Raw genomic sequence first — 57,671 nt, 5'->3', positions numbered from 1 at the left:
CAAAAACCAATACCAGCACTCGAGATCTACTGTTACGCGGTACGATGGCGGGTATTATTCTTTCTTTAGCGGTTGTGGTTGCCATTACGGCCATTGTACAAACCGGTATTGGAGTGGTAGGCGCTTTGGTTTTCCCTGTTGGCTTTGTCATCTTAAGCGTAATGGGTTATGACCTAGTCACTGGCGTATTTGGGCTTGCTCCGCTGGCTAAGTTTGCTAACCGCCCGGGTATTACTTGGGGTCGTATTTTCCGTTGTTGGGGTCTTGTTGGTCTCGGTAATCTTATCGGCTCTCTTATCGTAGCTTACCTAGTCGCGATTTCTCTTACAGGTAACTTCTCATTGGAACTCAATGCTGTGGCGAAAAAATTTATCGCTGTATCAACGGCACGTAGCCTTGGCTTTGAAAACATGGGAATGGACGGATGGATCACGTGTTTCGTGCGCGGCATCTTCTGTAACCTAATGGTGTGCTTGGGCGTGATCGGTAATATGACTGCGCGCTCTGTATCTGGCCGTGTTGCGATGATGTGGTTTCCAATCTTCATCTTCTTTGCGCTTGTGTTCGAGCATACAGTAGTAAATATGTTCCTATTCCCACTGGGTATGATTCTGGGTGCTGACTTTGGTGTTGCGACTTGGCTGAACTTCAACCTTATCCCAACCATCTTAGGTAACATTGTTGGTGGTCTAGTGATGACATGTCTTCCGCTGTACTTAACGCACGCAAAAACTGCACCTTCTCTAACTGCGGAAACAGAAGTACAAGCAGAGCCTGCAATGGCTAAGTAATTCGCTTGTTATGGTCCCGCTTATCGATGAGGGGGACCATTCTTTAATCTTAACTTTCGGAATATATTTTATACGTTTAGTGATAAAAAGTAATAACTCCTTAGAGTGGTTTTAGCCCTAAGTGCATAGTGAGAGTGTTACTCTTTATACCTAAATTTCTCAATAGGCCATTTTATGACTACCATTAACACCTCGTTAAACAGCGGTTTTGTTTCACTTGTTGGCGCAGGACCTGGCGACCCGGATTTACTCACCGTAAAGGGTTGGAAAGCGATCCAATCTGCAGATGTGGTGGTCTATGACCGATTGGTGTCTAAAGACATTTTGGCGTTAGCTAATGCGCGAGCAGAAATGATCTATGTGGGCAAAAAGCTAGATTTTCATTGCGTACCGCAAGAGCAAATTAACCAGATTTTGGTGCAGAAAGCACAGGAAGGTAAACGTGTTGTTCGCTTAAAAGGTGGTGACTCATTTATTTTCGGCCGTGGTGGTGAAGAGTTAGAAGAACTAGCTGAATACGGAATAAAATATGAAGTGGTACCGGGTATTACAGCGGCGGCGGGAGCAACCGCATACGCTGGTATCCCATTAACGCATCGCGATCACGCTCAGAGTGTTCAATTTATTACAGGCCATGTTCAGAAAGATGGTCGGGAGATTGAATGGCATTCATTAGCGCAGTCAAACAATACCTTAGTGTTTTATATGGGGCTCAAACAGAGTGGGTATATCATGGACAAGCTCATTACACATGGTTTAGCGCCAGACATGTCATGTGCAATTATTGAAAATGGTACCCGACCAGAGCAACGTGTTTTTGTTGGTAAATTGAATGAATTATCCAGTTTGGCCGCGCAAGCTGAAAGTCCTGCGCTGATTGTGGTTGGAAGTGTTACGCAACTCCATAGTAAGTTGGCTTGGTTTTCTCAAGAGGTAAGCGCTTAAATTTTACACGGACTATGCTGTGCTTGCATTTCTTGTTTACGCATTGGCATTTCATCAATTAATTCGTTGATGAATTGCCAATCGGTTTCTGCGCCCCAGCGATACTTTTCTAATCCATCCTTACCAAGCAAAATAGCTGTGTACTCACCTTGCTTTACACCGTACTTCTTCGACAAAACAGATATATCCAGTTCCTCTTTTATCCCTTTAGGAAACGTAAAACCATCTTCGGCAATGACTAAAGTGACGACGTCACGCTCTTCAAGTTCACATTCGTTCATTAGCGTTTCGAGTAGGAACTGTTTAACGCGCGCATCATTCGCTGGCGCGAAGAAAAGTACGCTACGATGCGGCCAGTATTGAGCGTAAGAAGGGTAGCCAAAGGTTGCTGTTGATACCAAGCCTAAAAGCAGTATCAAAATGATTGATTTACTCATTACTGATCCTTTCTGTGCTGTCACTTCCGTTTATACGTTAAGTTTAGTGGAAATGGCTCATTGTGCTTTTTTACAAACTGGCTTAGGGTAGGCAGCAAACTAACTATCTATAGAAAGAAATGACTTTGGAAAGTAAACAAAAGATCGCGATTCTGGTTGATGTGCAGAACGTGTATTACACCTGTCGTGAAGCCTACCGCAGTAACTTCGATTACAACCAGTTTTGGTATGTGGCCACACAAGGCAAAGAGGTTGTCAGCGCTAAGGCTTATGCGATTGCGAGCAATGATCCTAAGCAACGACAGTTTCACCACATTCTCAGAGGTGTTGGTTTTGAGGTAATGTTAAAGCCTTATATCCAGAGACGTGATGGCAGTGCTAAAGGAGATTGGGACGTCGGTATTACTCTAGATGCAATCGAGATTGCGCCTGATGTTGATAGCGTGATTCTTGTTTCCGGTGATGGTGACTTTAGTTTGCTGGTTGAGCGTATTCAACAGCGATACGGCAAGAAAGTTACCGTTTATGGTGTTCCCAAATTAACATCTCAAACGCTTATAGACTGTGCAGACACTTTTGTTGAAATAGACGAGAATTTTCTGCTTTAAACAGTAAGAAAGAAGAGACTATGGCTGAAGTGGGTATCAAGCTCCAACCATGAAAAAGGCGAGTCATTTCAGGCGTACGTTTGTGTACAATGACTCGCCTTCATTCAAATAGGAATAACTATGATGGGATAATGATTTGTCCTAATACGTAACCTAAGCAGCAAGCACCAATCACACCAATCAAACCCACCGCCATAAATGAGTGGTTGAAATACCACTTACCAATCTTCGTCGTACCAGACGTATCAAAGTTAACGGTTGCAATATCCGATGGATAGTTAGGGATAAAGAAGTACCCGTAAACCGCTGGCATCAAACCGATCAACAAGGCAGGATCCAGCCCCAAGCCCAAGCCAACAGGTAACATCATACGTGCAGTTGCGGCTTGCGAGTTCACCACTACAGACACGATGAATAGCGCTAGTGCGAACGTCCAAGGATAGTCGGTTACCATTTCAACAATACCGGATTTAAATTGCGGCATCGCGTATTGGAAATAGGTATCAGACATCCAAGCGATACCAAAGATTGCAATGGCGGCCACCATTCCCGATTTGAAAACGACACCATCAGGCACTTTTCGCGGATCGGTTTTCGTTGCCAGAAGAATAATACCGCCGAAGCAGAGCATCATCATTTGGATTACGACTGCCATGCTGATTGGCTTTTCACCATCGACAACAGTACGAATTTCAGGCCACATCGCGATAACAACAATAACCAAGATTGCTGAAATGAACATGAGTACGGAATTACGAGCGCTAGTCGGAAGTACTTCATCTAAAGATGTCGCGGTGGTGGTTAAGATCTTTTCACGCCATACCGGATCTTTAAGGCGATTTTGGTATTCTTCATCGTCTTCTAGCTCTTTACCACGTTTCAAGCTGTAGAGTGACATTAACAATGTACCAAATAAGGTAGCTGGTACCGTCACAAGCAAAATTGAAAGTAGGGTAATCTCGTGTTGAATATCAGATAATTGCGCTAAGTAGTAAACCACAGCAGCAGAAATTGGAGAAGCCGTAATTGCGATCTGAGAAGCAACAGAGGCCGCCGCCATTGGGCGCTCGGGACGAATACCGTTTTTCAGTGCGACGTCACCAATGATCGGCATGATCGAATACACGGCATGGCCAGTACCTAGCAAAAAGGTCATCGTGTAAGTGACAAAGGGAGCAATCAAGGTCACGCGTTTCGGGTTTTTACGAAGTAGGCGCTCTGCAACTTGAAGCATGTATTTCAAACCACCTGCGGCTTCTAGGATCGATGCGCAAGTAACCACTGCTAGTATGATTAACATGACGGTGACGGGAGGAGAGGTCGGCGGCATATTAAAAATGAATACTTCTATCACCAGACCGATACCAGAAACGACCCCAAGGCCGATACCTCCGTAGCGTGAGCCTATATATAGCATCACGAGCAAAAATAGAAACTCTAGATACAGCATGAGCAGATTTCCTTATTCAAAACAATTGCTTCCATTGTTTATGTATTCTCAGGAAAAGTACTTTATGTTGTTCACATTACCTTAGATGACACAAAGTAATGTTTAAGAACGAGCATTAACTCACGCTACAGACTCCATCTGTTAATGTACGTTTATAGGTGTGTATGCATTGTGTTTATTATTTTGGCGAGCTAATGCATAAAAATGCGACGCACTTTAAATATATGTTGTGATTTAGCCTGATTTTTCGTAACCAAGTATGTCTCAATAGGCATTGTCGGTACTAACTTTTATTGAATGCGCATGGTTTATGTGTAGATGATAAAGAGAATGGTTTGCATTTGAGTTAGTGTTTGAGTATAAAGATACAGCCTATATACAATCAAACTGAATAATCATGTCCGAATCATTCTTCCCACAACTGTTCCAAGCCACAAATGCTATTACGCCTTACCTGTATGGTGATTTAGGGAGCATAAGCGAAGGCGAGATTCATACTGCTAACGACATTAACCCAATAATCCAGGAGTTATACCAGCAGCTTTCAGATGCGTATCCAGAAGCGGGCAGAGGTTATTGGCTGACGAGAACTTGGGATTTATTATGTTGGCAGCCGGTGTATGTGGCGTTGATATCCATCTATCATTTTCATTCGCTACCGAACCTTTATGCAATGGCTCAATCTGTTAAGCCGTGTTTTGTCACTGGATATCGATTTCAAGATGAATCCCTTGTCCAAGGGGATGACAAAACGCTGATAAGCACTGCGGGCGCTCAGATAAAAGCACTTTTCGACTACTATCAAAATCAAATGAGTGAGTGGACTCGAATTCGCCCGGGGTTTACCCAGCAATTAATATCAGATGGTATTTTGGCTGTATTAGTGAGATTACAGCAGCACTTTCCGCAATTGACGAACACCTTGATAAGAGAGCATGCCGTGCTTTGGCTTCAGGCTCTTGACTTGGACACCAACAACGCGCATTCACTCTATGAGCAATCTGTGGCGCAACCATTGAAGTTGGTGAGAAAAAGTTGCTGTCTGGTATATAAATGTGAAGGTCGAAAGCTTTGCGATAATTGCCCTAGGTTGGCAGAAAACAAAAAGCTTATTGCGGTAAAAAGTGATGAAGATCAACTCAGTTAATTGATAACTAGTATATTTTCTCTTTTTTTATAGAAAAGCCGCTACGCGCGGCTTCTTTTATTCTTCATCACTTACTTGTGTGTTTACGCTCTGCTCAGCTGACTCGGTCACTTGGTTTTGTTCTTCAGCTTCCATTTTGGCACGCTCTGCCTTTGAAATGTAGCGAGGCTTATTGCTCTTTTGCAGTTTAGCGTTTTGTTTTTTCTGTTTTGCCTTTAAGATCTGATTGATTTTCTTCTTACGGTTCATGGTGCTGGTCCTTTAATTTAGCGAGGCAGGATAGTGATTTTTCCACTAAGTTACAACTTTAATGGGTTTCTGATTAAAAACCTCACCACTGTGCGACTATCTTAGTTTCTATTGAGTGTAAATAAACTTTTAATTTGGCTGATATAATGAGCGATATTTTACTCGGCAAACTTGCCACTGAATTTAAAACCGTCAAAGCGATGGTTGAGGTATATTGTCGGGCTCATCATGGTTCGAAAGGTGAGCTTTGCACTGAATGCCGTGATTTGCTTGATTACGCAGAAATGCGCCTTGACCGCTGTCCTTACGGAGAGAATAAGCCGACTTGCAATAAATGCCCAATCCACTGTTATAAACCAGAGCCGAAAGAGCAAATGCGCTTGGTGATGCGTTATTCTGGGCCAAGAATGCTACTGAAACATCCCATATTAGCGATTAGGCATTTGCTTCATGAAAAGCGAGACGCCCCGGATAAACCCGCTGCAAACGCATCGAATCGCTACAAGCGACGGATTAAATAAAAACGAGAGCGGCTTGCTCTCGTTTTTGTATTCAGGCTTCAGCAATGATTGATCAGAGACCAGCTGCCATTTGCTGTTTTGTTTTACTCGCTGCCAATAACATGTAGAGGCATGTCGCGACCAAAGTGGCAAATAAGTAGCCTAACAACCCGTGTACCTGACCCATGAAGCTGTCTGCTACGACAGGCCCAGCTACCGAACCGATACTGTAGCTAAATAGCATTACTTGAGTCGCTGAAACAATAAAGCGCTCGTCAAGCCCTGCGCAGCCGAGGTTAATCGCTACTGGGTATAAAGCGAATGTCGCTGCACCTAATAAGAAAAGTGACGCAGCAAGTACAGCCGTTGATGTTGAAATAAACGTAATACCAATAGAAAACATGCCCAACAGACAGAAAAATGCCATTAGTACCGTACGGCTCATGTACTTGTTCAACATCGTTACCAGCGGTTGCACGGCCATACCACCTAGAATCAATAATGCCATTAATGTTCCAATTTCCTGATGGCTGATTTGACGATTAATCAACTCTACAGGCATCAGGCCGTAAATTGCACCAAGGGTTAACCCAGACACGATGCAGCCGATAATTGCCGCATGATTAAGCTTCATAATTTGTTTAAAAGACAACGCGGTTGATTCGTGGCTGTTTGGCTGTTCACAATCAACGAACTTGAGCACCAATATTGCCATTAAAATTAGCATGGTGGTCGCGATGAACGGAACACCTCCGCTCACGCCGAGTACGCCAATACCGAATTGCCCCAAAGCTGAACCACCATAAAGTGATAGCATATATAAGCTCAGACGCTTTGCTCGTGAGGTTTCGTCTCCAGACATTAGCCAAGACTCAACGATCACAAAAACACCGGCAACAGCAATGCCCGCAATAAAACGCGCAATTAGCCACACTAAGCCATTTGTAAATACAGGCAGCGCAACAATCGTTAGCAAGAAAGCCATCAAGCAACCAATAAATGCATTTCTGTGCCCGACCGAACGTACGATACGTTCAAAAAAGATAGCGCCAGTTAATAAACCGCCATAAAACACGCTTGCCAACCAACTCGCGTAGTCCGAAGAAATGTTGTACTCACCGAGCATTAAAGGTATCAAGCTCATTAAATAGCCAGAAGCCACCGCATAAAGAGATAATGCGATGACAGGAACGGTGACACGTGGTGATGTTGGAAGGAAGGCTTGGTTTTCCACTGCTTTGCGCCTATTAGTTTATGTTTTACGGGTAGTTATGGGGCGCGAATATGAAGCTAATTATTTTGCAAGTAAAACGATAAATTTGAGTCGTATCGACAAATATTTTTTATCAAAAAGAGGTGTGATTTTACGGAATAAAAAGCCAGCTAAAAGAGGTGGCTGGCTTGATAGGTCACTTAGTAACAGCTTGATTTAACCACTGTTCGAACTGAGATTTAGGTAGCGCTCCGTTGAGTACATCAACACGCTGTCCATTTTTGAAAACCATGATGGTTGGAATACTGCGAATGCCAAATTGAGCAGCAAGTTGTTGTTGTGCTTCTGTGTCAATTTTGACAAAACGGGCAGTTCCTACCTGTTCCTCTGCGACATCTGAGAAAACAGGCGCAAAACCGACACATGGGTTACACCACGGAGCCCAAAAATCGACGACGACTGGTGTAGGGCTTTGTAATAAAGCGGAAAAGTTATCCGTTGTCCCTTCTATAGGCGCACCATCTAAAAGGGGGCTTTTACATTTACCGCAAGTTGCATTTTCCGCAACACGCTCGTTAGGTACACGATTTAAACCGCCACAAGATGGACAGCGAGTTTTAAACGATGACATGACTTCTTCCCTTTGTGACAACTTTGTGAAAACTTGACTTACCAGTCAGCTCCATAAAGCGTATAATTTCTTCTTTACTTTGGACTTGCTACGAACTGGCAAGTTTTTATTTGAACCTACTTAGGTTCCAAGAAACTTAATTAAATTACAACAATAAATAGGTCTGTGATGTCAAATTACTACGCTGAAATTACAGGTTGGGGAAAATGTGTACCACCAACTGTACTTTCTAACGATGATCTTAGTACATTCCTTGATACCTCTGATGAGTGGATTCGCTCTCGCACTGGCATCGAAAACCGTCGAATTAGTCATGTAAATACTTCTGACATGGCAACAGTCGCCGCAAAGCATGCACTAGCTCGTGCTGGTGTTGAAGCGAGTGACGTTGACTTGATTATCGTAGCGACGTGTTCTCCTGATTCTTTAATCCCCAACATCGCATCGAAGGTTCAGCAAAACCTAGATATTCGTTCCGCCGCCTCTTTTGATTTAAATGCGGCCTGTACAGGTTTTGTATACGGTCTGGAAACTGGCACGCGTTTGATTCAGTCGGGAAATTACCGCCACGCCATTATTATTGGTGCTGAAAGGCTTTCTTTTTTCATCGATTGGGCAAAGCGTGATACTGCAGTCTTGTTTGGTGACGGTGCAGGCGCGGTTGTTTTATCTCGAACTGACAAAGAGTCAGGCTTGCTACAATCTAAAATTGGTTGTGATGCAAAAGGGCGAGACATACTTGCTGTGCCTAAGTTTGGTTCTTGCATGGATCGCTTTGCAGAAGATAACGGCTTCTGGGATTTCAACTTCGTTGGGCAAGAGATCTTTAAACGCGCTGTGAAGGGGATGGGCTTGGCGGCGAAAAATGTGCTTAAAGAATCGGAACTTACAACAGAACAGATTGATGTTGTGATCCCACATCAAGCCAACATTCGAATCATCCAAACCTTATGTGATCTTTCGGGAATCCCACAAGAAAAAGCGTTTGTGAATATTCAGAAATATGGCAACACATCAGCAGCAACAGTGCCAATCGCATTGTGTGAGGCGTTAGAGCAAGGCCGAGTTAAACCAGGAGATAACCTGCTTCTTGCTGCTTTCGGCGCAGGTTTAACCTGGGGAGCCGCAGTCCTCAAGTGGGGTGACCGTGTAACGCCAGTTGCCGAAAGTGACGCGGCTCTACCTGATTGTGATAAGACAGCGCTAGAATTACTTGAACGTGCTATCCGACTTTGTAACGAGCGTCGCCGTAACGAAGCATAAAGATTGAACAAGGGAGCAAATCTGCTCCCTTTTTTATGTTCTTTAACTAGGGCATAAAGCCAAGATTCACGTCTGTAAAGTTACGCATATTGGGAAAGACATACTCCAAAACAGCGTTGTCGCTGGCGCTCTCCTGTTGAGCGAGCGTAACACCTACTTTCTTGCCAATTTATGATGAGCACGGGAGAAATGGTCCGCACAAAATGCGCCAACAATAGAGAGTTCACCCGCGAGGCATAATGCAGCAACCACTTCTGCCAGTGCTTTGGCCTTACCATTTCCGTGTAATCCAAGAATATCTAGGCACGCTTTTTGTGTTGGTAATCCGGTACCACCTCCAACTGTACCTACCATAATATTGGGTAGAGTCACACAGGCGTATAGATTTCCTTTTGCGTCAACATCCATTCGGGTAATACCTACCGCAGATTCGGCAACGCAAGCGGCATCCTGACCACAAGCAATATAAAGTGCAGCGAGTGCATTGGCATAATGGGCATTAACGCCTATTGTGCCACTCAATAAACCGCCTACCGTACTCATTTTAACGAACTTAACCATAGACTCTGGTGTGGTATGCAGGTACTTCTTGACCAGTTCCGCGGAAATTGTCACCTCTGCAGACACTTTCTTACCGCGTACAGAGCGCAGTGTATGAGCATTTGGCTTTTTATCGCCAGAGAGATTGCCATCGAGGAACGCGTCAACGGGTTTTATTGGGCTTAAAGCCAAAATATGATGGAACACTTTGTTAGTTGCGATGGTCACCATATTCTGACCAGAGGCGTCACCAGTGACATACTCGAAAACCAAATACACATGATTACCTTCGATGTTCACGTTGATGTCTTTAAGCTTACCGTGTGCGGTTGTGGATTCGGCGATTTGACGAAATGTCTCAAACTGGGTCGTCACCCAACTTACAAACTGACCCGCTTCGGCCATGTTATTAAAGGCAAAGACGGGCGTACGACTGACACCTTCACTTAACAGTAGCGCACTGGCACCACCTGCGGCGGTAATCAGGTTCGCTCCACGGTTGTAAGACGCGACCAAGGCGGCTTCAGTTGTCGCGAGTGGTACTAAGTAATCATCGTCTGCATATAAGCCGTTCACCCTTAGAGGGCCAGCAACACCAACAGGAACGTTTACTGTACCTATAAAGTGCTCAATGTTATTTGAATATGACTCGCAATGTTCTTGAGTAAAAGGATCAAGCAAGAGCGCTTTGTCAGTCGATTGTTCTAGTACTTGCCAGCGACGAGCTAAGTGTCTGTCCGACAACCCAGCACTTAAACACAGGCGCCTTTCTGACCTATGAAATTTCGGTTCTAGAGCTGATTGGATTTTACTACTGGTCTCCAAATCAGAAAGAGCGGAGTTTTTGTCGGTACTATGTAGGTTTAACTTGGGCATACAAACGTTCACTGAAAAATCGAACCAGAGATTGTAGTGATTGCAGCCTTGATTACAACGTTGATTATACGTTTTGCAACAAATACCACGGTTAATCCGCGTTTATAAGCGATAGATTTACTATGTAGATGTGTATGATAACCGTATCAACCTTACAGAACCTTGATTATGGCGCTGGGCTATAAAGTCTCGGCGCTCCATGTTTTGGCAAGTGAATGAGATTAAGATGATTCCTTCTTGCCCAATCCACGGTTAATGCGGTTGGCGATGATAAGCAAACCAGAGTAGGGATGCGAGCACGTACGGCTTTATGGATTAACTCTAAGCTACAACGGCTAGTCATGACTACAAAGCCGCTTTGTGGTTCAATGTGATTATTAGCCAAAGCACCAATGAGTTTATCTAATGCGTTGTGACGACCAATATCCTCACGACAGACTACGATATTTCCTTGTAAATCAGCGAATAGTGCAGCATGAAGAGCGCCGGACTCACGCGCGGCATCTTGATGTAAAGCGACGTTCTCTCTTAATTCTTCAAAAGCATCCGGTCGAGGGGGAAGAGAGGGCGAAAGAGGTTCTAGATCAGGTAGGGCTTGCTCTAACGCTTCAACCCCACAGATTCCGCACCCGGTTGTACCTGCTAGGTTTCTGCGCTGTGTTTTTAAGGACCAAAACGCTCGGTTACTGATTTCTACTTCCGCGTAATGCGATTCTTTGCCACCGCCGATTTCAATATCTTTAATCTCTTTAAAATCGTTGATGATTCCTGTGCTAAGACTGAACCCTTTAACAAAATCTTCTAAGTGACCCGGAGTCACCATCATCACGGCTTGGCTAATCCCGTTATAACTAATCGCGAGCGCGGATTCACTGGCCAGTGAAGTCTGCTGCAGAGGACGGCCATCTGTCATTTCACGATAGTTAAAGGCGTTTGGCTGAGGCGGGGCCTGATTAAAGTCCGACAGTTCAAAATAAGATTGAGTAGAACATCTCATGAAATCACCTCACGCTCGTTTAACTGATGCGTATTCGTAGTTAATTAAATATGCTTTTTGCGATAGAAAAGCACTGATCTGTGAGTGCAGAAAAAGGCTCTTGTTTACGTTTAAGCAAGCCTAAAGGTGCATGAACGGCCGCTTCTTCAATCGGTACAATACGTAGCTTATCGTTTAACTCTTCTAAGCCACAGTTTCTAGGCATAATGGCGCAGCAAAGGCCACTGGTTACCGCCTGGACAAGGTGAAACGTGGAATTACTCTCAATGACGGTTTGAGGAACAAGCCCTTTGCTAATAAAGCTAATATCAATAGAGTGTCGGTAATGCATCCCTTTCGATAGTAAGCCAAGGGGGATGCTATTAAGTGACTCCCACATCACTTCTGATTCAGCAAAATCAAAATAACGTTCGTCAAATAACACGCCTAATTTCGTTGAATCCAGTTCAATAACGTCAAAATATGCTGTGTTGACTTGGTCGACGTAGCACATGCCTAAGTCGAGTTGATTACGATTGAGCTGGTCTATGATCTGCTCTGTCGTCATCGACAGGACCTGAAATTGCAATTCCGGGAACGCTTCAGCTAGTGGTTTGATCAGCTGCATCGGGTTTTGACTGGCTAAAGGCACCATACCCAGCCTAAGCGAACCTACCAGTTGTCCTCTGCAATTAGCTGCTTCAGCTTGTAACCCATCATGAGCCGCTAATACGGTTTTTGCCCAAGCTAAAATACGCTCTCCAGCTTCCGTGAACCCCTCAAAACGTTGACTTCTTTGAATTAATTCTAAGTCTAGTTCTTCCTCTAAACTTCTAATTCTCATTGAAAGTGTCGGCTGAGTAATGTGACACAATGCTGCAGCCTGACCAAAGTGTTTGGTCTGCTCGAGTGCTATTAGGTATTTAAGCTGTTTGATATCCATCTTGGCTAACTTAACCTTGCTTTGTGAGTCACAGTAACGAGTAGCGCAATTTGAAAAGGCAATATTTATGTATTTTTACCGTCATAAACATTTGAGTCGCTTGTTTTCTACTCCTCTAATGTCAAGAGTTAAAACATGCTCAAAATTGATCTAAGTCAAGGCTATTCCCGATACTGATTAGGGTCAAATTTAAAGTATCTATAGAGTGATAGATAATGTCTATCACAAATCTCATCGAAAGTACGGAGTCGAGCGTTAGATCTCAGTTTGAATACCACAGAAAATGTATAAGCTGATAAATTCGGTTGATGGAAAATGTGACGAATGTCTTGTCTCAATATCGTGATAGATTTTATTTATCAGGCAGTCAGGGATATCAATTGGACGCATGTAAAGTAACGACTTAACCTTTGATTCAGATCAAAACGCAGCATTAAAGATTGTGTCTAAACGTTCTCAAACAGCAGACGGGTACCAGAACTCATACAACCTGGACAAGTAAAATCTTACACATAGTGAGCCTTTACTTGTCCAGATTGAATAAACGCCCCTTCATGACTCCCGCTATTTACGCGCTTGTTTTCTAGGGCAGCCTGTTTGCTGTTGTTCCTATATACGAGGAGTAAAGTCGTGAGCCAAAAAGAAAGAATAAAACAATATAAAGGTCCAGCTGGTGGTTGGGGGGCTCTTAAAGCCGTGACTAGAAGCTGGTGGGGAAGCGAAAACGCGGTAAAAAATATCCGCACCATGATGAAAACCAACCAAAATGGCGGTTTTGATTGCCCTGGTTGTGCTTGGGGTGAGTCACCAGAAAGCGGTAAAGTGAACTTTTGCGAAAATGGCGCAAAGGCCGTTAACTGGGAAGCGACCAATCGTTCAGTTGATCCGGAATTTTTTGCTAACCACAGCGTCTCTTCTCTTTCTACTCAAACCGACTACTGGCTCGAATATCAAGGTCGTATTACGCACCCAATGAGATACGATGCCGAATCTGATCACTATGTTCCAGTTTCTTGGGACGACGCATTTCAGTTGGTGGCAAAACACCTCAATGACCTGGAATCGCCACACCAAGCCGAGTTTTACACATCGGGCCGCGCCAGCAACGAAGCAGCATTTTTGTACCAATTGTTTGTTCGTGCGTTTGGCACCAATAATTTTCCTGATTGCTCGAATATGTGTCACGAAGCTAGCGCGCTGGGAATGAAAGACACGATTGGTGTAGGCAAAGGCACGGTTATCTTTGATGACTTTGAAGAAGCGGACGCTATTTTCGTTATTGGCCAAAACCCAGGAACCAACCACCCACGTATGCTGGAGCCATTGCGTGAAGCAGTGAAACGTGGCGCTCAAGTTATCTGTTTCAACCCATTAAAAGAGCGTGGGTTGGAGCGCTTCCAAAACCCACAAATGCCGATAGAAATGCTCAGTAATGGCTCGGAGCCTACGAATACAGCCTATTTGCGACCTGCACTGGGTGGGGACATGGCGGTGTTCCGTGGTATGGCTAAGTTCCTATTGCAATGGGAGCGTGAAGCATTAGAAACCGATGGTAAAGCTGTGTTCGATCGTGAATTCATCGAACAGCATACTATTGGCATCGATGACTACTTGGCTGAAGTAGATGCCACTTCATGGGAGCACATCGCTGAGCAATCTGGATTAGATTTAAGCGAAATCGAAACGGTTGCACGTATGTATTTGCGCGCTGAGCGTGTGATCATGTGTTGGGCTATGGGTTTGACTCAGCATCGTCATTCTGTGCCAACAATTAAAGAAGTGGCCAATGTACAAATGTTACGAGGTAACGTTGGTAAGGCGGGAGCGGGGCTATCTCCGGTACGCGGACACAGTAACGTTCAGGGTGACCGTACTATGGGCATCGATGAAAAGCCATCTGATCTATTTCTCGATAGCATTGAGCGACGCTTTAATTTCGAAGTGCCTCGTGGTGTAGGTCACAACACAGTTCAAGCTATTAAAGCAATGGAAGATGGGCAAGCGAAAGTATTTATTGGTTTAGGCGGCAACTTTGCCCAAGCGACCCCGGATACCGAGCGTACTCACGATGCAATGCGAAACTGTAATCTAACCGTTCACATTTCGACTAAGCTCAATCGTTCGCATTTAGTGACTGGTAAAGATGCATTGATTCTGCCTTGCTTGGGCCGCACTGAAATTGATACTCAAGCAAACGGACCACAAGGGGTAACGGTTGAAGATACCTTCAGCATGGTGCACATTTCTTATGGTCAGCTGAAACCTCGTTCTAAAGCTCTGCGTTCAGAGCCTGCAATTATTGCTGGTATTGCGAATGCAACGTTAGGCACACACCCAATTGATTGGAACTGGGTGATAGAAGATTATGATCGAATTAGAGATCTGATCGCAGACACGATTCCAGGATTCACGAACTTTAACAATAAGCTTAAAAATCCGGGAGGTTTCCACCTGGTGAACCCTGCCGCTGAGCGTAGATGGAATACGGCGAGTGGCAAAGCACAGTTTAGCGACAGTAAACTGCCTAAACAGTTGATCAGTGCAGCACTGTTAGAAAAAGGCCAGAAGCCTGACCTTATTTTGCAAACCATGCGATCACACGACCAATACAACACAACGCTATATGGTTTAAATGACCGCTATCGTGGTGTTTTTGGGATGCGAGAAGTCTTGTTCATCAATGAAGCGGACATCAAAAAGCTTGGGTTTGAATCGGGTGATAAAGTGGACATGATTTCGTTATGGGAAGATGGCGTTGAGCGCCGAGTGAGCGGATTTACGTTGGTTGCGTATGATGTTCCTGCTGGTCAGGCTGCCGCATATTATCCAGAAACTAACCCATTAGTACCACTGGATAGCTATGGAGACAGAACCTTTACGCCAACTTCTAAGTTCATAGCGATTAAGTTGGAAAAATCCACATCAGATGAGATTGCGCTTATTGAAACAGAATAGATAACAAACATAGCACTACAAAATTCGGGATAAGAAAAACGGCTGATAATTACTATCAGCCGTTTGTTTTATTTACTAGCTCCTGACTTAATTTGTCAATCTCTGCATACTCCTTAGCATAGAGGCTCTCAATCCATGGAATTGTCGAGATACAGTGGGCGTCAAGTTCTTGGTTTTTCCTGTAACCCCTCTAATCTTTCTTCTAGAAAGGTGTGAACCCATTTAATGACTTACCTTATTGATTACTAGGTCAGTTATATTTGGATGTTGAGGGGGCTCTGTTTCAGAAATTATAGAATCTGATTGTTTTATAAGCGAAAGTGCGAAAAGTAACCGTTTAAAGCCGTGAAGGTTTGGATTGGAAGTCACAATAAGAAGAATTTCGAAGGATGATAACTGATTTAAGTCAATCATCATTGGGTCTACCCCTTTGGGGTTATTGTTGCTACCCATGGTTTCCGTTCAAAATTATTCACAAAAAGGTAATTATGGTGAATCTGAGTTATTGCCAGATTACCCTTGACTTAAATCCATTAATAAAAGCAAAAGGAAAGAGTATGAATCTGGCAAACACATCATTGAAAGGGAAGATAATTGCATTACTCACGCTCCCCATCATTGCTTTTGTTTTCTTGAGCTATTTAACTATCTCACAAGCCATTTCAACCGCAAATGAGATGGCATCTCTTAATCAGCTTGTTAGACTCTCTGTAGTTTATAGTGAACTAGTGCATGAGGTCCAGAAAGAGCGTGGCATGACAGCGGGATATCTTGGTTCTAAGGGTGAAAAGTTTAGGGATAATCTCGCAAGTCAAAGAAAAGAGGTTAACCTTAAGCGAGAATTACTGAGTCAGTACTGGCAATCTGCAAATATTGAGCTGACAAGCATTGAGGCACTTAATAACTCCATTAATAGAGATCTTGATCAGGTAGAGTCAGTTCGTCGTCAAGTAGACACTCAGGAGATTGCTCTGTCAAATGCCTTATCTTATTACACAGGTCTAAACAAAAAGCTACTCAGCGTTTCCGAACTGGTTTCAAAAATAAGCACAGACGCAGCCATAACAAAAGAAACAGTAGCATATTACAGCTTCCTACAAGGTAAAGAGAGAGCGGGCATTGAGCGTGCTGTTTTAAGTAATGTCTTTTCCAAGAATGAATTTGGCAAAGGAATGCTGGTCAGATTTATCTCACTGGTTACTGAGCAAAACACCTATCTAGCAAACTTTAGTGTGCTGGTAAGCGATGAGGGTAAGCAATTTTACGAGCAACACATAAATCACAAGTCGATCAGTGAGGTAAATAAGCTGCGAGATATTGCTAAAGCCAAATCCCGTGATTTTAATGTGGACTCCGTTTATTGGTTTTCTCAAGCGACTGCTCGCATTGGTCAATTGAAGAAGATTGAAGACCACCTAGCATCTTCACTAATAGCGCTAACAGAGCAAAAGCTCCAAGGGGCGCAAAGTTCGATGATTAAGAATATTTCGGTGCTGTTACTCATTGCACTGGCTACTCTCGCTATTAGCTACTTCACCATTAAGGATTTAACGAGAAGAGTGAAGGACTTAACTTCAATTATGGCTCGCGTTAAAGATAATAATGATTTGACAGCTCGCGCTGCTTACATCGATGAAAGCGAACTAGGCATGATTGCCTCATCCTTGAATTCGACACTAGAGCGATTCGCAAGCGTAATCGATAACCTTTCAGGCTCAAGCCTGGTCCTTGCTTCCGCTGCTGAAGAAACCTCGCAAACATGTGAGTACAACGCTAAGTCCATTGCAGAAGAGCAAGATCAGATAGGTTTGATTGCTACGGCAATTGAGGAGCTATCTACAACAGTAAGAGAGGTTGCAGACAAAACACAGCAAACAGCGGATTCAGCCAAGCTGGCTGATCAACAGGCTAAAGGTAGCATGAATACTGTCCAAACATCCTATCATTCAATAGAGGGCTTGGCGGCTGAAATTGAAAATCTTTCAGGGAAGATCGCTCACTTACATGAAAGCAGCAACAACATCAATGCTGTTATTGATGTGATCAAGTCAGTTTCAGAACAAACTAACCTTCTTGCTTTAAATGCAGCTATTGAGGCCGCTCGCGCAGGAGAGCATGGGCGTGGTTTTGCGGTTGTTGCTGATGAGGTAAGAAAGCTTGCTCAACGAACTCAGCAGTCCACATCTGAAATCGAAGGATTTATTACAGGTCTTCAGTCTGATGTTGAGATAGCCTTTAGTTTGATTGACGATAGCAAGGCCAAAGCGAGCGCCGCAGTAAATAGTTCAAAAGATGTAGAAATATCACTTGAAGCCATTACTGACTCTGTAGGCAATATCTTTAGCATGGCAGAGCAAATTGCTACCGCAACTGAAGAGCAATCCGTTGTAACTCAAGACATCGCTAAAAATATTGTGGCAGTAGAAGATAAATCAACGGAATTGACAGCAGGGGCGTCTCAGATTGCCTCAACAGCCAAAGAGCAGGCAGAGTTAGCGGTAACATTAAAAAGCCTCGCTAGCACATTTAAAGTGTAGCCTGGAAGTTCTTGGTTAAGGTTGTTTACCTTGCGTCCAGTACTGGGGGTACAAATCAGATCGGAAAAGCCATGCTAGTTGATAATTTTCTGTTGAACTAAGTGGATTAGGGCAAAAGGAGCACATAATGTGCTCCTAAACTAGATTCTGGGGTTATGCTTTAGCGAACTTGTAAGTGCGATACCCACCAATCAGGTTACGTGCTCTAAAGCCGTTGTTGACCAGCTGACGATAGGCGACGTTACCGCGTAACCCAACTTGACAGTAAATCACAATCTCTTTGTCTTTTGGCAGTTCGTCCATACGATGACGTAATTGATCGACAGGAATGTTAATTGCACCTTCAAGATATCCTACCGACTCAAGTTCACCAGGATTACGTACATCAAGAAGGATTTGATTTTCAGACAAGTTATCGATTTCATCATAATGAATCGCAGTCGCGTCACCTTTGATGATGTTGTTTGCGACAAACGCAGCCTGGTTAATCACATCTTTGGCACTGCCGTAAGGTGGCGCGTAAGTCAATTCTAAGTGTTGAAGTTGCTCAACCGTCATACCCGCACGTTGCGCTACAGCCATTACGTCGATACGCTTATCGATACCGTCTTTACCGACTGCTTGAGCGCCTAAAATCTTGCCCGATTTTGGATCGAACAACATCTTAAATGAAACGACTTCTGCACCAGGGTAGTAACTCGCGTGGCTCGCTGTATGGACGTAGACTTTTTCGTAGTCAATTCCCGCACGTTTTAGCTGTTTCTCGTTCTTACCAGTCGAAGCTACAGCAAGGTCAAAAATCTTACAAATCGCCGTACCTTGTGTACCTTGATAAGTCTCTCTACGGCCTAACATGTTATCGGCTGCCATACGACCTTGACGGTTAGCAGGGCCCGCTAGAGGAACAAGTGTCTGCTCGCCAGTGACAAAATCTTTTTCTTCAACTGCATCACCAACAGCGTAAATTGAAGGATCGCTGGTTTGCATGTATTCATTGGTATAAATACCACCAAGAGCGCCGATTTCTAATCCCGCTTCTTTTGCCAATTTGGTCTCAGGGCGAACACCAATTGCCATAATCAAAATATCGGTGGTGAGTTTTTCACCGTTATTCAGCGTGAGCTCCAATTCACCTTCTAAGTGTTGGTGCTTTTCGCTTTCACCAGCGTCAACGCTGGCCACATGTTCATTTGGAATAAATTGTACAGACTCAAGAGCAACGCCCAATTTAAGGTCGATACCTTTTTCACGGATTTCTGCGTGAGCAAACCCCGCCATTTCTCGATCAACAGGTGTCATGACTTGGTCAGCCATTTCAATTAGTGAAGTTTTGATACCTAGTTGATGGAAGGCTTCCATCATTTCCAAGCCAATGAAACCACCACCCACAACCGTGGCGTGTTCTGGCTTGTTCATCTGGATCGTTTCAATGATGCGATCCATATCAGGGATATTACGTAGTGAGTGGGTAAGCGGGTTATCGATACCTGTAATTGGCGGAACGATTGGGCCTGCTCCTGGGCTAAGTAGCAAGAAATCGTAAGATTCTACGTACTCTGAGCCATCAAGAAGATTCTTTACTGTGACTGTTTTGTCTTGACGGTTTATTGATACCACTTCGTTCATCACACGAACATCAACGTTGAAGCGCGCTAAGAAACTTTCTGGTGTTTGTAGCAAGAGTTTACTGCGTTCTTGGATATCGCCACCAATGTGGTAAGGCAAGCCACAGTTTGCAAACGAGACGAAACTTCCTCTTTCGAACATGATGATTTCTGCATCTTCACTTAGACGACGAGCACGCGCAGCTGCAGATGCGCCACCAGCGACACCACCGACGATTAAAATCTTAGTCATTATTAACTCCGGTCATTAGGATGAGCTGACTTACATTGTAGAGCCAGCTCACGACATCTAGGTTATCTAAAACCTAATTTCTTTAAAAAATAAGCGGCAGGGCATATTCCGGTATAAGCACTCTGAATTAGATTAGCGCCAATAAACACGGTAAACCAAATGAAGTTACTGTGCACGAATACGGTGAGCAGTACGGAAACCAACACCATGGTTCCGGCAAATACTCTTACAGCATTTTCTAACGTCATAACTTTTCTCCTTAGAACTGTTCAACTGAAACAGCCATCCTTTAATAATCTTACTATAATTACCTAAATTAGATATGTCTAATGTTAATTTAGCTAAATTCACAAAATCTAATTTAGTATTGACTAAATATAATTGTTTAGTAATATCTAATTTAGTTGTTAATGTAGAGGTGAGTCATGAGCTATACAGCAAAAGACATAGCGGCGATGAAAGGCAGCGCAAATGAAGCCGCAGATCTACTTAAAGTGATGGCGCATCCGGAAAGATTGATGGTCTTGTGTCAGTTAACCCAAGGAGAGGTTGGTGTTGGGGAGTTGCAAAAACACTCATTTCTCAGTCAATCCGCCTTTTCACAACACTTAACCGTGTTGCGTAAACACAATTTAATCACCGCTCGTAAGGCATCACAGCAGGTATTTTACTCGTTGTCTGAGCCAAGAGTTGAGTCATTAATTAAAGCACTGCATGGCGTTTTTTGTAGTTAAGCTAACTAACTACATTGCAGTAACTAACTGTCTATAAATCATAGTGTTTTTCCAAAATATATAGAGGTAAATAATGTTAGACGTCATTCCATGGGAATCGTTGTTTGGTGGCATTTTATTGGGAATTTCTGCCACGGTTTTGTTGTTGGTTAACGGTAAAATTGCCGGTATCAGTGGAATTATGAATGGCATTATGGCACCGAAGAAAGGGGATTATTCATGGCGACTTCTATTTGCAGTCGGCATGATTGTTGGTGGCTTTATTAGCGTTTTATTACTCGGCGTAGCAGTACCAAGCACCGCAGATCTTTCTGTCGGTTTGGTATTAGCGGCGGGTTTACTTGTGGGCATTGGAACCAGACTAGGTAACGGATGTACCAGCGGTCATGGCATTTGCGGGATTGGGCGTTTGTCTAAGCGCTCTATCGTTGCAACATGCGTATTTATGGCTGTTGCTGGATTGACCGTTTTTGTTCGACTTCACCTAGTTTAAGAGAGATTCCATGAACAACACTATTTTTCGAATTACTGCACTTATGAGCGGTGTGTTATTTGGCATGGGTATGGCTGTTTCTGGGATGATCGATCCTGCGAAAGTCGTTGGATTTTTAGATATTTCTGGAAACTGGGATCCAAGTTTGGCTTTTGTGATGGGCGGCGCACTGGCAGTGTTTATGCCAAGCTACTTTTTAATCATCAAGCCGAGAAAACAATCAGTTAGTGGTGCAGAAATGTGTACCCCATCAAATACAAAGATCGATACTCGATTATTGTCTGGTGCCGCGATCTTCGGCATAGGCTGGGGATTGGCTGGTATTTGTCCGGGGCCTGCAGTGGCAAGTTTGGCATTGGGTAATTTCAGTATTGTTTTGTTTTTTGTTGCAATGCTAGCTGGCTCAATGTTTACGAAATTGGTAATCAACTCTCGTGAAGAGAAGATGAAAACCGCCAAAGCATAACTTATGTGATCAAAAAGGGAGGGAAAAGGATGCCCGGAAATAAAGAGCGAAGCTTTGTTCAGTCTGTAATGAACAGCTTTTTCCCTCCGATCATGATCCTGCTGGCCTTTATGGTCGGGGCTGCGGCGTTGTGGCTCACCCCAAAAGAAGAAGATCCTCAGATCGTAGTACCAATGGCCGATGTGTTGGTATCCGCGCCGGGTTTGAGTGCTTCACAAGTCGAAAATCAAATCACCGAACCATTAGAGAAGCTTGTCAGCCAGATCGATGGTGTGGAATACGTTTATTCTTCGTCGATGGAAGGTGCTGCTCAAGTTATCGTTCGGTTTTATGTGGGTGAAAATCGCGAAGACGCCTTAGTTAAGCTCTACAACAAACTCTACTCCAACCAAGATAAAGTCCCATCTTCTGTAGTCAGTTGGTTAGTCAAACCGGTCGAAATCGATGACGTGCCTATCGTAGTTGCGGCGCTGTACTCAACCGACCCTTCGAGGCTCGATCGTCACCAACTAAGAAGAGTCGCAGATCAGGCGACCTTGGGTATCAAATCACTTGATGCGACCAACAAAGTCGAAGTCATAGGCGGGGAACCAAGAAAAGTTCAGATTGAACTTGATACCGTCGCAATGGCGAACTTTAAAGTCACTATTGACGATCTTGAGCAAGCAATCCGATACAGTAACGCGAAAACCCAGGGTAAAAATATTCGGGTTAACGGGCGCAATTTCACGTTAGAGTCTGGACAGTTTCTTACCAGCTCAAAGGATGTTGGTAACCTCGTCATCGCGGTGCTGAATGGCAAGCCTGTTTACTTAAAAGATGTGGCGAGAATTTATGATGGTCCCGGCGAAGCCACATCCGATACCTGGTATAGAGATAAAAACAGCGACCAAGCCTTACCTGCCGTCTTTATCTCGGTCGCTAAGCAAAAGGGTTCCAATGCGGTTCACGTCGCACAGTCAGTGAATGATAAATTAGCGCAATTAGAATCTGAGCAGTTCCCACCTCAAGTTAAGGTCGCCATCATTCGCGACTACGGTGAAACCGCGAATGCTAAAGTGAACAACTTGGTTTCTAGTCTCGGTGTTTCCATTCTGACCGTTGTGGTTTTCGTGGGCCTGTTTCTTGACTGGCGAAGTGCATTGGTTGTAGGGATCGCGATTCCGATAAGCTATGGTGCCGCACTGGGGGTGGACTTACTTTTTGGTTACTCCATAAACCGGGTAACCCTGTTTGCATTGATCTTAGCGCTTGGTTTGATCGTTGATGATCCTATCGCCAGTATCGACAACATTGAGCGTTACTTAAAGCGCAAGGATTTAACCCGTACGAAAGCGATTGTGCTCGCCATGGCTGAAATTCGTAGCGCGTTATTAATGTCTACCGTGGCGATTGTTATTGTGTTTACGCCGATGTTTTTTATCACGGGTATGATGGGACCATACATGGCACCTCTCGCGTTTAACGTGCCGATTAGTGTGATGTTCAGTACGGTTGTGGCTTTTATGATCACGCCTTGGCTGGCAAAAAAAATACTTACTGGCGCTCAGGACAGCGGTCATTACGATATCCAATCGTCTACGATGTATCGTTTATACCGTGGAGTTCTCATTCCGTTATTGGAAAGCCGTAAAAAAGCGTGGGCTTTCCTCGGATTAGTCGCACTTTTGTTCGTAATCGCTGCGTTGTTACCTGCATTACGTTTGGTGCCACTCAAACTTCTTCCATACGACAACAAAAATGAATTCCAGCTGGTGCTAAACATGCCAGAGACGTCAAGCTTTGTAGATACTTCCAATGCGCTATCCAGTTTTTCTGACTATTTGGTGACGGTCCCAGAAGTCACCAGTGTGTCTGGTTTTGCAGGGACGGCTTCACCAATGGATTTCAACGGCATGGTACGACACTACTTTATGCGTAGCGAGCCATACCAAGGTGAACTGCGCATAGTATTAGCACCGAAAAAACATCGTTCTATGCAGTCACATGAAATTGTTACTCGGTTACGCAGTGATTTAGAGCAGATAGCCAAACGTTTTAATGCTGACATTCAATTAGTAGAGGTACCGCCGGGGCCTCCGGTTATCGCGACCATTACGGCTGAAGTTTACGGCGACGAAACAACCTCATATGAGGAGTTATTGATTCAAGCTGAGAAAGTGGCGGATCGCTTGCGCAAAGAACAATTGGTATCAGAGGTGGATACGAGTGTTCAGGGTGACCTTGAAACGTGGCAGTTTGTGGTCGATCAGGAAAAAGCCGCGTTATCAGGTGTGTCAGTAGCCGAGGTGAATAACACATTGATTACGGCGGCGAATGCTAAAACTCTTGGTCATATTGCTGACCGAAGGGAGTTGAATCCGCTGCCGATTGAAGTTCAGTTGCGTCGTGAAGACAGAGATGATTTAAACCGATTAGAACAATTGTATGTGCGTGGCAGACCGGGCATTGCCAAAGTTGAAATGGGCGGCGCAGTAGTGGATGCTCCTCAACCCGTTGTTCAGCTCTCAGAAATTGGTCATTTTGTTAAGCGCCCAGCGGATAAACCGATATTCCATAAAAACCTCAAGCCTGTTGTGTATGTGTATGCTGAGGTCGTAGGGCGTGTGCCTGGGGAGATCATTGCTGACGTGATAGCGGATCAAGACACTGATCATGCCAATGATGCAAATGTTCACTGGAAAGATCGTACTTACTTAAACAATGGTGCTGGCGTTGCTTGGAGTGTACCTGAGAATATTAATGTTGTCTGGAGTGGTGAAGGTGAATGGAAAATTACGGTGGATGTATTCCGCGACCTAGGCATCGCATACGGTGCTGCACTTCTGGGTGTATTCGTTGTTATGTTGATTCAGACTGGTTTACCCGCAGTGTCTGGGATAATCATGTTGGCCATTCCTCTTACCGTTATCGGCATCATGCCGGGGTTCTGGATATTGAATATCTTGAGTAAGGATATTGGTAACTACCCAAATCCTGCGTTGTTTACGGCAACCGCGATGATAGGGATGATCGCATTAGCAGGTATCGTTGTACGTAACTCTTTGGTGCTTATCGAGTTTATTCAGCAATCGCTGGAAGCAGGTCGTAGCTTACATGATGCATTACTTGAGTCTGGTGTGGTTCGAATGAGGCCGATATTGCTCACTGCAGGGACTACGCTGTTAGGTAATATCATTATTACCCTAGATCCGATTTTTAATGGGCTAGCATGGGCTATCATATTTGGTATTGCTGCCTCGACGGTATTTACGCTTCTCGTCGTTCCAGTTGTGTATAACCTCGCATACCAGAATACAAAAGGACATGGATTGCCTCAGGTGGAGGAAGAACAATGAAATTAGATAACAAATTGCTGGGCATCATTTTAATTATCGTGCTCGCGCTTCTTTTTCTCTATATGGCTGGTTTTTTCTCCGAAAAGATACCAACTGAGCATGCAGCGAAAACTAACGTGATTGATGCTAGTTCAGTACAAACGCACGAGATGATATTGACCAGTGAGCCTGTTGTCCGCGAGTTTCCGGGAGTCGTGGTTGCCGATCAGCAAGCTGATATTGCCGCACGGCTCACAGCCTCAGTCGTTGAGGTTTTGGTTAAAGTGGGTGATAACGTTAAGCAGGGAGACGTGTTAGCGCGTTTAGAAAGTGATGATTTAGACGCGAGAGTTCGTCAGAGCGAGCAGGCGTTGTCTTCTGCACAAGCGCAACTAAACGCCGCTCGTAAAGAGTTCGCTCGCGTTAAGACACTGTTAAACAGAAAACTGATACCACAGTCACAGTATGATCAGGCCGAAAGTACATTGCAAACTGCGCAAGCCAACTTCAATCGCTTTCAAGCGGCGGTCTCCGAAGCAGAAACTACTTTTGGTTACAGCATTATTACTGCGCCATTCGACGGTTTAATCACTCAGAAACCGATCAATAAGGGGGACACCGCCACGCCAGGTTCACTTTTGCTTTCTATGTACAATCCTGACTCTCTCGAAATAGAAGTTAACTTTGCAGAGTCAGTCATGCCATACGTGAACTATGACAAGAAGGTTGAAGCCGAGTTTCCTTCTTACGATGTGACGGCTTCGGCAACGATCAAAGAGGTCACTCCTTCTGCTGATGCGAGTTCACGGAGTTACACAGTCAAATTGCACTTTGAATCACCGACTTCCGTTTACCCAGGTACATTTGCAAAGGTTGCTCTGACCTTGACGGACGATGTTGTTTTAAGAATACCGAAAGACGCCGTGTATCAAGTTGGCCAGTTGGATTATGTGAAGGTGTTGCAAGAGGGGGGAAAAGTTGAAACTCGTTTAATTCAGTTGGGGGAGTTGGATAGAGTAAGGACTGGATTGAAGCAGGGCGATGTCGTCATTCTCAACCCAAGAGAGCTCTAATTGTGTTATAACTTGAGCGCCCAGTGTACTACTGGGCGTTTTTTAAGCTGGCTAATTTGTAGAAAGTCTTATTTGCGAGCTTATCGGGCAATGGTCACTTAGATGGTAATCCAGAACATCTTGAGACTTAAATACCACTTGTTTTGCTGGTTGCGCGGTTAGATTCCCACTCACAATGATGTGGTCGATGACGGATCGGAATTGATGCGTTTTATTTGGATTACGATTCGAACGAACCTTACATTCTGCTTTGGTATTTTTCGTGGCTAGCCTGGCGTTGGTATTCGATGTCATTGTCGACCACAACCAGTCTCCTTGATAAGCCAAATTGTGGTTGAAATCACCTAATATCGCATATTGCTGTTGGCTCTTCTCGCGGGCCTTTATCCACTTTGCCAGTGCTTCGCCTTGTTGTTTGAGCGTCTTGCATTCGCGATTGTTTTTGTAAGCGCCACTACATCCTGCTTTTAGGTGAACAGAAAGTAGGTGAATTTCATTACTCTTGTTCGGGTTTAAGACAATATAGCTCGCAAAGCGTAACTTGCTCTTGCCTCGAGTTATCGTAAAGTCGGATGGATCCGATACCGAGATACCTTTACGCACGGCAAAACCTGTGTATTGGTTTTTGTCTGAGAACTGCAAATGTTTGTTGCTGGAATGAGCTCTATCGGAGAAATAAATGGCGTAGCCATTTCCCACGACTTTTTTAATCGCGGCTTCACTATCGACTTCTTGAAATGCTAATACATCAGGTCGCAAGTTATTCAGATAGTGATTGAGTCTGACAAAATCGTCCTCGGTTCTCGATACTTTTCCGCCGTTGATTGCTAGCCATTCAATATTCCAACTGGTTAGGTTGATTGAATTTTGAGCAAAGGAGGCGGAACAAAAAACTAACATGGTTATAGCAAAAAGTGATCGCATATAGGCTTGTTTCACTCCCGTTTTAGTGTGTGTCCCTTTGTAACCTTTATCCTATAAGAGCTCTAAAAAAAGCAAGTGTATTACGTACCAATTTTGCAATTTTCATTGATTTCTTTTTAATAAAGGGCATTGGTAATAAGATCGATTTGTTATTATCCGCTACCCAGTTTTTGTTGATCGAAATCAATGTTTTCGAGTGGTGCTTCTCGTTAAATACGCCACAATATATTGTGGCGAAAAAATAAAAAATCACCCCATATAGTGTGTTTGTGGATAACTCTGTGAGTATGCTGGGGTAAGGAGAAGAAAGTGAAACCAATCGTAATCAAGCGTGACGGCTCAAGAGCTCCGTTCAACAGGGATCGTATTCAAGCAGCAGTCGAAGCCGCGGCGGAAAGCAAAGATAAAGATGTCGCCATTTATGCTCTCAATGTCGCTCTTGCTGTCGAGTTACAGCTAAAAGATCACGATGAAGTTCACATCCATGAGATTCAGGACTTAGTAGAGAATGAACTCATGCAAGGTCCTTACAAAGCTCTAGCGCGTTCTTACATCGAGTACCGCCATGATCGCGACATCGCTCGTGAGAAACAGAGCGCACTTACTCGTGAGATTGAAGGCCTGATTGAAGAAAGTAATCTCGACCTGATTAATGAAAACGCGAATAAAGACGGTAAAGTGATCCCAACTCAGCGCGATTTACTTGCGGGGATTGTAGCGAAACACTACGCGAAAACTCACATTTTACCTCGCGATGTCGTACAGGCGCACGAAGTGGGTGACATTCATTACCACGACTTAGATTACGCACCATTCTTCCCGATGTTTAACTGTATGCTAATTGACCTAAAGGGCATGCTGACACACGGCTTTAAAATGGGTAATGCGGAAATTGACACACCAAAATCGATTTCGACAGCAACCGCGGTAACCGCACAAATCATTGCACAAGTAGCGAGCCATATTTACGGTGGTACAACGATTAACCGTATTGATGAAGTACTCGCGCCGTACGTAATGACAAGTTACGAGAAGCACCTGAAAATTGCCAAAGAGTGGAACATTTCTGAACCTGAAGAGTTTGCAAAAGCGCGTACTGAGAAAGAATGTTATGACGCGTTTCAATCGCTTGAATACGAAGTAAACACGCTGCATACCGCAAATGGCCAAACCCCATTCGTTACTTTTGGCTTCGGTTTAGGCACAAGCTGGGCGTCTCGTCTGATTCAGAAGTCGATTCTAAAAAACCGTATTTCGGGGCTTGGTAAAAATCGTAAAACCGCGGTGTTCCCGAAACTGGTATTTGGTATAAAAGACGGACTGAACCACAAAGCTGAAGACCCAAACTACGACATCAAACAGCTTGCTCTTGAGTGTGCGTCTAAACGTATGTATCCAGACATTCTTAACTATGACAAAGTGGTTGAAGTGACTGGTTCATTCAAAACGCCAATGGGTTGCAGAAGCTTCTTAGGCACTTATGAAGAAGACGGCGAGCTTATCCATGAAGGTCGTAATAACCTTGGTGTTGTGAGCTTAAACCTACCTCGTATTGCGATTCGTGCCAAAGGGAGCGAGAAGAAGTTCTACGAGCTACTGGATGATCGCCTTCGTTTGGCGCGCAGAGCGTTAGAAACTCGTATTACGCGCCTGGAAAATGTGAAAGCACGCGTTGCACCGATCCTATACATGGAAGGAGCATGTGGTGTTCGTCTGAAAGCTGACGACTCCATTGCGGAGATCTTTAAAAACGGACGCGCGTCTATTTCACTGGGCTACATCGGTGTTCATGAAACGATCAACGCGCTATTTGGCAATGAAGCACACGTGTATGACGACGCTGTTTTGCGTAAAAAAGCGGTTGAGGTTATCAAACACCTTAAAGATGCAGTAAATCAGTGGGCGGAAGACACGGGTTATGGCTTCAGTTTATACGCGACACCAAGTGAAAATTTATGCAGTCGTTTCTGTCGTATCGATACCAAAGAGTTCGGTGTGATCGAAGGGGTGACAGATAAAGGTTACTACACCAACAGCTTCCACTTAGATGTAGAGAAGAAGGTAAATCCGTACGATAAGATTGACTTTGAAATGCCGTACCCAGAAATCTCAAGCGGCGGCTTTATCTGCTACGGTGAATTTCCGAATATGCAGCGTAACGTCGAAGCGCTAGAAAACGTGTGGGATTACAGCTACACCCGTGTTCCTTACTACGGCACTAATACGCCAATCGATGAGTGTTACGAGTGTGGTTACACTGGTGAGTTCGAATGTACCAGCAAAGGTTTTACCTGCCCAAGCTGTGGTAATCATGACTCAACAAAAGTATCGGTAACACGCCGTGTTTGTGGCTACCTTGGCAGCCCTGATGCACGTCCGTTTAACTTCGGTAAACAGGAAGAAGTTAAACGCCGAGTAAAACACCTTTAATCAATACTCAAATGGACACTCTGAAAATCAACCTGTTGCGGGTTGATTTTCTTTTCTCGCAAACACAATGAGACACCACGATGAATTACCACCAATACTATCCAATTGATGTTGTAAACGGACCAGGTACGCGTTGTACGCTGTTTGTTTCAGGTTGTGTTCACCAGTGTCGCGGTTGTTATAATCAATCTACCTGGCGTTTGGATTCTGGGCACTTATTTACCAAAGAATTAGAAGATCAGCTCATTGCCGATCTCAATGATACGCGAATCAAGCGCCGAGGCTTATCTTTGTCGGGGGGCGATCCGCTGCATCCGGCAAACGTGCCGCATATTCTCAAATTGATTAAGCGAGTAAGAGAAGAGTGTCCCGGTAAAGATATTTGGGTTTGGACAGGTTACACCTTGGCTGAGCTTGACGACTCTCAAAGAGAAGTGACCCAATACATCGATGTGCTTATCGATGGTAAGTTTGAACAAGACAAGAAAGACCTGAATTTAGAATGGCGCGGCAGTGCCAACCAAGTCATACACCACTTTAAGAGTCTTTAAACGCGACCGTATATAACAAATGAAAAAGGCACATTCGTAAATAGCGAATGTGCCTTTTTAGTTAGTGTAAATTTCATTTCCATCCTTCGATGGTTGAATAAGCCGCTTCCAAAATGCGTTGTCGATGTACTCACTTGTTAAGAGCATCGCATTTCTCCATTAAGAATAATACGAGTAGTTTATCCCCATGTTTTCGCGTTGTATTTTCCAAAGGCATCCAGATCTTTTGCAGAACTCTCTATTCATATGAGCCGTTAAATCTAATGTTGCCAAGGCGCGATAAATACAGTGTGAGACATCGAAATATGGAAGAAAAACAGGAGTGTTACTCCATTTCCGAAAAAACCTATCAGGAAATGATCGACCACACACGAGTTATGGCTTTGGAAGAGCGGGGGATCGTTCAATGCGGTATCGCAACGTGTCGGGACTTCTTCTCGGTGTACAGGAAAAACCAAAAAAAGCACATGCTGCTCTATACTGTGCGTGGAAAAGGCTGGCTGGAAAGTAAAGCATGTCGCTATGAACTGGAGCCTGGCTCTCTGGTCACCATCCCCGCTGGCGTTGAAAATGGATTTGGTATGGAAGATGAAACATGGCAGATAGCGTGGGTTTGTCTTTCACAGCATACAGATTGGTCAATGGTAGGCGATGACATTAGTTACCAACTGACTTCTGCTCCAGAAGTGATGTACGCGTGCATTCAAACGCTTTTACGTAGCATCAACTTACCGATTGACTATGGTTGTACAGTAGGCGCTCACAGCGTAGCTCAACTTGAATTGATGCTAAATATGCCACAGTCTGAATCTGTTTCCCGTAATCTGCTGAAGTTGCGCCGTGTATTTGACCTTGTCCAAAGGCAATTACATAAAGAATGGACCGTGGAACAATTAGCTGCGCTATACCCTTGTTCGGAAGCGCATCTCTATCGCCTGACTCAAAAGCAATTTGGACGAAGTCCGATGGCGCATTTAACGCGGATGAGAATGGAATACGCGGCAAGGTTGTTGCGCTCCACCGAATGGCCGATTCAGCACATCGGTGAGATTGTCGGTTACCCAACTAGCGCAAACTTCAGTACGCGGTTTCGCTCCTGGTCAGGTATGACACCGAGAGAGTTCAGACAAAATGGACGCCTTGAGATAGATATCGAGTAGTGATTTGCTTTCTTTGTAACCAACGAAGTGCACAAAGTGCCATTGCATACAGAATTTTGTCCTATATTTGACGAAACTCGTAAAAAATCATTTCGCCATTTCAAATGATAATGTTAACTTGAAGGCCGTACTTGAATTTCAAAGGGTTGTGACTTTCATGTTTTCTAATCTACCAACTCCCGTATTAGATCCCATCTTATCTTTATCCGTTGCATATCGCAGCGATGAACGTCCAAACAAGGTTGATCTTGGTATTGGCGTCTACAAAAACAGCGCTGGCGAAACGCCAATCATGAAAGCCATTCAGATGGCGCAAGACGTTGTTGTAAAAACTCAAAAATCCAAAGCTTACGTTGGCCTCGCTGGCTGCGAAGAGTTTAACCAAAGCATGGTTGATCTTTTGTTATCCGGAACCTCCGCAATGGATCGTGTTGCGGCAATTCAAACTCCTGGGGCGAGTGGTGCCTTGCGTATGTTGGGTGACTTAATGAAAGTTGCGCAGCCAGATACGACGGTATGGATTTCTAATCCAAGTTACGTGAACCACAAGCCGGTGATGGAAGCTGCGGGTCTCAAGGTAAGGTTCTACCATTACTTCTCTCCAGAAACCAAACAAGTCGATACCGCTAAAATGATCGACGATTTGTCAAAAGCTGGCCCTTCTGACGTCGTGTTACTTCACGGTTGTTGCCATAACCCAACGGGTGCCGATATCGACTTCGCTGCTTGGCAAGCGATTACAGAGCTATCTCAGAAGAATGGTTTCACATCTTTTGTTGATATCGCCTATCAAGGTTTTGGTGACGGCCTGGAAGAAGATGCGAAAGGCCTTCGCTTTATGGCTGATAACGTTGAAGAGATGCTGATCACGACTTCCTGCTCAAAGAATTTTGGTCTTTATCGCGAGCGTACTGGTGCTGCGATTGTTGTCGGAAAAAATACTCAAGACATCACTAACGCGAAAGGTAAGTTATTAACGTTGGCTCGCTCTACTTACACTATGCCGCCAGATCATGGGGCCGCTCTGGTCAAAACGATTCTTCAAGACGCAAACCTCACTTCTGTTTGGAAACAAGAACTGAGTGAAATGCAGCAGCGTTTGGTTAGTCTACGTCAAAGCTTGTGTAACGAATTGAGAAATAACCATAATACAGATCAATTTGACTTCATTGAGAGTCACAAAGGCATGTTTACTGTGCTAGGCTTTACTGAAAAGCAAATGGCGCACTTGCGTGAGGATTATGGCATTTATGGTGTTGGTGACGGCCGAATTAATATCGCAGGTCTAACCGAAACACATATTCCTTACGTAGCTGACGCGATAAATAAAGTCTCTCAACTTTAATTCGGAGTGTGGATGAAAAACTGGAAACTGATTCTACCGCTTATGATGAGTGGTAGTTTAATTGCTTGTACGTCAACGCAGACGACGACAGAGCCTGTTGAGCCAGAAACGCCTAAAGTAGAACAACCTGTCGAGGTAGAACCAGAAGTTAAACCCGAGGTTGAGCCAAAGCCAGAAGTAGAACCAAAGCCGGAAACAAAGCCAGAGAAGAAACCTGAGCCAAAACCAGAAAAGCCAGTTAAGGTACAAAAAACGCCTGACGGTATGCTTATCCTTGGCTCGGAAGAGTGGGTTTACGCACCGGGCATTGATGAAACGTTTAGAGCACGTGTAGATACAGGCGCAACGACATCGTCAATCAGCGCTCTCGATATCGTACCGTTTGAACGAGATGGTAAAGACTGGGTTCAGTTTAAAATCGACCTCGGCGATAAAGCGAGTAAAGAATTTAAAGCACCAGTAGAGCGTTGGGCTAAGGTAAAACAGTCATCATCAGATGAGGTAAATAAACGCGCTGTCGTAATGGCCTACATTCAGGTTGGAGATTACAAAGAGAAGACGGAATTCACCTTGGCTGAAAGAGGCCATATGAAGTTCCCAATGCTTTTGGGAAGAAGCTTCTTCAGAGATATCGCGGTTGTGGACGTCTCGAAAAAATACGTTCAAGACAAACCAAGCAAGAAGTAGCAATACGACCAAAACTGAAATGGCCTCCAATGGAGGCTATTTTTTATGCTCGCTTTTTTTGGCAGGTCAGAACCCAAAGCGGGCAGACATCACGAGTTGCTGCCCATAAACCCCGTTGTTTTTGAAATCAGCGCCAAGTGACAACTGCTGAGTAGAATGGAATCGCGCCCCGAAGTTGTAAACGGTGTGGGAATCGTCACTGTCCATTAATTGGCCTATACGAGCGTGAAGCTCTACATTTTGCGTAAACCAGACTCGAGTACCAATATTGACTTCTCCGTGCCATTGGTCGCCCACTTTATCGCTACTGTTTTGCTTAATATTATGGAGTAACATCTGGCCATAAATATCAGCAAATTGCCCAGCTGGGCCATTAAATCCAATACCACCGGCAACATCCCAATCACCACTGAACTCGCTATCAACACGACCAATGAAGTGGGTGTTCTCAGTAAAGTAGCTTGTAAGCTCGCCACCAAAGGTCGCTGGACTGGTACCCATACGGACTTCCAACGTATTGTAGTTAAAATTATTGGCATAAGAGGAAAGTGGCAGTATCGCGCACAAACCAAAGGCCGTAACCTTTAGCGCTTTACTTAGCATGGTGACTCCAGACAAGATCATTAAAATTACAGGGAGCACAGCAAAAATCAGGCCATAAATGACAATAGTGTCAGTTTTAACAAATGCCGTTTCTTCTAACCAGCTAACGACTATTTCTAACCCTATGTACTGACAGGAAAAGTGGAATAATCGCGACTATTCACTTCGATATTCGGTTCATTTGCTTGAGTAACGAGCAGCGATAACGTTATGATTGCTCATCTATTTTTCTCTTGCGAATATTCATGAAATCAGCAATTCCTTCTTTAATGGTTCAAGGCACCACATCGGATGCCGGAAAAAGTGTACTTGTGGCAGGTTTATGCCGTGTATTAGCGCGAAGAGGGATTAAAGTTGCCCCTTTTAAACCGCAAAATATGGCGCTAAACAGCGCAGTAACCAAAGATGGTGGTGAGATAGGGCGAGCTCAGGAAGTTCAGGCACAAGCTTGCAACATTGAATCCAGTGTCCATATGAACCCAGTTCTTATAAAACCGAACAGCGATACGGGTGCGCAAATCATTCTGCAAGGCAAAGCATTGTCTGATATGGACGCCGCGGGCTTTCATGATTACAAAAAAGTCGCGATGAATACTGTACTTGATTCCTTTTCACGTCTTACCCAAGAGTATGACTCGATTATGATTGAAGGCGCAGGAAGCCCGGCAGAGATCAACCTGAGAGAAGGGGATATTGCCAATATGGGATTTGCAGAAGCGGCTGATGTCCCGGTGATTATTGTTGCTGATATCGATCGAGGCGGGGTTTTTGCTCACTTATACGGTACCTTAGCGTTACTTTCAGAATCAGAACAAGCGCGCGTAAAAGGTTTTGTCATTAACCGGTTCCGGGGTGATATTCGTTTGTTGCAATCAGGCTTAGACTGGCTTGAAGAAAAAACAGGTAAACCGGTTTTGGGGGTATTACCATATCTCCATGGGTTCAACCTCGAAGCAGAAGACGCGATCACTGATCAGCAAGAGTTAAACACAGAAGTAAAGCTCAATGTTGTGGTACCGGTATTAACCCGCATCAGTAACCATACCGATTTTGACGTCCTCCGACTCAACCCAGACATTAACTTACGTTATGTGGGTAAAGGTGAGAAGATCGATAGAGCTGATTTGGTGATCCTACCCGGCACAAAGTCTGTCAGAGACGATTTAGCGTACTTAAGAAGCCAAGGCTGGGACAAGGATATATTGCGCCATATTCGGCTAGGTGGAAAAGTCATCGGCATTTGTGGTGGCTATCAGATGCTAGGTAAAACCATCGATGATCCTGAGGGAGTCGAAAGTGCAGCGGGTACTAGTGAAGGCTTAGGGCTGCTCGACGTTCATACAGTCCTTACTGGTAGCAAGCAACTGACAAAGACACAAGCCGTGGTGAACCTTGATGGTAAACGCGCTACCGCAAAAGGCTACGAGATTCATGTTGGCCGAAGCGAAGTGTCTGGAGTGCAGCCACTTGAACTCTCCAATGGCACTTTTGATGGCGCGTTAAGTGACTGCGGCCAAATTATGGGGACCTATTTACACGGCTTCTTTGATGAAGTGGATGTGCTCTCTCTTATTACTGAATGGGTAAATGGTTCTCAAATTAAGCAACAAAATTTTGATGAGATTAAAGAGCTTGGGATTAATCGTATTGCAGATGCGATAGAACAACATCTGAAATTAGACTTTTTGTTTAAATAGTGCGTTAACGCTGTGAACTTAAGTTCACTTTCTGGCTCGTCTGTCAAAGGAATCTATTAATGAGAGCGTGGAAAACACATGCTTGCCTAACGGTAATATTAAGCTTTGCATTTTCGGCAAATGCAGAAACGAATATAAAAGTTTATGCAGCGTCTTCTATGACCAATGCGATTAACGAAATTAGTGAAAATTTTTCAGATAAATTTGATGTAACTGTCACACCAGTTTACGGTGGTTCATCGTCTATCGCTCGTCAAATCATGAACGGCGCACCTGCCGATATTTTCATCTCAGCAAATACCAAGTGGATGGACTATCTGGTGGGTGAAAAGGTTATCCTAAGTGACAATGTCACTAGTTTGGCGGGAAATAGCCTGGTTTTGATTGCTCCTAAGCCGTCAAACACGAAGGCTTTTAACTTTTCAGATGGTAAAGCGTGGCAAGCCGCGTTGAATGATGGACGTCTTGCGCTAGGTAATCCGACTTCTGTGCCTGTGGGGATGTACGCCAAAGAATCACTGACTACACTGGACGTATGGAAAGACATCCAATTTAGCGTAGCTCCCGCCAAAAACGTCCGTCTTGCATTAGCACTGGTAGAGCGTGGAGAAGCGCCATTAGGCATTGTGTATAAAACGGATGCATTACTGACAGATAAAGTAACAATTGTAGATGAGTTCGCGAGCGATACACACTCCGCAATCGTCTATCCGGCTGCGATGATTAATGACTCAACGGTATCAGAGCAGTTTTTCAGATACCTGAAAACAGATGAAGCCAAAGATGTCTTTATCAAATATGGTTTCAGTAATAAGGATTAAGAGTGACTGAACTGGAATACCAAGCCTTAATATTAAGTCTAAAAGTAGGGGCGTTCGCGGTACTTTGGCTTATTCCTTTAGGGGTTTTATTGGCTTGGCTACTTTCTCGTAAAACCTTCTTTGGCAAGTCTGTCCTAGATAGCCTGATTCATTTGCCTTTGGTCTTACCACCGGTTGTTATTGGTTATTTGTTGCTGTTATCCCTTGGACGGCAGGGGTTCATCGGTAGTTGGCTCTATGAACATTTCGGCTTGGTGTTTAGCTTTAATTGGAAAGGAGCGGTTGTCGCTTGTATTGTTGTCGCACTGCCACTTATGGTTCGCTCTGTTCGTTTAAGCCTAGAAAGTGTCGATCCCAAACTTGAACATGCCGCTTCAACGCTTGGCGCCTCTCCATTAAAAGTATTTATGACGATTACGTTACCACTAACTATCCCCGGGATAATTACCGGAACAATGTTGTCTTTCGCACGTAGCTTAGGTGAGTTTGGCGCAACCATTAGTTTTGTTTCCAATATCCCTGGCGAAACGCAAACCATACCACTAGCTATGTACAACTTTATAGAAACGCCCGGAGCAGAAATGCAAGCGGCACGCCTTTGTATCATTTCAATTGCACTGGCGTTATCGACATTGATGGCTTCTGAGTGGATGAATCGAAAAGCTGCCCGTCGATTGGGAGCGAAGCGATGAGCATTAAAGTTCAATTTAAACAATTGCTTGGTGAAAGCAATTTTGATATCGACCTTGAGTTACCACGTCACGGAATAAGTGCGCTATTTGGTCGTTCTGGTGCAGGTAAAACAACGTTAATCAATGTAATCAGTGGGCTAGTGACTCCGACACAAGGTAAAGTCACCATTGGTGATCACGTTTTGTATGATAGTGAGAAGTCAATAAACTTACCGACTCACAAGCGTAAGATTGGCTATGTATTTCAGGACTCACGTCTATTCCCACACTATTCAGTCCAAGGGAATTTGATGTATGGCGTCAAAGAGAAAGATACTAAGTACTTTGATGCGGTGACTGAGCTTCTCTCTATTAAGCCACTCCTGAAGCGTTTCCCCGCGTCGCTCTCTGGTGGCGAAAAGCAACGAGTGGCGATAGCACGTGCATTGTTGTCCAAGCCTGATTTGTTGTTGATGGATGAACCATTAGCGTCACTAGATATGCCCAGAAAGCGGGAAGTAATGCCGTTTTTGGAGGAGCTATCTGAAAAAGTAAACATACCCATTGTGTATGTGACACATAGCTTGCAAGAGATCATTAGGTTGGCTCACAATTTAGCGATTATTGAGAATGGCAGTATAGTGACTTCAGGCAAGCTAGAAGAGGTCTGGGCTTCTCACGCAATGAGGCCATGGCAGTCTTTCTCCGAACACAGTAGCTTGTTTGAAGGAAAGATCGCCTTTCATCATGATCAATATGCACTTACTTCTGTAAAGCTTGGCCAAAATGCTTCTCTCTGGGTACAAAAGATTGAGGGTGAGCCTGGTACGCCGATTCGACTTCAAGTGCGGGCTAACGATGTCTCTATTGCACTAGAGCGTCCGATTGCAACTTCGATTCGAAATGTTTTGCCTGCGACTGTTCAATCAATAGAACAGGTGAATGTCAGAGAGGATAAGCAGAGCATTACCGTATCTTTGCAACTGGATGAAGGTTGCTGCTTGTGGGCAAAAATTACCCCTTGGGCACTTGATGATCTAAACTTAAAACTTGGTGATTCAGTCTACGCGCAAGTTAAAGGGGTGAGTGTCACTCAACGCGACATTGTGTTTTCACCACATGCATAAATTTGACGCTCTAAAAGAGCTATACAGATGCCTCTTACATAACAATCTGTTTATATCACTAAAAAGGGCTGCATTATGCAGCCCTTCATTTACATAGTTATCCTGCTTTACTTAGCAAACACTTCTTTGAATTCACGCTTTAGTAGAGGATCACGACGAGCTTTTTTCATTTGCTTAACCATGTCTTTCACACAGTTGTGAAGAACATTGTCTAGTAGCTGTGCTCGGTACTCTTCTTTATCTTGATCTGTCATGTTTTCTGGCAGATTAAGGGTTGGGAACTCTTCCATTACGTTAATACCAGCGAACGCTTGGCCTACCGAAACTAGAGCATGGAACTGTTCAAAGTTATCCAGAATGTTTTGAGCACTTGCTGGCATTTCGTCCCAAGATGCGCGAACGGCTTCTTCTGACACTTCATGGATAGAGGTAACCATTTCGAACATTTGCTCTGGAACTTCGTCGAATTCAATAACTTTACGTAGCTCAGGAGAAATGGTTTCTAGATCGATTTTTTTGCTTTCGGTGTTAGTTGCTTCTGACATGCTGTGTCTCTCTTTACAAAAAGGCGGGAATAGTAATATCAAATGTTTCAAATATCTACCATTATAGTCTTTTGATTACGCGACAATTAAACAAAAATATAGCACTTAAGACCTAGTACAATGCAACGAGTCGTTGAATATGATATATGGTTAAGAAAGATAAAATAAGATAGTGGAATACCTTATGCAGCCTAAAGGGACATCAATGCGCATTCTACTGGTTGACGATGTTCAATTAGACAGAATGCAATTGGCTATTCGTTTGAAACAACTAGGGCATATCGTTAAAACAGTAGGCAGTGGTACAGAAGCACTAAATATTTATGAGAGTTTCGACCCCGAATTGGTCTTGCTCGATATCTCTATGCCGGAAATGAACGGCTTTGAGCTTTCATTATCTATCAGAGAAGCTTTTACTGACTGGATTCCCATCATTTTCCTGAGTAGCCATGAAGAGCCTGAGATCATCGCTAAAGCGATAGAAGCAGGTGGTGATGATTACCTTATCAAGCCCGTTGATAAACTCGTTCTAAATTCCAAGCTCATCGCCATGCAGCGTATTGCTCACATGAGGCGTGAGTTAAAACAAGCGACAGCACAGCTTGAAAAAGTGAATCAACTTCTAACCCAACAGGCGAACGAAGATGGGTTAACCAAGCTTTATAATCGCAGATACATTGACCAAAAGCTTGAGTCGATGGTTGCGTGGCATGGCCGCCGTCGTATGCCAATGGCGATGATTTTATTAGATGTCGATTTTTTTAAGGCGTTTAACGATAACTATGGTCACATAGAAGGGGATCGATGTTTGCAGGCGATTGCAAGTCAACTCAAAGCGACCTTTTGCCGTTCTGGGGAGTATGTTGGGCGTTATGGCGGAGAGGAGTTTGTCGTATTACTAAGTACGACAGATGGGCAAATGGCTGAAAAAGAAGCCAAACGTATTCAAGAGGTGATTGCTTTCCTTGACTATCCGCATCAGTATTCAAGCATCTCAAAAAGAGTGACGGTGTCACAAGGTGTGTTTGCTTTTCAAGCTACCGGAAAAGAAAAAAAAGCTGATTTGTATGAAATGGTCGATAGAGCACTTTACACATCAAAATCTCGAGGTCGTGATACTCATACCTTGGTAAATAATAATATACTCAGCCATCAATACTGGTTTGAGTGACGTTGTCACTAAAAGCGCATGACCTTAATAGCTTAATAGAATGGCGGGTAGGGGCCAACAATTGAACGGTTCTTTAAGCTAGGGACACAAATCCCGTCGTGTATAATCAGGAAGCACGTGACCTAAACTCACTTCTGAAACATTTAATACAATTTCTGCCAGAGTCTTTAGCTTGATACAACGCTTCATCCGCGAGTGACAGAACCTCTTCTGGATCCGAAGCGTCTCGGCTGTCTGCAACGCCGATACTCACCGTGATTGATACCGACTGTCTTTTCACCTTAGCGTTTCCGCGCTTCAATTGCCCTTGTTTATTATCGTCTGGACGAGACGCTGAATCACGCAGGACCATTTTATAGTTTGCAATTAATTTATGGACTTCCTCTAATTGCTTTAAACAATCTTCAGAGTATTTACCTTTAAATAGGATAGTGAACTCTTCACCACCAAAACGATAAGCCTTAGCACCACCCCGTGTTTTCATTAGCAACGTTGCCACCAGTTTAAGTACATTGTCGCCGGTATCATGCCCGTACGTATCATTAAAGTTTTTAAAGTGATCAACATCTAACATCGCGATGGTGTATTTACCATCCATATCTTTAAAATCAAGATCAAGCGCCCTGCGGCTAGGGATAAGAGTCAAACTGTCTGTAAAGGCAAGGTGATGGCTAGCGGTTGTTGAATACACAATCATAAGCAGCCCAGCCAAAGTAAACATAGTGCTCGATATGTACTGAACATCGAAAAAGATAAACGTCGCAGAGGCTAAAGCCATCGCGGAGTAGGTCATGGCATGAATGATTTTATTGGTTCTTAACACCAAAATGCCCAAAAAGCCGACGATACCAAGACAGTATAAGACGAGAATAAAAGGGAGCTTTGATATGCTGGGTACGATGAACAAAATACCATTTGTCCAGTCCTCAAACCGACCTTTAATGTGAAACTTCAGAGTAATGTAAGACCACAATAAAAATATCGCCAACATCAAAACATAGACAAACATGGCTTTTGAGTTTGCGCCGTCGTTACTGAATAGAAATACCGCCAGAAAAGATATCGGTAGCAATGTTGCTAGCATCGTTAACTCAATCAGCGCCGTTCCACTACTAAGGGGCACTTGAAGCCGCTGCTGGATAATAAAGTAAGCCAGTAGCATTGAGAGGCAAACCATGGACTCCCGCCCTTGCTTAAAGGAGTAGCAAAGCAGCAGTGCACAACCCAGCAGTATATAAGGTAAATTCGCGGCGATTCCCCAGTTTGACTTAGTCATCTGAATAATACTATTCATGCTGGAGATAGCGAATCCCAACAACACTATTGGGAAAACGAATTTAAAGCCTGATGATGTCATTAAGGATGAGGACATTTGAAAAAATTGCCTACAAAATTAGTTAAATACATAAAAAGATCAAATACGCATCAAGTTGATATTATCATTGTAGATTATATACTTTCAGTATCTTAGCAATTTTCCATAATAAGTACACCTGTGTTGTTAACTAAGTGGTTAAGTACATGTTATGAGGAACAGTTCAACGTTCATAAAAGCTAAACAATCAACGCATTACCACTATTGAGTATGACTATACTTGTTTTAAATCAGACAAAGGAGAGTCACCATGCAGATCAGTTCCGAAGTACATAACTATATGGAAACCTTCGTCGGTCAAATCCTCTGTACAAACCGATATAACACGCAGTTTGACAGTAATCAATTGGCTGATATCGCTTGCTTAGCCTTAGTACAACTTAAACCCCTATACATTCGACACGATATAGATTTTCTATCTTCACTCACTGAACGTCAGCTTAACCAGCTTAAACAAAGCGCCGAGTTAGCGATTGAGAACGCTGTTGCTATGATCCAAAGCGACAGACGCAAAAATCGCAACAATGATGTGCCTGTTATTTTTTCCCATACCCGTTATGATGAGCAAAAAGAGCTGGATTGGTACGAAAAGCCAATTTTTTAAGTAAACATAGGTCATGAATGCTCAACACCGTATCTATGTAAGTATAGAAGTTGTGTTGGCCCAAGGAGGAATTGTGGGATTCTTTTCTCGTTTGTTTGGCGGCAATGAGAAAGCTGTCGAAGTGAAAACCGTAGAGCCAGTGGAATACAAAGGCTTCCAGATATATCAGGAAAGCGTTGCTGAAGGCGGGCAATTTCGTATTGCAGGTCGAATAGAAAAGGAGATTGATGGGGAGATAATGACTCATCGATTCATTCGTTCAGACTTGTTGGGTTCGGAAGACGATGCCAACGAGCTGATGTTGAAGAAATCACAACTGTTCATTGATCAAATGGGCGACAAGATCTTCGATTAACAAATCACTGTAATTTGATGCGAATCATCTTAATAAGAGCCATTAGTATATATGCTGATGGCTCTTTCTTTTTTAATGCTTAATTAACTGTTAATTAAGGAGTTAGTGAAGATCTGGTTGGACCTCCTATCTAGGGCGATATTTTCGGGATTTATCGAGTTCAAATAGAGAAAATTTGATTACTTAAAGTTATATGTAATGAAATTTGGTGTTTATATAACAAAACACTTGCAGTCACGGCACGCCTTAGATACAAAAAGAATATAACAGGGCTGTTGAACAGGATATGACAGTGCAAATAGGTGGCCCCAAACATCGGTGTTTTATTTGCATTTATCTTGTGTAGTTAAACAGAAAGAAATAAAAAAGAATTAGAGTAGAGCACGGCTCTTTTTTGGGACTAATTAATAGATATGTATACAAGGAGTATGCGTTTTGCAAATCGGTGTACCTAGAGAGATACTCGCGGGTGAATCGCGAGTAGCTGCCTCACCAAAATCGGTTGAGCAGTTAATTAAGTTGGGGTTTGATGTCGCAATCGAATCTCAGGCGGGGGTGCTAGCGAGTTTCGATGATGCCGCTTATGAAGCTGCAGGTGCGAAAGTCGTTTCTAGTGACGAAGTTTGGACATCAGGTCTTATTCTTAAAGTAAATGCGCCACTCTTAGATGAAGAAAAAGGCATCGACGAAATTGCATTACTTCAAGATGGTGCAACTCTGATTAGCTTTATTTGGCCTGCACAAAACGCAGAGTTAATGGATCAGCTTTCAAGTAAGAACATTAACGTTCTGGCGATGGATTCCGTTCCTCGTATTTCTCGAGCTCAAGCATTAGATGCACTTTCTTCAATGGCTAATATTGCCGGTTACCGTGCAGTGGTTGAAGCTGCTCACGAGTTTGGCCGTTTCTTTACTGGTCAAATTACAGCAGCGGGTAAAGTTCCTCCTGCTAAAGTTCTCGTTGCGGGTGCGGGTGTAGCGGGTTTGGCCGCGATCGGTGCAGCAGGTAGCCTTGGGGCGATAGTACGTTCATTTGACGTGCGTCCTGAAGTAAAAGAGCAAGTTGAATCGATGGGCGCTGAATTCCTGACAGTGGACTATCAAGAAGATTCGGGTTCTGGCGACGGCTACGCGAAAGAAATGTCAGATGAATTCAACAAGAAAGCAGCTGAGCTATACGCTGAGCAAGCAAAAGACGTTGACATCATCATCACCACGGCACTGATTCCAGGTAAACCAGCACCGAAGCTGATCACCAAAGAGATGGTCGACAGCATGAAAGCAGGTAGCGTGATTGTAGACTTGGCGGCTGCGAACGGCGGTAACTGTGAATACACAGTAAAAGATCAAGTTATCATGACTGACAACGGCGTTAAAATTGTTGGTTACACCGACATGGTAGGCCGCTTGCCAACGCAATCTTCTCAGCTTTATGCAACAAACCTTGTCAATCTCCTAAAACTTCTTTGCAAAGAAAAAGACGGCAATATTGATATCGATTTTGAAGACGTGGTACTTCGCGGTGTCACTGTTGTTAAAGAAGGCGAAATCACTTGGCCTGCGCCACCAATTCAAGTTTCTGCTCAACCTCAAGCTAAGCAAGAACCAGTTGCTAAGAAAGAGACAAAAGTTGAAGAACCAACTTCTCCGACGAAAAAGCTTGTTGGTTTGGCCGTCGGTGTTGGTGCTTTTGCATGGATTGCATCGGTTGCTCCTGCGGCGTTCCTTTCACACTTTACGGTATTCGTATTAGCGTGTGTTGTGGGTTACTACGTAGTATGGAACGTAACGCATGCGCTACACACGCCGCTAATGTCGGTAACTAATGCTATCTCGGGCATTATTGTTGTTGGTGCGTTGCTTCAAATTGGACAAGGTAATGGTGTTGTATCCTTCCTTTCGTTCATCGCCGTGTTGATCGCAAGTATCAACATATTCGGTGGTTTCACCGTCACCAAGCGTATGCTTGAAATGTTCCGCAAAGATAAATAAGGATTCACAATGTCTGCAGGATTAGTACAAGCAGCTTACATTGTTGCTGCATTATTTTTCATCATGAGTTTGGCGGGGCTTTCTAAGCAAGAGTCTGCACGTAACGGTAACTATTACGGCATCGCAGGTATGACGATCGCGCTGATCGCTACGATCGTTAGTCCGGATGCTCAAGGTTTTGGCTGGATCATTATCGCGATGGCGATCGGTGGTGCGATCGGTATTTTCTACGCTAAGAAAGTAGAAATGACGGAAATGCCTGAACTGGTTGCGATTCTTCATAGCTTCGTAGGTTTGGCTGCGGTTCTTGTTGGTTACAACAGTTACCTCGATGCCCCTGAAGCGGTAACGAACGCTGAGCACGTAATCCACCTTGTTGAAGTATTCCTTGGTGTGTTTATCGGTGCGGTGACGTTTACCGGTTCTATCGTTGCATTTGGTAAGTTACGTGGTGTGATTTCTTCTTCACCGCTTAACCTTCCGCATAAGCATAAAATGAATCTGGCTGCGATTGTTGTGTCTACGCTTCTTATGATTTACTTCGTAAAAGCAGACGGCAGCATGTTCGCTCTTATCGTAATGACGCTGATTGCATTCGCGTTTGGTTACCATTTGGTAGCATCAATCGGTGGTGCGGATATGCCAGTAGTCGTTTCAATGCTGAACTCATACTCTGGTTGGGCAGCGGCAGCGGCAGGTTTCATGCTCGCAAACGACCTATTGATCGTAACTGGTGCTTTGGTTGGTTCTTCAGGTGCAATTCTGTCTTACATCATGTGTAAAGCGATGAACCGCTCTTTCATCAGTGTTATTGCTGGTGGATTTGGTCAGGAGATCATCATTTCTGGTGATGAAGAGCAGGGCGAGTACCGTGAAACAAATGCTGAAGAAGTGGCTGAAATGCTGAAAAATTCAAAGTCAGTTATCATCACTCCAGGATACGGTATGGCGGTAGCGCAAGCTCAGTACCCTGTGCATGAGATCTCGGATGCACTTCGCTCTCAAGGTATTGAAGTACGTTTTGGTATCCACCCTGTAGCGGGTCGACTTCCTGGTCACATGAACGTGTTGCTGGCAGAAGCAAAAGTTCCTTATGATATCGTTCTTGAAATGGACGAAATCAATGATGACTTTACTGAAACCGACACGGTACTTGTTATTGGTGCGAACGATACGGTTAACCCAGCCGCGCTGGAAGATCCAAATAGTCCAATTGCAGGTATGCCTGTACTGGAAGTTTGGAACGCTAAAAACGTGGTCGTATTCAAACGTTCAATGAATACAGGCTACGCCGGCGTACAAAACCCGTTGTTCTTTAAAGAAAACACGTCAATGCTATTTGGCGATGCGAAAGAAAGCGTGGAAAATATTTTTAAAGCGTTGTAATCATAAACTGCTTTAGAATCATTTAGGGCCAGCAATCGCTGGCCCTTTTTTGTTCTGGTTCAATGTTATAGTAATGCAAATCCTGAAGTTACCTGATGTCAATTGATTCTAGATTGTTGTATAGTTTGGCGTAATCTAATAAGTAACGGTAACAGTTTGATTAACAAGATTTTGCTCGGTTTAGCAACTATCCTGCCGGTTTTTTCGGCAACTGTAGCAGCCGATTCATTACCAGAGAGAATAGATACGTTTACAGAGCTATTTAACTATGAAGTAGCTCTTAAGTCGTATGATATTCGTATTCTGCAATCAAATTACCCAACCAAGTTACTTGCGCCTGACTCATTACTTCCGCAAACGTCAGATTATCCGCTGAAGGACATACAGCAGCTTTATAGTTTAGATAAAACTTGTCGTGGTAAACTACCACTCAGCCCTTTGATTACTGAGCCACTTGTGTTCACTCGGGCTATCTGTAAAGGCACAGAGCTTACACCACGCTGGTTTTCTCGCAGTGGACTCATTCACCCTGGTGGAGGCACTTACGCTGCTCGCTATGTAGATAAGCATCCCGACCTTAGACCAAAGCTCGCTCAATACATGCATATTAAAGAGCGCGGCAACGAAGAGGGTGATGAATTACTCGAAAGCTTGCAAAGCATGAATGATGATGCCATAAATGCGCTGATCGCTGGAGCGAGTATGTTCATTGAAGGTAATGAACTTTGGTTACGTCGAGGGGATCGCTATTTTGTATTCGAAAGAGAGCTATGGCAAGAAAACGTCACAAATGCCGGTTTGTCCTACTCTCTGGCGTCAGAAAATAAGAGCTGTTTTGTAAAACGAGGCAATATTTGTTGGGACGTCGAAGATCATTCACAAATTCTTCGTATCAGCATGATTATTTTGGTCATCGCGAACATACTTCTCGTGATCGGTTGGGCGGTATACCGTTGGAACAGTAAACGAGAAGAGTTGCGCAGCCGTATGCTGGTACTGCAAATTTTAACGCATGAATTGAGAACGCCAATTGCGTCTCTGTCCATGACCGTTGAAGGATTTCGTCGAGAGTTTGAGCACTTACCAGAAAGTGTATATGACGAATTCCGCAGGCTGTGCGAAGATACACGTCGATTACGCCAGTTGGCGGAGGCGAGTAAGGATTATTTGCAGTCAGATAACCAAATGCTTGCAACGGACTGGGTTCCATCTGTTGCTGAATGGTTAGAATATAAGATTGAAGAAGAGTTTGATAACGCTGTACTTATCAACATAAACGAAGATGTGGCTGCTAAAGTTAACGTGTACTGGCTTGGTACTTGTATTGATAACTTGCTTCGTAATGCACTTAAGTATGGTGTTCCACCAGTTGAACTGAATGTTCAAACGAGTGAAGATAAAATCGTTTTCCAAGTCCGTGATGCCGGTGACTTAACCGCAAAAGACTGGACTAATTTGAAAAAACCGTTCGTAAGTAAGAGCGGATTAGGGCTTGGACTAACAATCGTTGAATCTATGGTAGGCCGCATGGGCGGAAAAATGTCCCTTATTGGACCACCTACAACCTTTATATTGGAGATACCTTGTGAAACAGACACTGCTTCTCGTTGAGGACGATAAAAACTTGGCTGATGGCCTGTTAGTAAGCCTGGAACAAGCAGGATATGAGTGTTTACATGTGGAGCGTATTGCGGACGTTGAATCGCAATGGAAGAAAGCCGATTTAGTGATTCTCGATCGCCAGTTACCTGACGGTGACTCTGTACAACATCTTCCTGAATGGAAAAATATCAAGGATGTTCCAGTCATTCTGCTCACGGCTCTTGTGACAGTGAAAGACAAAGTGGCGGGATTGGATTCAGGTGCAAACGACTACTTAACTAAACCTTTTGCAGAGGCTGAGTTGTTTGCTCGTATTCGTGCACAATTACGCTCGCCGGATTCCGCGGAACAAGATGGTGCAAGTTCAGATAAAGTGATCACAAAGGATTTAGAAATTGATCGCGCGACTCGTGAAGTCCTGTTTAAGGACGAGTTAATTACTCTGACACGTACAGAGTTCGACCTACTATTGTTCTTAGCGTCTAATCTAGGTCGTGTATTTACTCGAGACGAGCTACTTGACCATGTTTGGGGTTACAACCACTTCCCAACAACACGGACTGTTGATACGCATGTACTTCAGCTACGTCAGAAACTACCTGGCTTAGAAATAGAGACACTTCGTGGTGTCGGATACAAAATGAAAGCTTAAAGAATAATGAAAATACTACTCCCTGTAGTTTTGTCATTAGTGTTAGTGAAGCCAGTCCAAGCTATGGACTGGTTTCGAACCAACACGCCCCTAACTCAGGCTCATCAACACCTGCTCGAAGATGATCTTTCAGGAATGTTCAATACATTGGTTGAACTATGGCAGACAGAACCCAGCCGCGACTTAACCTCACATTTAAACGATGTGCTTGGTCAGTCTCTGACTAAGGATTGTGGAAAATCACTGACAGCCGTCACTTTGCCAGACTGGGTAAGTGGCGTTAACGTCATACGCCAAACAATTCAAAGTCCTGGCCGCGATACGTTCCGTTTGGTTGTTAAGGTAAGAGCGACTGCGGAAGTGGAACAGATCACATTCAAACGTTGGGTTGATAGCTCTATTTCGGCTGACAGTTCATTTGCGGTAGAAGAAACGCCAAATGAAACTGAAATCGCGAATGAGCGCAGTTTTCTTAAGCGTTACAACTTAACCGGCCAGCTTGAATCTGGTTTGTATCATTTAACGGTTGTTGCGAAAGATAAACCTGAATATCGAACCTGGGTTATCTTGGGCGACTCCAACTCCAGTCAGTACGTTCGCTGGATTTCTAAAGAAAACTGGAAAGTTGAAAAGAGCGCGCTGAGAAATCCTCATTGTCCATTGCCACAGCTTGAAGTAGGGCTTTATGACTACATAGAAGGTCAGTATGAACAAATGTGGAAAAAAACCTATGAATCGAATTATCCTGAGTCACTAGAACTCGCTGGCGTACCAAATGATCGCTATGTTCTTGCAGTGAGCATTAATAGTCGTCGTTGGCAGGGAGACATCATTGTTGAGCAAGCTCAAACGATAAGCCGTACTTATGATCTTTCGCAAGAAGAATAACTAAAGAAATTACATTTGTGCCGATATAAGTTCAGGAAGAACGAAATCACAAGTGTAGTATGAAAACACAATTCAGAATATTATCAACCGTCATCACCTCATCGCTATTTTGCAATATGGCTTCAGCTGCTAACTACTCAATTGAAGCTCGCAGTGATGCGATGGGTGGTGTTGGCACTGTATCTGCCAGTTACCTTACCGCGCCATTTTTCAACCCTGCTTTAAGTGCAATCTACCGCCGCAATGATGACGCGGGTATCATTGCGCCTAGCTTTGGGTTTAGCTTTGACGATCAATACGATTTGATTGATGAAATTGATCGTATCAGCAAACTAACGGATGCTAGCGAAATAGAAAGTGCATTGGATGCTCTTGCTGTTGCTAATCAAAAATTAAACTTTGATCTTGGCGGTGTCATTTCTGTTGGTATACCTAACAAATTTCTATCGGCAACGGTTTACGGAAAATTATATACCGAATCATTCGTCCAACCCAAAATCGATACTTCGGGTACAGATCCGCGAGAGAAAAGTTATGTTCAAGGCGTGAGTATTGGCGTCGCCGAAGCGGGTATCTCATTAGCAAAATACACCAACTACATGGGGCAGCATCTCTCTGTTGGCATCACACCAAAACTGCAACGTATTTACACCTATTCATACGCAACAAGCTTCGGCAACTTTGACACCGCTGACTTACGTGAAAACGAAACAGCCGAAACCATGTTTAATTTGGATGCGGGCGCGCTATGGTTCTTTGGTCCTTACCGTTTAGGCATTGCGGCAAAGAACTTAATAGGAAGAGATGTAGAAACTAAATCGTTTCAGTACAATGGTAAAACCATCGAATCACATCAATATAGCATGAGACCGGTTTATACGATCGGTGCAGGCATCGCTGCAGATTACTTTACCATGAGTGTCGACTACGACTTAAATGAAGAAAAACGCTTTTCATCCTTTGATGACAATACCCAAATGATTCGTGCCGGTGTTGAATTTGATATTTTGCGCCAAATGGCACTGCGAGCTGGGTATATGAAAAACTTAGCTCGAAGTAATGATGAGGGGACGATCACCGCAGGTGTAGGGCTGTCGCCACTAAACTTGATTGAACTGGATATAGCTGCTCGTTATACAAACGAAAACGCGATGGGCGCGTCAATTAATTTCCTTGCGACCTATTAAGCGAATGGTTATAGTCAGCTCCTCAAAATGAGGAGCTTTTTTTATGTTTGACGATCTACCCCCTCTATCTCACGAAGAACAACAGCAAGCCGTGATAAAGATTCAAGAGCTAATGTCTCAAGGTACAAGTACGGCTCAAGCAATAAAAATTGTTGCTGAAGAAATTCGAGCTGAGTACGCTGCGAAACAGCAACAAAACTAAGAATAAATAAAACGAAAAATTAAGAAGCAGGGCAGGAAACGCTCTGCTTTTTTTGTGCCTAGCGAATACCTCAACAAATAAAAACCTACACCACGATTTATGCTTTAATTCCGTGACATTGTCACGGTCGTCAATTAACACAAGGCAACTTTATCCTTGAAACTAGCGCCTTAAATGACAGGTAAAACTTTACCAACCGCATTTTATCTGCCCTTTAAAAACCTGAGTCGACCCTTACCAATCAGCAGCAATTCGAATCTAATTCTTTATAAACAACGACTTATTGAAGAGTTTTTCCCTGACTCCTATATACTCAGCAATTATCCGTGTAATTTAATTACACCTGAGTGTCTTACTTCAAAAATGGGTAGATAATTATGCTGAAATCTATAACACGCTACGTTGTAACAATGATTTTTTAAAGAAGGAGTCTCTTAATACATAAGGCTTAGCAACAGTAAGTACTTGCACGTTTCCTGAGCAACAATTATGCAAAGCCGATATCTTCATTTTATTGCTTTCTATTCATGCGTGTTCCAAGTAAGAATTTTAACGCTGATAGGGCAATACCAATGTTACGCGGTAACGCATTATTTATTGTGCTTAGAAATAGGCACAGCTAAAAATTAATGTGGTCAACAGCCTGATAAAGTAGAGTTATTTTTAGAAACGTTGTGACGACGTAACACAATCTGGTGTGAGAGATGATGTTTATGATATAAGTGAAAAGTGATTAAATATCAATGCATTAAAATCAGGTTAGTGGTGAAAAGTCTGTCTGCACTGTAGGATAAAGTCTTTCGAACGCGAAACAATGATCAAGATTTCTATGTTTTGAAGTAACGCATACCTTGAATTGGTTTAAGTGAACTAGACTTATTGTAAGTCTATGAAAACTAGTCGGGAGAAAAGTAATGAGCTACACGCATATATTGGTCGCAGTTGATTTATCTGATTCTAGCAAGACGATTATTGATAAAGCGATTAGTCAGGCAACAGACCCAAACTGTAAACTTTCCTTCGTGTATGTAGATGTAGATAGAGTTGTCTTAGAACCTAAAGAAGAAGAGGAATACAACAGAAAGTTAAAAGCACTTGCATCAGAATGTAAGTATCCAGTATCTGAAACCATGGTCGTTATTGGTGATCTACATATCAAATTGCAAGGGCTCGTCAAACAGAAAGGCATAGATTTAGTAGTGTGCGGCCACCACCACAATTTATTAAGTCGCTTTTTCTCATCTGTGCCTAAGCTCGCTAACTCAGTAGAGGCCGATTTATTGGTCGTGTTCCTTCATGATGAATAACCCAGTCAAAAAAGCCGAGCTTATCTAGCTCGGCTGTTACAGCACAATATTTTAATTTGTTTTCGTTGTGGGGTAGTTAACGAGAAATGCTTGGGATGATTCTAGACTTTTTAGTCAAAATATTAGCCGATTCCGCATTCGCGTTCAGATCAAAATGCACGTTAACTTGAATACCTCCTCGCTCAAATGTCACGTCATCAAAATCGGTCATCGCGATCTTAAAACCGTTTCGAGCAAAAAGGCCGGTTACCATGGTGCGCTGTTTTATTTGTAATGCGGACGCTAGTAGTTTATCCAAGGTAGTTCTCCTTGTTATTAGTGGGGATATCCAACAACCATACTCCTTATCTGATATGAAATCAATTTAATAAAGGACGGAGAGAGGAATGGTTTCCATTTCGGGTCTCTTAACGTTATGGAATGACCTTTAATTAATATTGCGCTTAATAGCTAGTAGCGTTTTTGTGATAATGGCCATGCTGCCGCTCACTTTGGCTCTTATAATAGACATTAATTGTTACAAACACTCGCGCTATGCATGAAGCTATAAATGAATAGTAAACGGACAAAACGGTAGATTTTATCTTCTTGTCAATTAGGGCAATTACAAGCCTAACTCGTGGGAGCTCGGCTATTAAGACTTTATCTTTAGACTAGCTGAGGAAGCTAACAAGAAAGACTTGGTATGATGGTGGCGCTTGGGCTCAAAACATCAGCCGATTCCGCATTCGACTCCATATTAAAATGTACGTTGACTTGGACGCCTTCGCGTTCAAAGGTCATATCATCAAAGTCAGTCATCGCGATCTTAAATCCGTTTCTCGCAAAGAATCCTGTCACCATTGTTCTCTGTTTTATTTGTAATACAGATTCAACTAGCTTATCCATAGTACTAATCCTTATTAATTACATAGGAATGAGATAAAGCTAGTACTTTAGGGGGATAAGGTCAATTGATTTCGGTTCCAAAACCGAAACGGTTACTTGGTCTAGTTTTCAGTTCGTTCTTCAAATCAAACTTGAAGAGAATCGAAAGTGTATCTATGACCTAGTGACACAGTCCTTGACCCTTAGCGGACATCAACAAAGAACTTAACCAAGGGCTTCAAAATATGGAATAAAAGGGGCTGGTATTAGACGCTAAAGATTAGATTCATAATCAACTTAACTCACACTTTAGATGTATTTATGTGTGACCGATCCCATATTGGTAAATACTTAGTAATACAATAAATATAGTCAATTAGATGGAGTCTATTCAATGAAATATACAATGTTAGTGCTAGCCGCATTGTTGTCGTTTGCCAGTTTTACTTCTTTTAGTCATCCGGGGCGCACTGCCTCTGATGGCTGTCATTACTGCCGCACGAACTGTGCAAAATGGGGAGTGCCACAGAATCAAAGGCATTGTCACTTTTACAGTGAACCAACGGAAGAAGAAATGCTGAACGCTAAGGTTGTAAAGGAATACAGCGACAATAAAACCGCATTTGTGACGCTTTTTAAGAATAATACTTGGACTACATTTGAAACTAAGCGTGATACTGTTCACCAATAGTATTTTGACGTTATAAACGAAGTGAAGGACGTCAAAACAATAAATTCTTCGCGGGTTTCCCGAACTTTGCGGTGGTTCATCAGGCGACCAGTAGCATCATCGATGAAACCAGCAGGCAACATTTGTCGCTGCGTCCTTCAAACCAATCATGATGAGATCCATCGATCTGAATAAGTTCCGCCAGGCAGTCGATAACTGATACCAAGAATTCGCGACGCAACTCTACGAGAAAGATTACAGTGCAAGACATCTTGGATGACAGAAAATCGTTGTAGTTCGCGATCATTCATGGCTATTAGCATCCTTAAACCTCCAAGTGAATATAGGACAAATTCACTTAGTAATATTAGGACATTTTCGCTTTGTGCTTACCCCTTAGTGCGCATTATATCTCCTTATGTTCAATAAAAATAAAATGTCGTTTCATTGCGTAATTTGTGATTTTAACGAACAGCTCCACAAGGAGTTACGAAATGACTAAAAACTACATTTTCCGCGAATTTGAGTGTGGTTTGTCCATTGAAGAGACTGCTGAGCTTTGTTTAAAAACTGCGAGGACTATCAAAGAATGGGATAAGGGAAAAGCAATTCCTCCGGAGTGTAAAAGACTTATGAGAATGGTTAGAGGTAGAGAACTTAGCTCTTCGGAACAGTGGGATTGTTTTAAAATGCATTATGACAGGCTAGAGCTTCCAACTGGACAATTGGTAACAGCTCAGCAAGTTTTGACAGGAATTGCGCTCTTAGAAATAGGGGCATTAAGTGACTTAAAAGCAGCAGGGCGAGTGTTGAAGTATGCTAGAGCTCTAAAACGTATGATGTAAAAAGGCTCTGCAAAGAGCCTTTATATTTAATGACCCTAAATTAGAAAAAGTATGTTGAGTTGAAGCCATAGTCGTTTGTTAAGCTTACATTTCGTATATGCTCAACCCCATAGCGGCTCCAAGAACATACCAAACATTTTGCCACTTAACTCTAACTAGATCAGAGCCAATATACGATGTTTCGTTATTACCTCGTCGAAGTAACTTGCCATTTCCAATATAACTAAATTCTATATCTCCAAGTTTGTCTACGCTCATTTCATTAGGGAGCACACTCAATAATGGCGATACATAAACAGGATCATCAGCGATAACAAGAAACTCATCGAACAAATGAGCGAACCTAAGCATATGTTCTCCGAGTTCAAGACTATACCACTCCTCGGAGACCGTATTTATTCTTACTTCGCCCTTTTCATAATCAAGAGTTAAACCATTTAAATGCTCAATTTCATATCCATCTTCTGGGAGATGGAATATAAAAGCAGTAATAAAGGACTTTTCATACAACCACTCGATGGCATGAGGAATCACTTGATCAATTGATGGTGATGTCAATTTTTTCTCGGGATTGATTTTTCTGAAAAAGTTCATGGCTTTCATACGTTCTTGGTAGAAAAACCTATAATCGATATACATTGCTCGATACTTAACTGGCTCTCGTTGCATTCTTTCACGGTATATTGTTCTAACTTCATCGACACAGCCTTTCGCGTCTCTATTAATCTCACGTCCCGTGAAACGAATAACCGTATAACCTGACCTTGTTAAATATCGTTGCCTTATTGCGTCTTTTTCTAATTGCTCTGGAGAAGAGTGATATGCGTGCCCATCCAACTCAATAATCAAACGCGCATCTCTAAGAATGAAATCCACCCTATATCTTGCGTGCTTTTCTTTGTCACCAAACCATTGCTCACTTTCAATTAAATCAGCAAGCTCATTTAGTTCTTTACTAAATTCAGCTTCAATGTGGGATTGACCACGATCTCTATACCAACTAGGAGCGTCTGCCGGTTGACCTGGATATTTCATTTTTCACCATAATATGTTTGTAAGCTTAACGCCCAATTAAGGTGTGAGGCACGCAATACTGATGCTGCCGCATACCGCCTTAATCACTAAAATCAACGCATAGTAAAAATGCCACGCGTGTCGAATCACTCTTAAATTGTTTGTTAGTTTTTTACTATCTCACTGTGCATAAGCCGATTGTAAGGAACCTCATAAGCACTAGTGTAATAATCAATTATTGACTGATCGCCTCCTTGTTTCTGATATAAGTCGATGTACCGAAACAACCCGTTGGACGCATTTAAGGCTTGTAACCATATTTCATTATCTTGAAACAAAGAACCATCGGGTTGGCGTCGTAACTTGGGACTCTCTTTAAGTACTGACAAGTGATATTCCCAGTCTAGAGAGTCACTTTTTAAAAGAGTGCTCAATGGAAGTTCTTTCAATCCTGCATACTCTCCTCCCATATCGTGCGTCCAAAGCCATGGGTGATCACAAGTTACAACCATCTCATACAAACTTTTAAGATCTTTCTCATATGCTCGGATAGCAATTAGAGTCTCAGAGCTAATTTGTTGATTTTTAATAAACTTTAAATTTTCCAGACCAGCACGAAACGCCAAAAATGCAAACAAAGGGCCAAGAACACCACCAATATAACTACCAAAACTCCCCCAGTCATTCTGCTCATTTGAGAGACCTGAGTGAAACTGTATAAAAAAAGCACCTAGACTTATCACTGTAATCAAAACAGCTACAATAGTTGCTATATTGTCTCGAATTAGATTATTCAAATTAGTCCCCAAAAACCTAACGCTTTGTTAAGGGGTGAACAACGCAATACCGAAGTTGCTGCAAACCACCTTAAACACCAAAACCAACGCATAGTAAAAATGCCACGCGTTGTGAATCCCTCTTGAACAACTTGTTAGGCGAATTTTCAAAGGCTTATGCGCATATCTGCACAATTGAAAAGACCATCGCCCAAAGTCGGAAACCTTGCATGATTTTTTAGCGTACCATGATTTAAGAAACCCGACTTTTCTAAAACTCTTATGCTTGCGAGATGCTCAATAAAGGGATTGGTTCTTACTTCATTTACACCCAAACTTTTCAAGTATTGCAGACCAGAGCGGCACAACTCAGTTGCAATGCCTTGATTACTAAACTGATCTGATATACCAAAATGAATTTCAGCATATTGCTCATTAAATACGAAAACAACTAAACCGAACACAAAATCATCTGGACTCGCTGCAACACCATACACACAAACTTTGGGAGCGTTTTCTGAATACCATTTTCGCCATTGCTTAATTTTCGAGAGCGTACTTTCAACTGTATCGTGGGGCAATGTCGATATGTACTTTGCTGAACTGCTTGAGCCTGAATACATATAGAACAAAGAATTGGCATCAGATTCTCGAAGCTCTCTGACTCTAAAAATTCCACTTTCGTAGTTCATTGCACCTCCATTCGCCTAACGCCGCGTTAAGTAGTGAGCAACGCAGCCACGAGACTTAACCAGACCACCGTAAACACTAAACCCAACGATGAAATGAAAAATGCCATGCGTTGGGAATCTGTCTTAAACGCTTTGTTATAGCGATTTAGCCACAACACTTCTTGTTCTTTTTTCCTGAACCACAGTAACACTGATCGTTTCTTCCAGTGTACTTTTTAGCGAGAGACAGGATAGCAGGATAAAGTAGCGATGCTCTCATTTGGAACTGATTCAGATCAGATTGAGCAACAATACCTTGATTATCCAAACGTAATTTGTCTTGCTCAACTTCTATAGCAATGTACTCAGATAATGATTGGTCACTTATCAAAGGCACAAATTTTGTCGGAAGAAAGTTATGCTTAACGAGAGTTTCGACCGAACTGTCAGGAGCAAACTTCAATAGCCCCGTCCTATATTCATTCGGTGTTACGCAGACTAATGAATTGTCAGGCATTTTGACGACAGCATGAGCTGTCATTTTGATTGAAATATTCCCTAAACACGAAAAAATCCAGCCAAATTGCACACTACCGCCATATTTTTCAATGTAAGCAGTGACATTGTTTAGACAATTAAGAGGCTTAGCACGCGGTTCGGGTTGAACAGGAATCTTCTTTAAATCTTCGACACCTAGTTTCTCTAGCAAATTATTACTTAATTCTGATAAATCAAAATACTGCAATTCTGTACTCCTAACTCAACAATCGCTATAACGCCGCGTTAAGTAGTGAGCAACGCCAACCACCCAACCTAAACCTTTACACCGTAAACACTTAGCCCAACCTAGAATGCAAAACGCCAAGCGTTGGGAATCTGCCTTAAACGCCTTGTTAAGTGGCGCTACACCTATTTTTGACAGACTTAAAACTTTCAGTAAGGTGATCTATTCGACTTCCTTCATACACAACTACATCTCTGGCACCAACTTCTGTTACCAACTGTAGAAGGGTTTTTACGAACTCTTGAGACATGCATCCTGATAGTTCTTGAGGATGTACAACTATACGTGGCGAAAGACGAAATTTGGCCAACTTATTCATTTCAAAAATGAAAAGCTCCATAACTCGCTTCCCGCGATAAGTATCAATTCGCTCCAATGCAATCGATTCAAATGGATTGGATACTTCAACACTGTTCGAGGACAAGAGTTTGGCTTTTGAGCCAATAGCCTTAATAGTCTGACCTTCACCCGTCGTCTCTACAGCAATATAGGGAGAATCTTGAAATACGATATCTGAAGAAAATGATTTGATTTGTATTTGGTCCTTACCCAATTCAATTAGCAAATCTGATTGCTGTAAAAATTTATTTATTAAATCAAACACGAAAATCTCCATAGTTTGCACTTAGCCACTTAACGCCGCATTAAGGTGTGAGCGGTGCTTGGCTATACTTGAGCGAAGCGAAACCGCCAAGCGTTGCGAATCACTCTTAAATGCTTTGTTATACGAATTTACCAAACGTGTTCCGTACCCTGCCATG

General features: G+C 43.2%; 56 protein-coding genes and 1 pseudogene (1 of these 57 running past the window's edge). 35 read left to right on the top strand and 22 right to left on the bottom strand.

Annotated elements, in window-relative coordinates:
* Both L3V31_RS16895 and cobA read left to right on the top strand, forming a co-directional pair.
* Positions 1 to 791: the 3' portion of a formate/nitrite transporter family protein gene (locus tag L3V31_RS16895; RefSeq protein WP_237317643.1), read on the top strand. The gene continues 58 nt to the left of window position 1, outside the view; only the last 791 of its 849 coding nucleotides appear in the window; its start codon lies beyond the left edge, outside the window; it ends in the stop codon at positions 789 to 791.
* 174 nt (positions 792 to 965) lie between these two features.
* Entirely contained in the window at positions 966 to 1,736 is a 771-nt protein-coding gene (gene cobA / locus L3V31_RS16890; RefSeq protein ID WP_237317641.1) for a uroporphyrinogen-III C-methyltransferase, read from the top strand.
* On the opposite strand, the gene L3V31_RS16885 is transcribed toward cobA, so the two are convergent.
* Positions 1,733 to 2,173, bottom strand: coding sequence for a DUF4174 domain-containing protein (locus tag L3V31_RS16885; RefSeq protein WP_237317639.1), 441 nt, complete (start codon positions 2,171 to 2,173; stop codon positions 1,733 to 1,735). The two genes, cobA and L3V31_RS16885, sit on opposite strands and share 4 nt — an antisense overlap.
* 119 nt (positions 2,174 to 2,292) lie before the next feature.
* Between L3V31_RS16885 and L3V31_RS16880 the strand changes: the two genes are divergently transcribed.
* Positions 2,293 to 2,781, top strand: a complete 489-nt coding sequence (locus L3V31_RS16880) for an NYN domain-containing protein (protein ID WP_237317637.1) — start codon at positions 2,293 to 2,295, stop codon at positions 2,779 to 2,781.
* Positions 2,782 to 2,899: 118 nt separating this feature from the next.
* On the opposite strand, the gene L3V31_RS16875 is transcribed toward L3V31_RS16880, so the two are convergent.
* A complete protein-coding gene (locus L3V31_RS16875) occupies positions 2,900 to 4,231 on the bottom strand; it encodes an anaerobic C4-dicarboxylate transporter (RefSeq protein ID WP_237317636.1) in 1,332 nt (443 codons plus the stop codon).
* 397 nt (positions 4,232 to 4,628) lie between these two features.
* On the opposite strand from L3V31_RS16875, the gene L3V31_RS16870 reads away from it, so the two are divergent.
* A complete protein-coding gene (locus L3V31_RS16870; protein ID WP_237317633.1) occupies positions 4,629 to 5,378 on the top strand; it encodes a siderophore ferric iron reductase in 750 nt (249 codons plus the stop codon).
* 57 nt (positions 5,379 to 5,435) lie between these two features.
* On the opposite strand, the gene L3V31_RS16865 is transcribed toward L3V31_RS16870, so the two are convergent.
* The gene (locus tag L3V31_RS16865; RefSeq protein ID WP_237317632.1) at positions 5,436 to 5,627 is read right to left on the bottom strand and encodes a DUF2986 domain-containing protein; all 192 of its coding nucleotides are present in this window, start codon (positions 5,625 to 5,627) and stop codon (positions 5,436 to 5,438) included.
* 146 nt (positions 5,628 to 5,773) lie between these two features.
* Between L3V31_RS16865 and L3V31_RS16860 the strand changes: the two genes are divergently transcribed.
* On the top strand, positions 5,774 to 6,148 hold the full coding sequence (locus tag L3V31_RS16860; protein WP_237317630.1) for a nitrous oxide-stimulated promoter family protein: 375 nt from the start codon (positions 5,774 to 5,776) through the stop codon (positions 6,146 to 6,148).
* 52 nt (positions 6,149 to 6,200) lie between these two features.
* Here L3V31_RS16860 and L3V31_RS16855 read toward each other — a convergent pair whose 3' ends face one another.
* Positions 6,201 to 7,361 carry an MFS transporter gene (locus L3V31_RS16855; RefSeq protein ID WP_237317629.1) on the bottom strand — a complete coding sequence of 387 codons (1,161 nt, stop codon included), beginning with the start codon at positions 7,359 to 7,361 and terminating at the stop codon, positions 6,201 to 6,203.
* A 175-nt stretch (positions 7,362 to 7,536) separates the two neighbouring features.
* Positions 7,537 to 7,971, bottom strand: a complete 435-nt coding sequence (gene trxC, locus L3V31_RS16850) for a thioredoxin TrxC (protein WP_237317627.1) — start codon at positions 7,969 to 7,971, stop codon at positions 7,537 to 7,539.
* 168 nt (positions 7,972 to 8,139) lie between these two features.
* Between trxC and L3V31_RS16845 the strand changes: the two genes are divergently transcribed.
* Positions 8,140 to 9,234: a ketoacyl-ACP synthase III gene (locus tag L3V31_RS16845; protein ID WP_237317625.1), complete on the top strand. Its 1,095-nt coding sequence runs from the start codon at positions 8,140 to 8,142 to the stop codon at positions 9,232 to 9,234.
* 153 nt (positions 9,235 to 9,387) lie between these two features.
* On the opposite strand, the gene L3V31_RS16840 is transcribed toward L3V31_RS16845, so the two are convergent.
* From L3V31_RS16840 to L3V31_RS16830, 3 genes are all read right to left on the bottom strand, one after another.
* On the bottom strand, positions 9,388 to 10,650 hold the full coding sequence (locus L3V31_RS16840) for a hydroxymethylglutaryl-CoA reductase (RefSeq protein ID WP_237317623.1): 1,263 nt from the start codon (positions 10,648 to 10,650) through the stop codon (positions 9,388 to 9,390).
* Positions 10,651 to 10,816: 166 nt separating this feature from the next.
* On the bottom strand, positions 10,817 to 11,647 hold the full coding sequence (gene fdhD, locus L3V31_RS16835; protein ID WP_237317621.1) for a formate dehydrogenase accessory sulfurtransferase FdhD: 831 nt from the start codon (positions 11,645 to 11,647) through the stop codon (positions 10,817 to 10,819).
* 40 nt (positions 11,648 to 11,687) lie between these two features.
* Positions 11,688 to 12,569 (bottom strand): LysR family transcriptional regulator, encoded by an 882-nt coding sequence (locus L3V31_RS16830; protein WP_237317619.1) that lies wholly within the window; start codon positions 12,567 to 12,569, stop codon positions 11,688 to 11,690.
* 630 nt (positions 12,570 to 13,199) lie between these two features.
* Between L3V31_RS16830 and L3V31_RS16825 the strand changes: the two genes are divergently transcribed.
* Together L3V31_RS16825 and L3V31_RS16820 are read left to right on the top strand one after the other, a co-directional pair.
* Entirely contained in the window at positions 13,200 to 15,524 is a 2,325-nt protein-coding gene (locus tag L3V31_RS16825; protein ID WP_237317617.1) for an FdhF/YdeP family oxidoreductase, read from the top strand.
* A 557-nt stretch (positions 15,525 to 16,081) separates the two neighbouring features.
* A complete protein-coding gene (locus L3V31_RS16820; RefSeq protein ID WP_237317615.1) occupies positions 16,082 to 18,061 on the top strand; it encodes a methyl-accepting chemotaxis protein in 1,980 nt (659 codons plus the stop codon).
* 153 nt (positions 18,062 to 18,214) lie between these two features.
* Here the strand turns inward: L3V31_RS16820 and L3V31_RS16815 are convergent, their stop codons facing one another.
* Together L3V31_RS16815 and L3V31_RS16810 are read right to left on the bottom strand one after the other, a co-directional pair.
* Positions 18,215 to 19,918, bottom strand: coding sequence for an FAD-dependent oxidoreductase (locus L3V31_RS16815; protein WP_237317613.1), 1,704 nt, complete (start codon positions 19,916 to 19,918; stop codon positions 18,215 to 18,217).
* 62 nt (positions 19,919 to 19,980) lie between these two features.
* Complete coding sequence (locus L3V31_RS16810; RefSeq protein WP_237317611.1) at positions 19,981 to 20,166, bottom strand: DUF2892 domain-containing protein; 186 nt, start codon at positions 20,164 to 20,166, stop codon at positions 19,981 to 19,983.
* Between the two features lie 177 nt (positions 20,167 to 20,343).
* Here L3V31_RS16810 and L3V31_RS16805 point away from each other — a divergent pair, with 177 nt between their 5' ends.
* The 5 genes from L3V31_RS16805 to L3V31_RS16785 all read left to right on the top strand — a co-directional run bounded on the left by L3V31_RS16805 (position 20,344) and on the right by L3V31_RS16785 (position 26,001).
* On the top strand, positions 20,344 to 20,652 hold the full coding sequence (locus L3V31_RS16805; RefSeq protein ID WP_237317609.1) for a metalloregulator ArsR/SmtB family transcription factor: 309 nt from the start codon (positions 20,344 to 20,346) through the stop codon (positions 20,650 to 20,652).
* 73 nt (positions 20,653 to 20,725) lie between these two features.
* Entirely contained in the window at positions 20,726 to 21,145 is a 420-nt protein-coding gene (locus L3V31_RS16800) for a YeeE/YedE family protein (protein WP_237317607.1), read from the top strand.
* Between the two features lie 10 nt (positions 21,146 to 21,155).
* Positions 21,156 to 21,611, top strand: a complete 456-nt coding sequence (locus L3V31_RS16795; protein ID WP_237317605.1) for a YeeE/YedE family protein — start codon at positions 21,156 to 21,158, stop codon at positions 21,609 to 21,611.
* 29 nt (positions 21,612 to 21,640) lie between these two features.
* Positions 21,641 to 24,949 (top strand): efflux RND transporter permease subunit, encoded by a 3,309-nt coding sequence (locus L3V31_RS16790; RefSeq protein ID WP_237317603.1) that lies wholly within the window; start codon positions 21,641 to 21,643, stop codon positions 24,947 to 24,949.
* Positions 24,946 to 26,001 (top strand): efflux RND transporter periplasmic adaptor subunit, encoded by a 1,056-nt coding sequence (locus L3V31_RS16785; protein WP_237317602.1) that lies wholly within the window; start codon positions 24,946 to 24,948, stop codon positions 25,999 to 26,001. The genes L3V31_RS16790 and L3V31_RS16785 overlap by 4 nt, the downstream gene beginning before the upstream one ends.
* A 51-nt stretch (positions 26,002 to 26,052) precedes the next feature.
* Here the strand turns inward: L3V31_RS16785 and L3V31_RS16780 are convergent, their stop codons facing one another.
* Entirely contained in the window at positions 26,053 to 26,925 is an 873-nt protein-coding gene (locus L3V31_RS16780) for an endonuclease/exonuclease/phosphatase family protein (RefSeq protein WP_237317600.1), read from the bottom strand.
* 309 nt (positions 26,926 to 27,234) lie between these two features.
* Between L3V31_RS16780 and nrdD the strand changes: the two genes are divergently transcribed.
* The 5 genes from nrdD to L3V31_RS16755 all read left to right on the top strand — a co-directional run bounded on the left by nrdD (position 27,235) and on the right by L3V31_RS16755 (position 33,098).
* Positions 27,235 to 29,355, top strand: coding sequence for an anaerobic ribonucleoside-triphosphate reductase (gene nrdD / locus L3V31_RS16775; protein WP_237317598.1), 2,121 nt, complete (start codon positions 27,235 to 27,237; stop codon positions 29,353 to 29,355).
* An 80-nt stretch (positions 29,356 to 29,435) separates the two neighbouring features.
* Positions 29,436 to 29,906, top strand: a complete 471-nt coding sequence (nrdG, locus tag L3V31_RS16770) for an anaerobic ribonucleoside-triphosphate reductase-activating protein (RefSeq protein ID WP_237317596.1) — start codon at positions 29,436 to 29,438, stop codon at positions 29,904 to 29,906.
* 305 nt (positions 29,907 to 30,211) lie between these two features.
* Positions 30,212 to 31,066 carry an AraC family transcriptional regulator gene (locus L3V31_RS16765; RefSeq protein WP_237317594.1) on the top strand — a complete coding sequence of 285 codons (855 nt, stop codon included), beginning with the start codon at positions 30,212 to 30,214 and terminating at the stop codon, positions 31,064 to 31,066.
* Positions 31,067 to 31,223: 157 nt separating this feature from the next.
* Positions 31,224 to 32,411, top strand: coding sequence for an amino acid aminotransferase (locus L3V31_RS16760; protein ID WP_237317592.1), 1,188 nt, complete (start codon positions 31,224 to 31,226; stop codon positions 32,409 to 32,411).
* 12 nt (positions 32,412 to 32,423) lie between these two features.
* Complete coding sequence (locus tag L3V31_RS16755) at positions 32,424 to 33,098, top strand: ATP-dependent zinc protease (RefSeq protein ID WP_237317590.1); 675 nt, start codon at positions 32,424 to 32,426, stop codon at positions 33,096 to 33,098.
* A 66-nt stretch (positions 33,099 to 33,164) separates the two neighbouring features.
* Here L3V31_RS16755 and L3V31_RS16750 read toward each other — a convergent pair whose 3' ends face one another.
* On the bottom strand, positions 33,165 to 33,701 hold the full coding sequence (locus L3V31_RS16750; protein ID WP_237317588.1) for a hypothetical protein: 537 nt from the start codon (positions 33,699 to 33,701) through the stop codon (positions 33,165 to 33,167).
* Positions 33,702 to 33,946: 245 nt separating this feature from the next.
* Here L3V31_RS16750 and L3V31_RS16745 point away from each other — a divergent pair, with 245 nt between their 5' ends.
* Genes L3V31_RS16745 through modC form a run of 4 tightly spaced genes read left to right on the top strand, consistent with a single transcriptional unit; the run spans position 33,947 to position 38,017 of the window.
* Positions 33,947 to 35,398 (top strand): cobyric acid synthase, encoded by a 1,452-nt coding sequence (locus L3V31_RS16745; RefSeq protein WP_237317586.1) that lies wholly within the window; start codon positions 33,947 to 33,949, stop codon positions 35,396 to 35,398.
* 59 nt (positions 35,399 to 35,457) lie between these two features.
* Positions 35,458 to 36,219 (top strand): molybdate ABC transporter substrate-binding protein, encoded by a 762-nt coding sequence (gene modA, locus L3V31_RS16740; protein ID WP_237317584.1) that lies wholly within the window; start codon positions 35,458 to 35,460, stop codon positions 36,217 to 36,219.
* A 2-nt stretch (positions 36,220 to 36,221) separates the two neighbouring features.
* Positions 36,222 to 36,911 (top strand): molybdate ABC transporter permease subunit, encoded by a 690-nt coding sequence (modB, locus tag L3V31_RS16735; protein ID WP_237317582.1) that lies wholly within the window; start codon positions 36,222 to 36,224, stop codon positions 36,909 to 36,911.
* The gene (gene modC / locus L3V31_RS16730) at positions 36,908 to 38,017 is read left to right on the top strand and encodes a molybdenum ABC transporter ATP-binding protein ModC (protein WP_237317580.1); all 1,110 of its coding nucleotides are present in this window, start codon (positions 36,908 to 36,910) and stop codon (positions 38,015 to 38,017) included. The genes modB and modC overlap by 4 nt, the downstream gene beginning before the upstream one ends.
* 107 nt (positions 38,018 to 38,124) lie before the next feature.
* Here the strand turns inward: modC and L3V31_RS16725 are convergent, their stop codons facing one another.
* Positions 38,125 to 38,562, bottom strand: coding sequence for a DUF3069 domain-containing protein (locus tag L3V31_RS16725; RefSeq protein WP_237317579.1), 438 nt, complete (start codon positions 38,560 to 38,562; stop codon positions 38,125 to 38,127).
* Between the two features lie 184 nt (positions 38,563 to 38,746).
* Between L3V31_RS16725 and L3V31_RS16720 the strand changes: the two genes are divergently transcribed.
* Positions 38,747 to 39,733, top strand: a complete 987-nt coding sequence (locus L3V31_RS16720) for a diguanylate cyclase (RefSeq protein WP_237317577.1) — start codon at positions 38,747 to 38,749, stop codon at positions 39,731 to 39,733.
* 106 nt (positions 39,734 to 39,839) lie between these two features.
* Here L3V31_RS16720 and L3V31_RS16715 read toward each other — a convergent pair whose 3' ends face one another.
* Positions 39,840 to 41,105: a GGDEF domain-containing protein gene (locus tag L3V31_RS16715; protein WP_237317575.1), complete on the bottom strand. Its 1,266-nt coding sequence runs from the start codon at positions 41,103 to 41,105 to the stop codon at positions 39,840 to 39,842.
* A 253-nt stretch (positions 41,106 to 41,358) separates the two neighbouring features.
* Between L3V31_RS16715 and L3V31_RS16710 the strand changes: the two genes are divergently transcribed.
* The 10 genes from L3V31_RS16710 to L3V31_RS16665 all read left to right on the top strand — a co-directional run bounded on the left by L3V31_RS16710 (position 41,359) and on the right by L3V31_RS16665 (position 51,283).
* Entirely contained in the window at positions 41,359 to 41,712 is a 354-nt protein-coding gene (locus tag L3V31_RS16710; RefSeq protein ID WP_237317574.1) for a late competence development ComFB family protein, read from the top strand.
* Between the two features lie 73 nt (positions 41,713 to 41,785).
* Positions 41,786 to 42,067, top strand: a complete 282-nt coding sequence (locus L3V31_RS16705) for an HlyU family transcriptional regulator (RefSeq protein ID WP_237317572.1) — start codon at positions 41,786 to 41,788, stop codon at positions 42,065 to 42,067.
* Positions 42,068 to 42,502: 435 nt separating this feature from the next.
* Positions 42,503 to 44,059 carry a Re/Si-specific NAD(P)(+) transhydrogenase subunit alpha gene (locus tag L3V31_RS16700; protein WP_237317569.1) on the top strand — a complete coding sequence of 519 codons (1,557 nt, stop codon included), beginning with the start codon at positions 42,503 to 42,505 and terminating at the stop codon, positions 44,057 to 44,059.
* A 9-nt stretch (positions 44,060 to 44,068) separates the two neighbouring features.
* Positions 44,069 to 45,445: a Re/Si-specific NAD(P)(+) transhydrogenase subunit beta gene (gene pntB / locus L3V31_RS16695; RefSeq protein WP_237317567.1), complete on the top strand. Its 1,377-nt coding sequence runs from the start codon at positions 44,069 to 44,071 to the stop codon at positions 45,443 to 45,445.
* 159 nt (positions 45,446 to 45,604) lie between these two features.
* Positions 45,605 to 47,056 carry a sensor histidine kinase VxrA gene (vxrA, locus tag L3V31_RS16690; RefSeq protein ID WP_346014862.1) on the top strand — a complete coding sequence of 484 codons (1,452 nt, stop codon included), beginning with the start codon at positions 45,605 to 45,607 and terminating at the stop codon, positions 47,054 to 47,056.
* Entirely contained in the window at positions 47,031 to 47,699 is a 669-nt protein-coding gene (gene vxrB, locus L3V31_RS16685; RefSeq protein WP_237317563.1) for a response regulator transcription factor VxrB, read from the top strand. The genes vxrA and vxrB overlap by 26 nt, the downstream gene beginning before the upstream one ends.
* Positions 47,700 to 47,705: 6 nt before the next feature.
* Positions 47,706 to 48,587 (top strand): DUF2861 family protein, encoded by an 882-nt coding sequence (locus L3V31_RS16680; RefSeq protein WP_237317562.1) that lies wholly within the window; start codon positions 47,706 to 47,708, stop codon positions 48,585 to 48,587.
* A gap of 59 nt (positions 48,588 to 48,646) precedes the next feature.
* On the top strand, positions 48,647 to 49,774 hold the full coding sequence (locus L3V31_RS16675; RefSeq protein ID WP_237317561.1) for a conjugal transfer protein TraF: 1,128 nt from the start codon (positions 48,647 to 48,649) through the stop codon (positions 49,772 to 49,774).
* A gap of 43 nt (positions 49,775 to 49,817) precedes the next feature.
* Complete coding sequence (locus L3V31_RS16670) at positions 49,818 to 49,976, top strand: YoaH family protein (protein ID WP_237317560.1); 159 nt, start codon at positions 49,818 to 49,820, stop codon at positions 49,974 to 49,976.
* A gap of 914 nt (positions 49,977 to 50,890) precedes the next feature.
* Entirely contained in the window at positions 50,891 to 51,283 is a 393-nt protein-coding gene (locus tag L3V31_RS16665; RefSeq protein WP_237317559.1) for a universal stress protein, read from the top strand.
* A gap of 76 nt (positions 51,284 to 51,359) precedes the next feature.
* Here L3V31_RS16665 and L3V31_RS16660 read toward each other — a convergent pair whose 3' ends face one another.
* Positions 51,360 to 51,581 (bottom strand): hypothetical protein, encoded by a 222-nt coding sequence (locus tag L3V31_RS16660; RefSeq protein WP_237317557.1) that lies wholly within the window; start codon positions 51,579 to 51,581, stop codon positions 51,360 to 51,362.
* Between the two features lie 368 nt (positions 51,582 to 51,949).
* The gene (locus L3V31_RS16655) at positions 51,950 to 52,171 is read right to left on the bottom strand and encodes a hypothetical protein (RefSeq protein ID WP_237317555.1); all 222 of its coding nucleotides are present in this window, start codon (positions 52,169 to 52,171) and stop codon (positions 51,950 to 51,952) included.
* Between the two features lie 373 nt (positions 52,172 to 52,544).
* On the opposite strand from L3V31_RS16655, the gene L3V31_RS16650 reads away from it, so the two are divergent.
* Positions 52,545 to 52,841 carry a hypothetical protein gene (locus tag L3V31_RS16650; protein ID WP_237317553.1) on the top strand — a complete coding sequence of 99 codons (297 nt, stop codon included), beginning with the start codon at positions 52,545 to 52,547 and terminating at the stop codon, positions 52,839 to 52,841.
* 473 nt (positions 52,842 to 53,314) lie between these two features.
* Complete coding sequence (locus L3V31_RS16645) at positions 53,315 to 53,665, top strand: regulator (protein ID WP_237317551.1); 351 nt, start codon at positions 53,315 to 53,317, stop codon at positions 53,663 to 53,665.
* An 84-nt stretch (positions 53,666 to 53,749) separates the two neighbouring features.
* Here the strand turns inward: L3V31_RS16645 and L3V31_RS16640 are convergent, their stop codons facing one another.
* The 6 genes and pseudogenes from L3V31_RS16640 to L3V31_RS16610 all read right to left on the bottom strand — a co-directional run bounded on the left by L3V31_RS16640 (position 53,750) and on the right by L3V31_RS16610 (position 57,514).
* Complete coding sequence (locus L3V31_RS16640) at positions 53,750 to 54,700, bottom strand: DUF559 domain-containing protein (protein ID WP_237317549.1); 951 nt, start codon at positions 54,698 to 54,700, stop codon at positions 53,750 to 53,752.
* A gap of 143 nt (positions 54,701 to 54,843) precedes the next feature.
* Positions 54,844 to 55,476 carry a hypothetical protein gene (locus L3V31_RS16630; RefSeq protein WP_237317546.1) on the bottom strand — a complete coding sequence of 211 codons (633 nt, stop codon included), beginning with the start codon at positions 55,474 to 55,476 and terminating at the stop codon, positions 54,844 to 54,846.
* 27 nt (positions 55,477 to 55,503) lie between these two features.
* Positions 55,504 to 55,606: pseudogene (locus tag L3V31_RS16625) on the bottom strand (DUF3265 domain-containing protein).
* A gap of 16 nt (positions 55,607 to 55,622) precedes the next feature.
* On the bottom strand, positions 55,623 to 56,147 hold the full coding sequence (locus tag L3V31_RS16620; protein ID WP_237317544.1) for a GNAT family protein: 525 nt from the start codon (positions 56,145 to 56,147) through the stop codon (positions 55,623 to 55,625).
* Between the two features lie 145 nt (positions 56,148 to 56,292).
* Complete coding sequence (locus L3V31_RS16615; protein ID WP_237317542.1) at positions 56,293 to 56,871, bottom strand: SEC-C metal-binding domain-containing protein; 579 nt, start codon at positions 56,869 to 56,871, stop codon at positions 56,293 to 56,295.
* 148 nt (positions 56,872 to 57,019) lie between these two features.
* Positions 57,020 to 57,514 carry a hypothetical protein gene (locus tag L3V31_RS16610; protein ID WP_237317540.1) on the bottom strand — a complete coding sequence of 165 codons (495 nt, stop codon included), beginning with the start codon at positions 57,512 to 57,514 and terminating at the stop codon, positions 57,020 to 57,022.
* Positions 57,515 to 57,671: the final 157 nt, after the last annotated feature.

Origin of the sequence: Vibrio sp. J1-1, from assembly GCF_021728395.1 — a bacterium.
Classification (GTDB): Bacteria; Pseudomonadota; Gammaproteobacteria; order Enterobacterales; family Vibrionaceae; genus Vibrio.
Note: the sequence above shows the minus strand (reverse complement) of the source record. Positions and strands in the feature narration are given on the sequence as shown.

Excerpts from the sequence above, each read along its gene's own strand:
- L3V31_RS16785 (WP_237317602.1), top strand. The coding sequence starts at position 24,946 with ATGAAATTAGATAACAAATTGCTGGGCATCATTTTAATTATCGTGCTC.
- L3V31_RS16620 (WP_237317544.1), bottom strand. The coding sequence starts at position 56,147 with ATGAACTACGAAAGTGGAATTTTTAGAGTCAGAGAGCTTCGAGAATCT.
- L3V31_RS16725 (WP_237317579.1), bottom strand. The coding sequence starts at position 38,562 with ATGTCAGAAGCAACTAACACCGAAAGCAAAAAAATCGATCTAGAAACC.
- L3V31_RS16830 (WP_237317619.1), bottom strand. The coding sequence starts at position 12,569 with ATGGATATCAAACAGCTTAAATACCTAATAGCACTCGAGCAGACCAAA.
- L3V31_RS16745 (WP_237317586.1), top strand. The coding sequence starts at position 33,947 with ATGAAATCAGCAATTCCTTCTTTAATGGTTCAAGGCACCACATCGGAT.
- L3V31_RS16840 (WP_237317623.1), bottom strand. The coding sequence starts at position 10,650 with ATGCCCAAGTTAAACCTACATAGTACCGACAAAAACTCCGCTCTTTCT.
- L3V31_RS16655 (WP_237317555.1), bottom strand. The coding sequence starts at position 52,171 with ATGGATAAGCTAGTTGAATCTGTATTACAAATAAAACAGAGAACAATG.
- L3V31_RS16885 (WP_237317639.1), bottom strand. The coding sequence starts at position 2,173 with ATGAGTAAATCAATCATTTTGATACTGCTTTTAGGCTTGGTATCAACA.
- L3V31_RS16715 (WP_237317575.1), bottom strand. The coding sequence starts at position 41,105 with ATGTCCTCATCCTTAATGACATCATCAGGCTTTAAATTCGTTTTCCCA.
- L3V31_RS16870 (WP_237317633.1), top strand. The coding sequence starts at position 4,629 with ATGTCCGAATCATTCTTCCCACAACTGTTCCAAGCCACAAATGCTATT.
- L3V31_RS16670 (WP_237317560.1), top strand. The coding sequence starts at position 49,818 with ATGTTTGACGATCTACCCCCTCTATCTCACGAAGAACAACAGCAAGCC.
- L3V31_RS16810 (WP_237317611.1), bottom strand. The coding sequence starts at position 20,166 with ATGACGTTAGAAAATGCTGTAAGAGTATTTGCCGGAACCATGGTGTTG.
- L3V31_RS16795 (WP_237317605.1), top strand. The coding sequence starts at position 21,156 with ATGAACAACACTATTTTTCGAATTACTGCACTTATGAGCGGTGTGTTA.
- cobA (WP_237317641.1), top strand. The coding sequence starts at position 966 with ATGACTACCATTAACACCTCGTTAAACAGCGGTTTTGTTTCACTTGTT.
- L3V31_RS16760 (WP_237317592.1), top strand. The coding sequence starts at position 31,224 with ATGTTTTCTAATCTACCAACTCCCGTATTAGATCCCATCTTATCTTTA.
- L3V31_RS16765 (WP_237317594.1), top strand. The coding sequence starts at position 30,212 with ATGGAAGAAAAACAGGAGTGTTACTCCATTTCCGAAAAAACCTATCAG.
- L3V31_RS16675 (WP_237317561.1), top strand. The coding sequence starts at position 48,647 with ATGAAAACACAATTCAGAATATTATCAACCGTCATCACCTCATCGCTA.
- L3V31_RS16650 (WP_237317553.1), top strand. The coding sequence starts at position 52,545 with ATGAAATATACAATGTTAGTGCTAGCCGCATTGTTGTCGTTTGCCAGT.
- L3V31_RS16710 (WP_237317574.1), top strand. The coding sequence starts at position 41,359 with ATGCAGATCAGTTCCGAAGTACATAACTATATGGAAACCTTCGTCGGT.
- L3V31_RS16750 (WP_237317588.1), bottom strand. The coding sequence starts at position 33,701 with ATGCTAAGTAAAGCGCTAAAGGTTACGGCCTTTGGTTTGTGCGCGATA.
- L3V31_RS16640 (WP_237317549.1), bottom strand. The coding sequence starts at position 54,700 with ATGAAATATCCAGGTCAACCGGCAGACGCTCCTAGTTGGTATAGAGAT.
- L3V31_RS16680 (WP_237317562.1), top strand. The coding sequence starts at position 47,706 with ATGAAAATACTACTCCCTGTAGTTTTGTCATTAGTGTTAGTGAAGCCA.
- L3V31_RS16845 (WP_237317625.1), top strand. The coding sequence starts at position 8,140 with ATGTCAAATTACTACGCTGAAATTACAGGTTGGGGAAAATGTGTACCA.
- nrdG (WP_237317596.1), top strand. The coding sequence starts at position 29,436 with ATGAATTACCACCAATACTATCCAATTGATGTTGTAAACGGACCAGGT.
- L3V31_RS16875 (WP_237317636.1), bottom strand. The coding sequence starts at position 4,231 with ATGCTGTATCTAGAGTTTCTATTTTTGCTCGTGATGCTATATATAGGC.
- pntB (WP_237317567.1), top strand. The coding sequence starts at position 44,069 with ATGTCTGCAGGATTAGTACAAGCAGCTTACATTGTTGCTGCATTATTT.
- L3V31_RS16800 (WP_237317607.1), top strand. The coding sequence starts at position 20,726 with ATGTTAGACGTCATTCCATGGGAATCGTTGTTTGGTGGCATTTTATTG.
- L3V31_RS16645 (WP_237317551.1), top strand. The coding sequence starts at position 53,315 with ATGACTAAAAACTACATTTTCCGCGAATTTGAGTGTGGTTTGTCCATT.
- L3V31_RS16815 (WP_237317613.1), bottom strand. The coding sequence starts at position 19,918 with ATGACTAAGATTTTAATCGTCGGTGGTGTCGCTGGTGGCGCATCTGCA.
- modA (WP_237317584.1), top strand. The coding sequence starts at position 35,458 with ATGAGAGCGTGGAAAACACATGCTTGCCTAACGGTAATATTAAGCTTT.
- L3V31_RS16780 (WP_237317600.1), bottom strand. The coding sequence starts at position 26,925 with ATGCGATCACTTTTTGCTATAACCATGTTAGTTTTTTGTTCCGCCTCC.
- L3V31_RS16790 (WP_237317603.1), top strand. The coding sequence starts at position 21,641 with ATGCCCGGAAATAAAGAGCGAAGCTTTGTTCAGTCTGTAATGAACAGC.
- L3V31_RS16755 (WP_237317590.1), top strand. The coding sequence starts at position 32,424 with ATGAAAAACTGGAAACTGATTCTACCGCTTATGATGAGTGGTAGTTTA.
- L3V31_RS16880 (WP_237317637.1), top strand. The coding sequence starts at position 2,293 with ATGACTTTGGAAAGTAAACAAAAGATCGCGATTCTGGTTGATGTGCAG.
- fdhD (WP_237317621.1), bottom strand. The coding sequence starts at position 11,647 with ATGAGATGTTCTACTCAATCTTATTTTGAACTGTCGGACTTTAATCAG.
- L3V31_RS16860 (WP_237317630.1), top strand. The coding sequence starts at position 5,774 with ATGAGCGATATTTTACTCGGCAAACTTGCCACTGAATTTAAAACCGTC.
- L3V31_RS16865 (WP_237317632.1), bottom strand. The coding sequence starts at position 5,627 with ATGAACCGTAAGAAGAAAATCAATCAGATCTTAAAGGCAAAACAGAAA.
- L3V31_RS16665 (WP_237317559.1), top strand. The coding sequence starts at position 50,891 with ATGAGCTACACGCATATATTGGTCGCAGTTGATTTATCTGATTCTAGC.
- L3V31_RS16820 (WP_237317615.1), top strand. The coding sequence starts at position 16,082 with ATGAATCTGGCAAACACATCATTGAAAGGGAAGATAATTGCATTACTC.
- L3V31_RS16720 (WP_237317577.1), top strand. The coding sequence starts at position 38,747 with ATGCAGCCTAAAGGGACATCAATGCGCATTCTACTGGTTGACGATGTT.
- trxC (WP_237317627.1), bottom strand. The coding sequence starts at position 7,971 with ATGTCATCGTTTAAAACTCGCTGTCCATCTTGTGGCGGTTTAAATCGT.
- L3V31_RS16805 (WP_237317609.1), top strand. The coding sequence starts at position 20,344 with ATGAGCTATACAGCAAAAGACATAGCGGCGATGAAAGGCAGCGCAAAT.
- modC (WP_237317580.1), top strand. The coding sequence starts at position 36,908 with ATGAGCATTAAAGTTCAATTTAAACAATTGCTTGGTGAAAGCAATTTT.